Source organism: Kitasatospora sp. NPDC057015 (genome assembly GCF_042673745.1).
GTDB lineage: Bacteria > Actinomycetota > Actinomycetes > Streptomycetales > Streptomycetaceae > Kitasatospora.
On sequence record NZ_JBHUSG010000062.1, the window covers coordinates 1 to 54,907 of the forward strand.

Below are 54,907 nucleotides of genomic sequence, written 5' to 3' on the forward strand. Positions count from 1 at the left end.
GACAAACCCGCGCTGGGCGAATCGCGGGATTCGCCCAGCGCGGGTTTGTCCGCGCCGTCAGCCGGGCTGGACAGGACCTCCCGGCACCGACTGCCACGGCCTGGGCCGGGCCACCCGCCGGGTGCCGGTCACTTCACGGATCCTGCCATCGCTCCTTGGACGAAGTGGCGTTGGAATGCGAGGAACACGACCACGGGGACGAGCAATGACAGCAGGGCGCCGGGAGCGAGCACGTCCAGGTTGCTGCCGAACTGCCGCATCTGGGACTGGAGCAGGACGGTCAGCGGCTGGGCCTCGCTGCCGGCGAACACCATGGCCACCAGCATGTCGTTCCACACCCAGAGGAACTGGAAGATGGACAGCGCGGCGAGCGCTGGCCCGGCCAGCGGAAGTGCCAGCCTGCGGAAGATCAGCCATTCACCGCAGCCGTCCATCCGGGCGGCCTCCAGGATCTCGTGCGGGATCTCCAGGAACTGGTTGCGAAGCAGGAAGACGGCGAACGGCAGACCGTAGGCGACGTGGAAGAGGACCACGCCAGGCACCGTCCCGAACAGGCCGACCGCTCCCAGCAGGCGGGCCACCGGGACGAGGCCGATCTGCACCGGCACCACCAGCAGGCAGACCACGACCAGGAACAGCCAGTCCCGGCCGCGGAACTCCAACCAGGCGAAGGCGTATCCGGCCAGTGCGGCGAGGCAGACGGTGAGTGCGGTGGCTGGTACGGAAATCAGTACGGTGTTCCAGAACGCGCCGGGTACCTGGCCGCCCGAGAGCAGCGCCGTGTAGTTGTCCAGTGTCAGTTGGGAAGGCGCGGAGAGGACGGTCCACCACCCACTGGCGGAGCTCTCTTCCTTGGGGCGCAGCGAGGTGACCAGCAGGCCGACGGTGGGTGTCAGCCAGAGTGCTGCCGCCAGGACCAGCACCAGTTGTACGGCGCCGCTGCGTGTGCGGGCTGCCAGCCGGCCGGCGAGTGCGCGGCGTTTGCGGGCGGAGGCGGCCGCCGCCGTGCCGTCCTCCGCACGGTCGATCGGTGCGGTCATCGGGTGCTCCTGCGGAAACGTCGGATGTTGACGACCATGGCGGGTACCACCAGTAGGAGCAGCAGGACGCCGAGGGCACTGCCCAGCCCCTGGTCGTTGCCGCCGCCGAAGGAGACCTGCCACAGGCGCAGGGCGAGCACGCTCGCGTCCTGCTGCACCGGACCGGGCGCGATGACGTAGACCAGGTCGAAGATCTTCATCACGTTGATCACCATGGTCACGAAGACCACACCGAGGACGGGAGCGAGCAGGGGGACGGTGATGCGGCGGAAGACCTGCCACTCACTGGCACCGTCCATCCGGGCGGCCTCCAGGGTCTCGCGGGGCAGGCCGGCTAGGCCGCCGGCGATGATGACCATGGCGAAGCCCGCCCAGATCCAGATGTACGCGCCGATGACCGCGGGGGTGACCAGGCCGGGGCCGAGCCAGTCGACGCCGCGGTACGGTGCCGCGAAGTTTGAGGCGGGCAGTTCCACTTCACCCGGCCGGGTGAAGTGGAACGAGCCGTCGGCCGCGGTGGTGGTGCTCTCGACGGCCTTGCCGCCGTCGAGGAGCCGGACGGTGACACCGGGTAGGCCTTTCTCACCGGCGTCGACGGCGCCGGGGGTGCCTCCGCCCCTCGGGGTGACGTCGAGGAAGACCACGCCGTGCAGACCGCCGCCCGGTGCGGTGATGGTTGCCGGCTGTGCGTCGGCTGGGAGATTCGCGGGGCGCAGGCCCACCAGGGCGAGTCGCACCTGTCCCTCGGCGGCGGGCCCGGTGGTCCGCAGCGAGCCGTCGGGCTGCTCGGCCAGCCCGGAGCCTGCCCGGGGCCGGGCCCCGGGATAGCCGGCTGCCGGGTCGAAGGTGTCGTGCACGGCAACGGCGGCGGCGTTCAGCACCCCGCGCTGCGGGTCCTGCTCGTACACCAGGCGGAAGGTGATGCCGGCGGCGAGGAAGGAGATCGCCATCGGCATGAACACCAGCAGCTTGAACGCCGTTCCCCAGCGCACCTTCTCGGTGAGCACGGCGAACACCAGGCCGACGGCGGTGACCAGGGCCGGTGCGACCGTGATCCAGATGGCGCTGTTGCGCACGGCCGTGAGCGTCTCGGGGCTTCGGAACGCCGCCCGGTAGTTGCCGAGCCCGACGAACCCGTGGCCTGAGGCGTCGAAGAGGCTGCGGACGAGGGAGTAGCCGATGGGGTAGACGATCAGGGCGCCGAGCAGTAGCAGGGCGGGGAGCAGGAAGAGCACGGCCAGGCCGCGGGCGCGCCGTGCGGCGGAGCGCCCGGGCCCGCGGGCGCTCGGGGACTGACGTGATGTCGTCATAATGACGCCCCGTCAGGCTTGGTAGGCCGCAGCCGCGGCGGCTTCGAGCTGCCGGGCGGTGCCGGTCACGTCTGAGGGGTCGGCCAGGAAGTCCTGGAGGATCTTCCATTCGCCGCTGCCCTGGGTGCCGCCGAAGGCCGCCGGCGCCTGGTCGGAGAGGTCGAAGCGCAGGGTATCGGCCGCGGCGATCAGGGACTCGGCGGTTCGCCGGGTCGTGTCGTCCTTGTAACTGTCCGTCGGCAGTTTCATGTTGGGGGAGAGGAAGCCGCCGGCCCCGGCCCAAATCCCGGCGGCCTCCGGAGTGGCGAGGAAGGCCAGCAGCTGCTGGGCGGCGTCCTTGTTCCTGGCGTCCTTGAGCACGACCGCCGCATCCCCTCCGCCGACCACCGGCGGTTTGCCGCTGCCGACGGCCGGGAACGGGAAGAATCTGGCATCCTCGCCGACCTTCTTCTTGAGCTCGCCGGAGACGAGGGCGGCGACGAAGTCGCCCTCGTAGACCATGGCGGCCTCGGGGTGGTCGCCGAAGACCTGCTGGACGGACTCGGGGTAGTCGGTCTGCAGCGCGCCCTTTCCGCCGCCGTTGACCAGGGCGGGGTCACCGAACAGCCGGGCCAGGGTGGTCAGGGCGGAGACCACGGTCGGGTCGGTCCAGGGGATCTGGTGCCTGGCCAGCCTGTCGTAGTTCTCCGGGCCTGCCTGGGAGAGGTAGACGTTCTCGAACCAGTCGGTCAGCGGCCAGCCGGCCTCGCCGGCCACTGCGAATGCGGGCAGTCCGGAGTCGGATACCGCTCGTCCTGCTGTGAGCAGCTCGTCGAAGGTGGCGGGGGGTTCGACCCCGGCCCCGCTCAGGGCCTCCGGGCTGTACCAGACGGTGGACTTATGGGCGGCCTTGAAGTAGAGGCCATAGAGCTTGCCATCCACCGTGCCGTAGTCCGCCCAGACCTTGGCGTAGTTCTGCCCGAGCGCGTCCGCGACGGTCGGTCCGATCGGTTCCAGCCAGCCCTTGCGAGCGAACTGCTGGAGCACGCCGAGCTGGGGCATCATCACCACGTCCGGCGGGTCGCCGCCCTCGATCTTGCCGCCGACCAGGGTCGAGATGTTGTCGCCGGTTGAGATGTAGGTGACCTTGGCGCCGGTCCGGGCGGTGAAGGCGTCCAGGACCAGCTGGAAGTTCTTCTGTTCGACGCCGGTCCAGGCGGCGGCGACGCTGACCGTGTGGCCCTTGAGCGGCAGGTTCTCGTCGGAGCCGGGGCCCGCGTCGGTGCCGCAGGCGGAGGTGGCGGCCAGTGCGAGGGCGGTCGCCAGGGCGGCCGCTGTCTTCTGGAGTCTCATGTTGCTGTCCTTCTGATCGGGCAGGCCGCGGAGAGGGAAGCGCCCAAGACCCGCCCAACGGAATGTCGGTCGGTGGGACGGGTGGGTGGCCGCCGGCCCGGGGCGGGGCGGCGGCCGGCCGCGCATGGGCGTGCGCGGCGGTCCGTGGGGCGCCTGCGCACCGGGCATGGGGGAGGGGGCCCGCCCCACCTGGATGCGCCGAGGTGGGGCGGGGTGGCCGCCGGTCCCGGGGGAGGGAGGTGTCGGCGGCCGGCCGGCCGGCCGTGCGCTGCTGCGCACGGCGGTCTGTGGGCGGCGCTCAGAGCGCGCCGATGTCCTGAACCCACCAGGCGGCGGTGCCGGGCGGCAGCGTGCCGGCCGGGCAGGGACCGCTGGCGATCAGTGGTACGCCGGTCACCGGGGCGAGTGCGGGCTCGTCACCGAAGTTCACTGCGCAGAGCAGCCCCTCGCCCCGGACAAAAGCGAGCACCCCGGGTGGGGTGTCCACCCAGCGCAGGGCGCCTTCGCCGAGCTGGGGCAGGGTCCGGCGCAGTTGCAGGGCCTCGCGGTAGAGGTGCCAGGCGGAGCCGGGGTCGGTGACCGCTCGCTCGACCGTGTGGGAGGCGAAGTACTCAGGCTGGGGCAGCCAGGTGGCAGGCTGGGTGCTGAAGCCGAACGGCGCCTCCTGCCCGGACCAGGGGATCGGCACCCGGCAGCCGTCGCGGATGCCGGTGCGGCTGCCGGTGCGGTGGAAGATCGGGTCGGTGAGTACCTCGTCGGGCAGGTCGGTGACCTCGGTCAGGCCGAGCTCCTCGCCCTGGTAGACATAGGCGGCGCCGGGCAGGGCGAGGATCAGCAGCGAGGCGGCCAGGGCACGGGCCGCGCCGCTGCTCGGGTCGGGGCCGGCGAAGCGGGTGGCGGTGCGCACCTGGTCGTGGTTGTTGAGCACCCAGGTGACGGTGGAGCCGGTCGCCGCGATGTCGCGCAGGGCCTCGCCGATCACCCGGCGGAAGTGCGCGGCGTCCCAGGGGGCGTGCAGCAGGTGGAAGAAGAACGCCTGGTGCAGTTCGTCGGGCCGCAGGTACTTAGCCTGCTCGGCGGGGGTCGGTACGGAGGCCTCACCGACCAGCAGCCGGTCGTGGCCGTCGCGGGCGGTGTACTCCTCGCAGACTGACCGCCAGGACCGCCAGACCTCGTGCACCTCGGGCTGGTTCCAAGCGAGCGGGTTGACCGAGTCGCGGGTGCGTTCGTCGGCCTCCGGGTCGATGGAGTCCGGGAGTTCGGGGTGTTTGAAGAGGCCGGCCGCCACGTCTATCCGGAAGCCGTCCGCGCCCCGGTCGAGCCAGAACCGCAGCACCTCTTCGAACTCGGCGGCAACGGCGGGATGGCGCCAGTTGAGATCGGGCTGGTCAGGAGTGAACAGGTGGAGGTACCACTGGCCCCAGCTGCCGTCCGCCTCGCGGATCCGGGTCCAGGCGGGGCCGCCGAACATGGCGCGCCAGTTGTTCGGCGGCAGTTCGCCCTGTGCGCCGCTGCCCTCGGCAAAGTGGAAGCGGGCCCGTTCGTGGCTGCCGGGCCCGGCGGACAGTGCGGCCCGGAACCAGCGGTGCTCGCTGGAGCAGTGGTTGGGGACGATGTCGAGGATCAGCTTGAGCCCGAGCAGTCGGCAGTCGGCCACCAGGCGGTCGAAGTCGTCGAGCGAGCCGTAGAGCGGGTCGACCGCGCGGTAGTCGGCGACATCGTAACCATGGTCGCGATGCGGCGAGACGTAGAACGGGCTCAGCCAAATGCCGTCCACACCGAGCCGTTTGAGGTAGGGCAGCCGGGCGCGCACGCCGGGCAGGTCACCGATGCCGTCGCCGTCCGAGTCCTGGAAGCTCCGGACGTAGACCTGGTAGATCACCGCGTCCCGCCACCATCGCCGATCGGTCCTGGTGATCGTCGCAGGTGCCGGAATCAACCCTGGGTCGAGAGCGGCCGCCGGACCGCCGCGTGCGGCAGGCGTGATCATTCGTCATCCTCCGGGGTGTGTGCGGGCGAACGGGCCGCGCTGGGAAGTACGCGCTCGGCCGAGTCCGTTCCGGCGGGCGTCTATGCATGCATGTTAGGTAGATCAAGAAAGGCATGTCCAACCTGAGCCCGGCAGCAAAAAACCGCAAAATGGGGTAAGTCGGGCTAAGTGACACCTTCTCGCCTAGTTACTTGTTAAGTACGTCCTTGAGATCCGCCGCCAGCCGGCGGGCAGCCTCGTCCGTTCCGCTCCGCCCCAGTAGCACCTGGTACGAGTCCGCGCTGATCGCCAGGCTCAGCTGCTGGTACTCCGGGACTGCCGGGCGCGCCACTGCAGTCTCCAACTCGCGCCGCACCACTGGCAGATACGGGAATCGGCCGACCACGGCCGGATCGCTGTAGAGGTCCGCCCGCGCCGGGGGCTGCCCGGCCTCCGCGAGGGCCCGGACCTGCATCTCCCGTCCGGTGAGGAACCGGATGAGCTCGCGCGCCGTCCGCTGGTGCCGGGATGCCGAGTTGACAGCCAGGTCGGACCCGCCCAGCACGCCCGTGCCCGGTCCCTGCGGGCCTGGCAGCGGCACCACGCCGAACCTCCCCGCCACCGACGAGTCCGGCGCCGCGGCGGACGGATGGACCGACGGCCAACCGCGCAGGAACAGCAGCCGTCCATCTCGGAACGCCTCGCGTGACTCCTCCTCGCGGTACGTCAGCGCCTTCCGGGGTATCCAGCCCTTCCGCACCCCGCCCGCGAGGAAGTCCAGCGCGTGCCGGTACCCCGTGCCGTCCACCGCGACACCGCCCTGCCCGTCCAGGAAGCGCCCACCGGCCGACTGCACGGCCTCGGCCACGTTCACCGTCAGGCCCTCGTACGGCAGCAGTTGCCCCGCGTACCCGTCGACGCCGTACCTCGGCGCCACCTCGGTCGCCAGCCGCTCCAGTTCCGCCCAGGTGGCGGGCGGTTGCTCGCCTGCCTGCGCCAGCAGGTCCGACCGGTAGTACAGCAGGCCGACGTTGGCCACCAACGGGACGGCGTACAGTCGCCCGTCGTACCGGCCCGTTTCGACCGCCTGCGGGAGCAACCCGCCCACCTCCACCGGATCTGGGCCGTCCAATGGCGTGATCCAGTGCCGGGAGGCGAACTCGGCGGTCCACACCACGTCCAGATTGAGCACGTCGAAGCGGTCGCTGCCGCCGGCCAGGCCCGCCGCGAGCTGGGCCCTCACCTCGTCGGCGGCCTCCGGAAGTTGAACCAGCGTGGCGCGCTCACGCGGATGCCCGGCGTTCCACGCCTCCAGCAGCCCGCGCAGATAGCCGTTGCTCTCCCGGCCCGTCACCAGGGTGACCGGGCCGCTTTCCCCGCCCGGTTCCGACCTGCCGTCGGACCGGACGCACCCGGCCGCCGCCAAGGTCGCCGCGAGCACCGCCGCCACCAGCCGGTGTCCGCCCCGCGTACGACTTCCGGCACGCCTGACTCGCATCGGACCGACCTCCCGGTTCACCCCCGCCGCGACACTGCGGACGGAAGGTCACTGCACCTCGCGGGTGCCCCATGAGAGAGACTGGGGTCCGTCCGCGTACCGTGTGAGCGGCCCGGATCCGCCGGGCGGCATCGACACGACAGCCTAAGGCCGGAGGAGGGGTGATCCGAGTGCGCCTCCCATTGCTGGCCCTCCTGGCAGGGGAACCCGCGCACGGATACCAACTGAAACAGGAACTTGAGCAGAAGTTCGGCGCCGGGTACCCTCGTCCGAACATCGGTCAGTACTACGTCACCCTGAACCGCCTGGAGAAGGCGGGCCTGGTCCGGGGCCAGGACGTCCCCCAGGACGGCAAGCCGGACAAACGGGTGTACGAGATCACCGACGCCGGCCGGCAGGAGCTCGCCGAATGGCTCGCCGAACCGACCGACGGCCCGCGGGTGCGCGACGAGTTCTTCATCAAGCTCATCCTCGGCCCGGAGACCCGGCTGACCGACCGGCTGTCGCTGATCAACAACCAGCGACGGCACTACCTCAACATCATGCGCGGCCTCAACCGGACGGCCACGGCGGAACGCGGCAACCGGATCTCCCAGTTGCTCATCGAAGGCGCGATCCTGCACCTTCAGGCCGACCTCGATTGGCTGGAACGCTGCCAGGAGGATTTGACGTGACCGGAGCCGCGGAGCCCGGCCCCAGCGGAACCATACCGCTCCTTCGGGCCGTCGGTCTGGCCAGAACCTACCGGGGTCCGCGTACCGGCGCGGTCGTCGAGGCACTGCGCGGCGTCAGCCTGACCGTCGGACGCGGCGAGTTCGTCGCCGTCACCGGCCCCTCCGGCGCCGGCAAATCCACTCTGCTGCACCTTTTCGGCGGCCTCCAGCGGCCCGACAGCGGCGAACTCCACCTCGACGGCGACCGTGTGGACACCCTCGGCGAAGCAGCCTGGGCGGTCCGGCGCCGACGACGGATCGGCGTCGTCTTCCAGACCGGCAACCTGGTCTCGAACCTTACGGTCGCAGACAACGTCGAGCTCCCGGCCCTGCTGGCCGGCCACGGCGCCCGCACCTCCCGCAAACGCCGCCGGGACCTGCTCGATCGCCTCGGCCTCGCCGACCGCGCGGCGGCCGCCCCGGGCGCCCTGTCCGGTGGCGAACGGCAGCGCGCCGCGCTTGCCCGAGCCCTGGTCAACGACCCTGACCTGCTGCTCGCCGACGAGCCCACCGGAAGCCTCGACAGCCGCGCTGCCCGCCAGGTGCTCGAACTGCTCGCCGAACACCACAACAGGGGCGGCACCATCGTGCTGGTCACCCACGACGCCCGGGTGGCGGGCACCGCCGACCGAGTGATCAGCCTGTTCGACGGCCGGATCACGGACGACGCCCGGCTCAGCGACGCCGTACCGCACCCCGTCGGCGTCGCAGGCGTCATCGACCTGGGGGGCTGAGGCCGTGCGTGCCACCCTGCGGTGGATCTGCGCCGACCTACGCTCGCACCGGCTGCCCGCTGCTCTCGTGGTCCTCGCCACTGCCGGTACCGTCACCGCGCTCCTGCTGGCCGGCACGCTGCTGGACCACGTCTCCGGCCCATGGCAGAAGCAGTTCGCCCGTGCCAACGGCGCCCACGTCTGGATCGAGACCGGGGCCGGGGACGCGGAAGCCGTGCGGAACGCCGTCGGCGGGGTGACCGGCGTCGCCGGGCCCTGGCGCACCGCCACCGCCACCCTGGTCGCCCGCAACGGCCACCCTGCCAGCACCACCCGGCTCCCGCTGGGCCTGCGGTCCGCCGCCGTCGATCAGCCGGAGGTCTCCCGGCCGCTGCTCACCGCCGGCCGCTGGCTGGACCCGGTCGTGCCCGACGGTGTGGTCCTGGAGCGCTCGGTGGCCGCCGCCGGCTGGGCGGGGCCCGGTGATCACCTGACGGTACGTGATGCGCACGGCTTGCCGCACGAACTGACGGTCCTCGGCGTCGCCGACAGCCCGGACCGTCCCGGCTACCCCGACGTGAGCCCCGGCCTGGCCTGGACCCTGCCGGCCGGCCTCGACCTGATCGAACCCCGGCGGGCAGATCAGGGCCACGTCCTGGGCCTGCGCCTCGCGGACCCATCCGACGCCGATTACGCGGCGCAGCGCGCCGTCACCGAACTCGGCGGCGGGAATGTCACAAGGGTCGCCACCTGGCTGGAGGCCCGGGCCTCCCACGAGCGTGAGCGCCGACTGGTCGGCCGGTTGCTCGGGCTGTCCGGCCCGGCCGCGCTCTTTGCCGCGGCACTGGCCGTGGCGGGAGCCGCCGGCGGGCGGATCCGCTCCCGGATCGGCGACATCGCCACTCTCAAGGCCGTCGGCTTCACACCCGCCGGCGTGACCCGACTGTTCATCCTCCAACACGCCCTGCTGGCCGCCGCCGGATTCGTTCTGGGCGTGGCCGCGGCCGCTGTCCTCGTCCGCCTGCTACCCACTGCCGGGGCCGAACCGCCCGGCGCACCCTGGCAGGCCGTACCCGGGGGAGCGCCGGCGGCACTGGCGGCAGGTGCGCTCTGCCTGGGGACGGTCGCGCTCGCGGGCGCCGCCCCGGCGCTGCGGGCCGCCCGGGTGGTACCCGTACCTCCGGCCGACGGCGGACCGGCGCCCTCCCGCCCGCCGAAGCCCGCCCGCCTGGCACTGCTCCGCGCGGTACCGCCTGCCGTTTTGCTCGGAATACGGAGCGCGATCAGCCGCCCGGGCCACGCCGCACTGGTCGTCGCACGGTTGGCCGTACCGATCGCGGCCTGCACCGTCGCGCTGGCCACCTGGTCGACGGTGGACGGGTTGGCACGCGCGCCGGGCGAGCTGACGGTACGCGCGACCGACGGGACTCTCCCACCGCCGTCGGGGCTCCTGGGGCTGCCCGGAGTCGCGGCCGTACACCTGGGCACGGAGTCCGAGCCACTGGCGCCGAGCCAGGCGGCGACGGTGACCCTGCGCGGGCTCGGCACCAGCGCGCAGCCCTACCCGTTCAAGGTCGTCGAGGGCCGCGGAATCCGCGCCACCGGGGAGGCGGTGGCAGGCCAGGGGGCGCTGGACCTGCTGGGCATCCGCGTCGGCGAGTGGGCCCGGATCACTACCGACGGTACGCCCCGCATCCTGCACGTGGTCGGCCGGGTCACGGAGCCGGAGCGGGCCGGGCGGGTGGTCTCCGTCGCCCTGGACAGCCTCGATCCGGTCGACGGTAGCGCCGAGGCCGACCGCTTGATGCTGATGCTGCGGCCGGGCGCGGATCCGGAGCAGGTCCGGGCCGGCTTGCGGGCGGCCTGGGGTGACCGGCTCGACGTCCGGCGGGAATCCGGGCCGTTCGACCAGGCCGGCGGGCTGTACCTGGCCGTCGTCGGCCTGGTCGCACTGCTCGCGGTGATCACCCTGGCAGAGGTGCTGACCCTCTCCTCGGCCGCTCTGCGCGCTTACCGGCACGACCTGGCGCTATTGCGCACCATCGGGCTGACGCCGCGACAGGCGGTGGGGCTGGTGGTGACCAGGTGCGCGATGCTGGCTGCGGCGGGAGCGGTACTCGGGACGACGGTGGGTGCCGCCGTTGGGGTCCGCTTGATCGACGGGCAGGGGCGGGCGAGCGGAGTGGGTGCCGGGATAGCCCGGGTGCCGTCGCTGTGGTCGCTGCTGCTGACCGGTGCCGTGGTGGTCGGAGCTGCCGCGGCTGCGGTGGCTCTGCCGGCCCTGCGGGCGGCGCGGACCCCGCCCGGGGAGCTGCTGCACCGGATCTGACGGGCATTTCATGGGCGTTGCAGGTCTCTGTACTGGGCTTCTACCGAGGAGAGTTGACAGAGAGCCGGCCGAAGAGTTCTCAGAGAGCTGCCAATTAGCGGTGATCCCTAACGTTTCTCCCATCGGAAGCAGTTCCCACCGGAAGAAAGTTTCGGATCATGAACAAGAAGGCTATTGCGCTGGCGCTGGGGGTGCTGATGGGGACCCTGACCGTCGCCCCGGTCGCCCAGGCGTCGACCGGCGTCGGTACCCGCGGGTGCACCTCGGGCAAGCACTTCGAGGCGAGCAACCCGCGTGAGCGGCAGTGGGCCGCGACCGCCAACCGGTTCTACAACTACAACGGCTCCAACGGCACCATGACCCAGACCGTCACCTCCCGCACCCAGGCGGTTGCCACCACTTCGTTCAGCCAGGACATCGGCGTCGAGGTCGGGGTGGCGTTCAGCTACATCAACGCGAAGTTCAGCTACGGCCAGGGCCGGTCCTGGTCGCAGTCGACCTGGGTGGGTGCCGACAACTCCACCACCGTCACGATCCCGGCGCGGCGCGGCGTCTACTCCGACTACGGCACCTGGGGCAAGGACTTCGACGCCAAGTCCTGGCAGCGTATCTGCATCGGAAACACCCCCTACGACACCAACGTGCGCTACTCCACGGTGTGGGTCCCGTCCAACGTCACCGGCTGGTACATCCACTACTGAGACGCGTCGGCGACGAGCGGACGGAAAGAGAAGCACGATGATCAAGGTGGGAAAGACGGTCCGTCGGGTGGCGATCGGAGTCGCCGCAGGCCTGGCGCTCACCCTCGCACCGGCCATGACCACGCCGGCCTCGGCCGCCGTTACCTTCCGGTACCTGGCGAACCAGCAGTACGGCGACTACCTGACCGGAAGCCTCAACGGGACGGTCACCACGGAGACGTACACGGGCCTGGGCGCGCAGTGGTGGGACTTCATGAACAAGGGGGGCGGCTACTACACCCTCTACAACGCGCACGAGCCGTCCAAGCTCCTCGCCGAGTGGCTCGAGACCTGGGCGGTGGCAACGCGCACGGCGAACCCGACCTGGGCCGCGCACACGGAGCAGTGGTGGGTGGCGTACGGCCCGAACGGGACCATCTACATACACAACCGGGGCAACAACAACTGCCTGACCGCCAAGGGCCGCGGCAACGCCGTGCGGGCGGAACCGTGCCGCACCGGTGACCGGAGCCAGCTGTGGTACCAGACCTCATGGACGGGGTGACCGGCATGACCGCTCGAATCCAGACCAAAGCGACGCCGCTCGTGCTGGCCGCCGCCGCGATGTTGTCCGTCCTGGTGGGGGTGCAGCCGGCCGCCGCTGACCCGAACGGCCAGTACATCGTCAACAAGTACGACACCAACATCGTCGTCGATGTCAGCGGCGGCCGCCCGGTCGCCGGGCAGTGGGCCATCGCCTACGCCAAGAACGGCGGTGACAACCAGAAGTGGTCGGTCCACGACTACGCCAACGGGCTCGCCTACCAGGTCGGCCCCGGCGTGGTGCTGGCACGGAACTCCAGCACCGGCTTCGTGGAGAGCCAGTTCGACTCGGGCCAGCCCGGCCAGCGGTGGTGGATGGCGGGTTCGTCCTCCTCGGGCTTCGTCTACCTCCACAGTCGCGACGGCAACGACTGCCTGACCAACGTCGGCACTGGTAGTCAGCTCATCACCGCACGCTGCCGGCAGGGCGACCCCAGGCAACTGTGGGCCTTCCGCTGACAAACGGTCGCGGCCGTGCACTGAAGCCGCCCCGGGCGCCCGGGGCGGCTTCACCGTGTCCGGGCCCGGATCCGGTCCGCCACCGAGGTCCACTCCAGGACGCCGTTCTCCCGTGCGAAGGCGGCGGTGGGTGCGAGCTGCTGCTCGGCACCCGTCAGGTCCCCGTCGGCCTCAGCTCGTTCGGCTGCGCCAAGGCTGGCCTGCAACTCGTCGGGCAGCGAGCCGATCCGGCGGTAGCAGTCGGCGGCCTTGGCGAGGTCACCCGTCAGGTACGCCCGGGCCGCGGCGCTCCACGGCGACGGCCGTACCTGGTCGAGCGCCGATGCGGCGTACCCCAGACGGGTAAGTACGAGCGGCAGGTCGACGCCGATGTCGGGTAGGAGTGTCCGGCCCTCCAGGAGTGTGAGCAGCCGCTCGACGAAGCCTCGGGCCTCGGCCGGGCGGCCGGCCGCCTCCGCGACCCGTGCGGAGAAGGCCAGGGCCGGGCAGAGGTCCTGTGGGTCGGCGAGCCGGCGGGCGGCCGACAGGCCGAGTGTGGCGTGTTCCCCGGCGTGGTCGAGATCGCCCCTCGCGAGCGAGATCCGCCCGATGACGGTGTGCCAACTCCCGCGCAGTGGGAGCCAGTCCGGGCCGGAGGAGCGGAGCAGCCCGGTGGCCTGAGTCGCGGCGTCGGCCCATTCCCCGGCCCAGTAGTGCTCGACGACGGCCGACCCGAGCAGCATCCGGGTGGCCATCGCGTCGCCGTACACGGCTGCGGCCCGCAGCGCGTCGTCACGGACAGCGGGGAGGCTGTCGAGCCTGCCCGCCTTCGCCAGTGCGCAGCTGAGGTTGCCCAGGGCCCGGGTCGTCGACATGCCGTGCCCGGCGAGGATCCGGACCGCGTGCTCGAAGTCGGCGACGCCGTCCAGGTCTCCCAGATCAACTCTGGCCGCACCGAGCGCCTTGAGCGAGTCGGCAGTCAGATCGGGCCGGTCCAGTCGTTCGGCGTCGGCGAGCGCTCGCCGGGCGAGTTTCTCCGCCTCCTCGCACCGGCCGTCGATGGCCAGCGCGAGTGCCAGACCGCAGCGCAGTTCGGTGGCCTCGGGGCCGTCGTCGTGCCGGACGAGCTCCAAGGCGCGGTCCCGGCGGACGCGGCTGGCGAGATGGCCCACCCGGCGGTCGGCCAGCGCCGCGAGGTGGAATTCGGCGCTCGCAGCGCCCGTGAGGTCGCCGGACATCAGCAGCATGTCCCGCGCCTCCAGCAGCGTGGCCTCGCCGGTGCCGTCGCACTCGGCCTGTGCCTTTCCGTACCTGAGCAGCAGCTCCGGACGGGCCGGGTCCTGGGCGGGGCAGAGTTCGACTGCCGCGCGGAGGCAGTGCACGGCGGCCCGGTGGGCCCCCATTGCCCAGGCCCGGCGACCAGCCCCGGCCAGCACGGCACGGGCCCGGTCGGACAGCTCGGTCGTCGGCCGGCCGGCCAGGGCAGTGAGCGTGACCGCCGCGCAGTAGTGGTACGCCAGACGTGCGGAGTGTTCGAAGGGCAGTTTCTCGATCCACGACGCGGCCAGACCATGGCGCACGGCCCGCGCGTCGACCGGCAGCCGGGCATAGGCGATCTCACGGGTGAGGGCGTGTCCGAAGGCGTACTCGGGCTCTCCAGCCACCGAGCTCCAGCGGCACCTGGTCAGCAGCCCCCGGCGGGTCAACGCATCCAGGCACCGCCGCACCTCGGCGGGTTCCCGGCCGCAGAGGGCGGCCACCGCGGCCGGCCACACGGCGGGGCCGAGCACCGATGAGTCCAACAGCACGGCCCGCTCCTCCGGGGGCACCGTGTCGAGCCGGGCCGCGATGACGGTCCGCACGGACTCCGGCAGTGCGTCGGCCTCCGCCGCGCCCGGGGCGGCGGACTCGGCGAGCATCCGGATGTACTCCTCGGCGAAGAAGGGGTTGCCGCCGATCCGAGTGATCAGGCCGGGCCGCGACACCGGATCCCAGGTGGCCGGAGCCGTCGGGGAGTCGGCTCCCGTCCCAGACAGCCCGTGGCGGGTGGCAAGGGCCTGCAGCAGTTGTGCGGTGCCGGCGTCCGACAGGGCCGTAAGCGAGACGGTGGTCGCGTCGCGCTTGCCGCCGGACCAAGCGGAACGGCGCCATAGAAGCTCCGGGCGAGCTGTCACGACGACCAGCAGTGGTACCGGACCGAGTTCCTCGGTGAACTCGTCGACGAAGTCGAGCAGCACGTCGTCGGCGCGGTGGAGGTCCTCCAGGACCAGCAGGAGAGGGCTCGCGGCCGCGGTCTCCTCCAGAAGCACCCGAGTGGCGCGCCACACATCCTCGGCCGGCCGCCCGGCGGGGTGTGCTCCGTCGATGCCGGTGAGCAATCGGAGGTTGGCCTCGACCCAGTCGGCCTGTTGGGGATCGCAGACTACCTGCCGGATCGTGCGGGCCAGTTTCCCGGCCGCCGTGCCGAGCGGGTCGGTGTCCTTGATGCCGGTGCACGACTTGACGAGGTCGTGCAGCAGGAAGTAGGCGGAGCCCTCGCCGGCCGCCTCGCCCGCGCGTTGGACGCCGCCGGCGATGTCGGGGAGCCGGGCGACCAGGCTGCGGATTTGTGCCGGGTGCCGCTCGGCCGAGCGCAGCAGTTCGCCGACGAGCCTGGTCTTACCGAGACCGGCCTCGCCGAGGACAGTGAGCAGCTGAGGGCGCCGGCCCTGCACGGTGTCCTCCAGGAGTCGGTCCAGCAGCTCCGTCTCGCGGCGCCGCTCGACGAGCGCGACCGGCTCGCCCGGGCGGGACGCAGCCGTGGCGGACAGCGGCCTCCAGTTGCCGGCGGGACCGGGGGCAAAGGCGGTCCCTTCTCGGCCGGCCCGGTAGGTGGCCGGGCAGACCATCACCTCGTGCGCGGGGGTGAGAGAGAGCAGGGTAAGGCCTTCCCGGGCCTCGCCGGCCATCATCGGTGCACCGTGCTGCCCGTTGCGGGACACCAGGGTGTCACTGGTGGTGACCGCGATCCGTATCTCCGCCGTGTCTTCCGGCAATCCGTCGGCTGACCGGAGGCGGTCGCGCAGGGCGAGTGAAGCCGCGACAGCCCGGGCGGGATCGTCCTCGCGGGTGCGGTCGCTGCCGAAGATCAGCTGTACCACCGGGCCGATGGTGCCGGCCACGATCCCCTCGAACCGGCTGGCTGTAGCCCGTACGACCTCCAGCACGGCGGACAACTGCTGATCGCGTGTCTGCGGGTCGGTGCCGGCCTGCCAGGCGGGCCGGCATTCGAGCAGGACGGTACTCACCCGCCGGTGTTCCCACCCCTCGCCGGGGGCGGGCGGCCCCGCCGCGCCGTTGCCCGGCGCCAGGGCGGTACCGGCGGCCGGTTCGCGGGCGAGCGACAGGGCTGGATCCTGGGAGAGTACCGCCCTCTCCAACTGCCTGAGCCCGGGGCTGGGTTCGATTCCCAGCTCGGCGATGAACACCATACGGGCCCTGCGGTAGGCGGCGAGGGCATCCGCCTGCCGGCCCGAGCGGTAGAGCGCGAGCATCAGCTGTCCGTGTAGTCGCTCCCGCAGGGGGTCGGTGTCCGTCAGCACGGTCAGCTCGCCGATCACCTCGCCGTGGCGGCCGCAGGCGAGTTCGGCGTCGAGGCAGTCCTCCCAGGCCGTCAGGCGTGACTCGTCGAGGGCGCCGAGCACCGGCCAGGTGATTCCGGCACTGACCAGATCGGCCAGTGCCGGGCCGCGCCACAGGGCCAGCGCCCGGCGGAACGCCGCGGCCGCCGCCGCCGGATCGCCGTCGGCGCCGGCTGCCCGGGCCTGCGTCACCAGCTCCCTGAACCGGTGGAGATCCACTTGCTCGGCGGGTATCCGCAGCAGGTACCCCGGTTTCTGGCTGAGCAGCGCCACGGTGTCACCCGACGGGTCGAGGTCCTTCAGCGTCTTGCGCAGCCCCCACACTGCGTTGTGGAGCATGTTCTTCGCGGAGGCGGGCGGGGTCTCGCCCCAGAGGGCGTCGATGGCCTGCGGGATCGACACCGCACGATTCGGGTTCAGCAGCAGGAAGGCCAGCAGCGCCCGCTGTGTCACACCGCCGAGTAACACGGGACGGTCTCCCACGGCCGCCTCCAGCGGGCCGAGCACCGAAAACCTTGGCAACCTGGGGCCCGGCCCTTTCCCGTACGCGCGGACGAGCAGCTCGTCAGCGAGAGTAGCAAGAGTGGGCGGAAGACCCGGGGGCGGATTTCGTCGTGGAAGGCCTGTTCCGGCCCCGGGCCATAAAAGGCGCTTACGTGTCTTTGCTTGTACTTGGCTGACTGACGGAAAAATCCGCTTGGTTGGGCCCTTGGTTCGGTCAATTGCGTGCATTCTGCTTGTAGGTAGCATCAAATCTTCACCAGCTGGGCGCTCATCCAACACCCGGGATCTGCCCCGCAATGTGCAGATGGAGTCAGTCGGCGGTAGATAGGAAGACCGCGGCGGCCGTTCCGCAATATCCGGGGCCGTGTGAAGAATGACGCGGACGCGCATTTCGACGCCCCGCCGCTCGGCGGGCGGGTGAAGACCGGGCGGGTGTCGTTACCGCCCGTCCGCCCGTCCGTCCGTCCGCGGGCGTGTCGGGCTCGCGCCGCGCCGCGCCGCGCCGGCGGGCCGGCCGGGGCGGGTTGACTGAACCCACTATTGAAAAGCATTATCATTTCAATCTAAGGTGCTGTCGTCCGGAGCGGCCCGCATGGGCAGAGCTCTGCATGCTGTGAATGAGGAAAACGTGACGAACAATCAGATCTCCCGCCGGTCCTTGCTGCGCTCCATCGGGGCCGGTGCCGGGCTGGCGGTCGGCGCAGGTCTGCTGGCTGCCTGCGGCGGCCCGGCGGCCCCGACGCTGCTCGGGACGGCGGCCGACTCCGTTTCGCCACGCCGGGGCGGGAAGCTGAAGGCGGCGTTCGCCGGGTCCAGCGCCGAATCCACCAGCGTCCTTCAGGCCACCGGCTCGGCCGTCGATTACGTCCGGGCGCGACTGGTGTGGGACACCATCGGCGAGATCGACGGCGGCGCCACGGTGTGGCGCGTCGCCGAGTCCGTCGAGTCCAATGCCGACGCCACCCGCTGGACGGTCCGGATCCGGGATGGCATCACCTTCAGCGACGGCCGCCGACTCACCGCCCAGGACGTCCTGTTCAGTCTGCGCACGCTCGCTTCGAACCCGACGACCCAGAGCGGACTGCTCGGTGGCCTGGACCCGGCGGCCTCCTCGATTCGGGATCCCCGCACCCTTGATCTGCAGCTCAGAGCACCCGACGGGTTCTTCGACCTGGCCCTGGCGCAGTCGATGTTCGTCTTCCCTGACGCCACCACCGACTTCGAACACGCCCTCGGCTCCGGCCCGTTCGTGCTCAAGAGCTGGACCCGCGGCAGCAGCGGCCTGCTGGCTGCCCGCACCGACTACTGGGCGGCCGCGGACGGCGGCCCCTACCTGGACGAGATCGAGCTGATCCCGGTCGCCGACGCGGGCGCCCGCCTCAACGGCCTCAAGGCGGGCCAGTTCGACTACGCCGGCGGGATCTCCCTCACCGCGGCCCGGGCGGAGGCGGACAACACCGGCGTGCGCATCGTCACCGCGCCGAAGGAGCTCTGGAGCGACCTTGCCCTGAGCATGAACCTCGCCACCGCCCCGTTCGGCACGCCCGAGGCCGTCCGGGCGGTGAAGTACGCGATCGACCGCGAGGCGATGGTCCGCACCGTCACCCTCGGGTACGGCGAGGTCGCCGACGACGCGCTGGGACGACACCAGCCTTGGTACGACAGCTCGTTGGCGGGCCGCGCGCACGATCCCGAGCAGGCGCGCAGGCTGCTCTCCGCAGCCGGCCTCGATGGTGTCCGGCTCTCCGTGCGGACCAGCGACTACGAGTACGGGACGCTGGAGAGCGCCACGTCGTTCGTCCAGCAGGGGCAGGCCGCCGGGTTCACCGTCGCCGTCGACAAGATCCCCGCGGCGGACTACTACACCGACGTCAAGGCCCTGCTCAGCACGCCGCTGCAGACCAACCTCTACCACGCCATGCCGCTGCCCCTACAGCTCTCCTTCTTCTACGGCGCCCAGGCCGCCTACCCCTTCACCGGCCCGTCGAACACCACCCTGGACGGCCTGATGACGGCGATGCACGCCGCCATCGGCGATGCGCGGCGGATCGCCGCGGTGCACGACGTGCAGCACTACCTGTACGAGCAGGGCGGCGACGCGGTGTTCGCCCGGATTCCCCCTGTCGCGGCGGCCCGGCCCACCGTGCACGGCGTTCAGCCGCGCGGATTCTTCGACTACCCGTGCCTGCGCGACGCCTTCCTGGCCGCGTGAGCGGCACCCGGTGGAGCCGACGAGCCGGGCGATGGCCGCGTCGGCCGGCCGGTGCCGCGGTCACCCTCCTGGCGGCCTCCGCGCTGGTCTTCGCCGCGACTGCACTGGCGCCCGGCGACGCGGCCACCGCCCGGCTCGCCGGGCGGGCCGGGCCCGAACAGATCGCCGAACTAAGGCACGGTCTCGGCCTGGACCGGCCCTGGTGGGAGCGCTACGCCCACTGGCTGTGGCACGCGCTCCAGGGAGACCTCGGTGTCTCCTACGCCAACGGCACGCCGGTCGCGCACCTGCTCGCCGAGCGCGCGGGCAACTCGCTGCTGCTCGGCGCGGTGGCCGCCGCGCTGCTGCTGCCACTGGCGGTCGGCCTCGGCCTGTGGTCGGGCCTGCGCGCCGGCCGGGGCCCTGACCGCGTGGTGTCGCTGGCGACGCTCGCCCTGCTGAGCCTGCCCGAGTTCGTCGTCGGGACCGTCCTGGTACTGGTCTTCGCCGTCGGGCTGGGCTGGCTGCCCGCGGTCTCCGTGCCCGCCGCCGGACAGGGCCCGCTGACGCAGCCGCAGATCCTCGTGCTGCCGGTGCTGACGCTGCTCTCGGTGTGCCTGGCCCAGAACGTCCGGCTCGTACGGTCCGGAGTGATCGCGGCATCGGCCTCGGATGCCGCACGGACCGCCCGGCTGGGCGGTGTGCCCGAACACCGGGTGGTGCTGCGCTGGGTGCTTCCGGCCGCCGTCGTGCCGGCCCTGCCGGTGTTGGCCCGCTACCTCGCCTACCTGCTCGGCGGGACGCTCGTGGCGGAGACCCTGTTCGGCTACCCGGGGTTGGCCGCCGCGCTTGTCAACGCCACCGCCGCCCGGGACACCCCCGTCGTGCTCGGCGTCAGCCTCGCGGTCGCCGCCGTGACCGTCACCCTCAACCTGCTCGCGGACACTCTCGCGGCAGCTCTCAACCCGGCTGCAAGGAAGAACAGTTGACAACGGAAGATAGGGCGACCGCGCTCGCGCCGGAGCAGTCCCCGGCTCGGGTCCGCCCGACCGCCCGCCGCGGGCGCCGTCGCGCGGGCGCCGCCGGCGTCCTCGCGGCCACCGTCCTGCTCGCGCTGTTCGGGCCGCTGCTCGCCGCCCACGGCCCCGGTGAGGTGCTCGACATGCCGTACGGCCCCGCCGGGGGAGCGGCGCCGCTGGGGACCGACCACCTCGGCGCCGACGTGCTCAGCCGGTTCCTGGCCGGCGGTCGGTCGCTGGTCCTCCTCGCGCTGGCGGCCCTCTGCGTCGCGTACGCGGCGGGCGCGGCTGCCGGCATGCTGGCGGCGCTGCGCGGCGGCCGCACCGACACGGTGCTGCTGCGCGCCGCGGACGTCCTGCTGAGCATGCCCGCTTTCCTGCTGCTCAGCGTCACCGTGGTCGCGGTGGGGCGCGGGCCGACCGGTGTCGGCGCCGCCACCGCGGTCGTGCTGCTCCCGGAGATCGTCCGGGTGGTCCGCGCGGCGACCCTGCAGGTCCTGCAGCACGACTACGTCGAGACCGCCCTGGCGCGCGGGGAACGCACCGGGTACGTGGTGCTGCGCGAGGTGATGCCCAACCTCGCACCCGTGCTCGCCGCCGATGCGGGCGTGCGCTTCGTCGGCGCCGTCTTCGTCGTTGCGACCGCCGGATTCCTCGGCTATGGCACCCAACCACCCTCGGCTGACTGGGGCCTGATGATTCTGGAGAACCGCGACGGACTCTCGCTCCAACCGCTCGCGGTCGCCCTGCCGGCCGCCGGGATCCTCGTCCTCCTGCTCTCCGCCAACCTGCTCGTCGATGCGGCCTTCCCCGTCCGGCGGGGCCCGCGACCGCACCGCCGTCCGCGCGGGACGGCCGCCGGCTACACGACGTCGGTCTCCGACCCCACGGCGCCGGCCACCGGCGCAGTGCTGCGGCTGCGCGGGCTCACCGTCGAGGCCGAGGACGGGCAGCGCGTCCTGGACGGGGTCGACCTCGACCTCGCGCGCGGCCGGATCCTTGCCCTGGTCGGCCCGTCCGGCAGCGGGAAGACCACGCTCGCCCTCGCGGCCCTCGGCGAGCTGCACCCCGGGCTGGTCCTGGCGTCGGGCGAGGCACGACTCGCCGGACATTCCGTCGTCGGCCTGCCGGAGCGGGCACTGCGAAGGCTGCGCGGCCGGCACTCCGGGTACGTCCCGCAGGATCCCCGCAGCTCGCTCGCGCCGACGCTGCGGGTGGGCGCACACGTCGGCGAGTTCCTGCGTGCCCGCGGCGTGTCCCGGGCGCAGCGGCCCGAGCTGATCCGCGCGGCGCTGCGGATGCTCCGACTGCCCGCTGACCGTGAGTTCCTGCGCCGGCTGCCGCATCAGCTCTCCGGCGGCCAGCGGCAGCGGGTGGCACTTGCCGCTGCGCTCGCCCACTGCCCCGACCTGCTCGTGCTGGACGAGCCGACCAGCGCGCTGGATCCGGCCACCGCCGTCGCACTCCTCGCTGACATCGACCGGCTGCGTGGCGGCCGGGGAGACCCGCAGCCGCCGGCCGGGGGAGGGCCGGCCATCCTGCTGATCGCCCACGACCTGGCCCAGGTCGCCTCGGTCGCTGATGAGGTGGCCGTGCTCGACGGCGGACAGCTGGTCGAGTGCGGCCCGGCAGCCGAGGTGCTCGCGCGGCCGTCCAGCGCTGCCGGGCGACGGCTGGTCGGCGCGGCGCGCGCCACCGAACCGCCCCGGCAATCCGTAGGGACGCGCGGAGGCCCGGCCGGCCCGCCGGTCCTCGTCGTCCGAGGCCTCGCCTCCCGACGAGGAGACCGGTGCGGTGATGGACACCTGTTGGGCGGCATCGACCTCGCCCTTGAGACCGGCGGGTGCCTCAGTATCGTCGGCCCGTCCGGTGGCGGAAAGACCACCCTGCTCCGGTGCCTCAGCGGTCTGCACAGCGACTGGACGGGCCGGCTGGAGCTCGCCGGTGACGTGCTGCCGCACGGGCTCCCCGGCCGGTCGGTCGAGCAACTGCGCCGGATTCAGCTCGTCCCGCAGGATCCGTACAGTTCGCTCAACCCCCGACACACCGTCGGGCGGATCATCGGCCGCCCGCTGAGCCGCCACCGGCCCGGGCTGGACGAGGGCGCACTGCGCGAGGAGACGCACCGGCTGCTGGAGCGGGTCGGGCTCGCCGCCGGCCACGAGCGACGCAGGCCCGCGCAGTTGTCCGGTGGCCAACGCCAACGCGTCGCGCTGGCGAGGGCGCTGGCGGCCGAGCCAGTTGTGCTGCTGTGCGACGAGGTGACCAGCGCGCTCGACGCGCCTACCGCCGCCACGGTGGTCGCACTGCTCGCCGAGCTGCGCCGGGAGCTGGGTGTGGCGCTCGTCGTCGTCACCCACGACCTGTCGGTGCCCGCCCGCCTCGGCGGCCGGATCGCCGTGCTCGCCGACGGCCGGATCCGCGAGAGCGGCCCGGTCGGTCAGGTGCTCGGCACGCCCACCGACCCCGTCACCAGGGGACTGGTGGCCGCGGTGCCGGCGTGGCCGGCCCTCGATCCCGTCCAGCCGGCGCCGGATCCGCGCCGGGTACCGAGCTGAGAAGGAGCACCGGAATGTCGTCGGACCGCCGACTGCGCCGCCCGAACCCCCGCCCGCAGGCGGGCCTGCGGCTGCTCTGCCTGCCCCATGCCGGCGGCTCGGCCGGCCTGTACCGGGCCTGGGCCGCGCTCCTCCCGCCAGAGATCGAGCTGGTGCTCGCCTGCCCACCGGGCCGGGAGGACCGTCTCGACGTCCCATTCCCACCGGATCTGCCGACGTTGGTGGGTGACCTGGCCAAGGCGGTGGCGCCGCTGCTTGACCGGCCCTGGGCGGTGTTTGGCCACAGCATGGGGGCCACCACGGCCCACGAACTCGTCCTGCACCTGGCACGGACAGGTCACCGGGCTCCCGTCCGTCTCTTCGCCTCGGCCCGCGAGGCCCCGCAGTACGAGCGCCGCACCACCACGTATCTGCTCGACGACGACGCGCTCTGCGCCGAGCTCGCCCGGCTCGGCGGCAGTGACCCGGAGCTCCTCGCGATGCCGGAGATCCGCGAGCTCGTGCTGCCCGCTGTCCGTGAGGACCACCGGATCATCGAGTCCCACCGGGTGCTGCCCACGGAACCTTTGACCTGCCCGGTGACCGCGTTCGTCGGAGACCGGGACACCGAGGTGACCGCCGAGGAGGCGGCAGGCTGGCAGGAGTGGACCAGCGCCTCGTTCGAGCTGCTGACGTTCCCAGGCGGGCACTTCTACCTGTCGGACCGCCCCGGCGAGGTGGTGGAGGCCGTCCTCCGTGGGCTCGCGGCGGCCGGCTTCACAAGCGCGCCGGTCGGCTGCAGGTGAACTCGTCGGCACGGCGGAGGCCGGTCGCGGACCGCCGCGACCGGCCTCGATTCACCGACTCAACCCGCCTGCCCGGCCGGCTGCTTGCCCCGCTCCCGGATCAGCAGCAGGCTCGCTGCTGCCGCCAGCAGGCCGGCCGACCCGGCGATCAGGAATATCACCGACAGCGCGTCGGTGTAGGCCGTGCGGGCGAGCGCGAGCAGCGGAGCTCGCACCGCCTCGGGGACGGTCGCGGCGACCGCGTCGAACTGGCCAGCCGCGACGAGCCGGCGCAGCTGTCCGGTGCTCTCGGCGGGGACGGCGAGCCGGTCCAGCGCGGCGGGGGACATCGTGTCCGCGATCCGGTTCGTGAGCACCACCCCGAAGACGGCGACGCCGGTCGCCGTGCCGAGCGGGAAGAAGCTGTTGGCTGCGCCGGACGCCGTCCCGGCCCGGGCCGGGGGGACCACCCCGACCGCGAGTGCGAGCAGGTGAGGGAGGGTCAGTCCGGCGCCCGCGCCGAGCAGCAGAAGGACGGGCAGCAGGGCCGTCCAGTCGTCCTGCGCCCCGATCCGGGCGCCGAGCACCATACCCACGCTGGCCACGGCCATGCCCAGCGCCAGAACCTGCGCGACGGGCAGCACCTTGGCCAGTGGCCCGCTCAGCCCCGCCGCCAACGTCAGGGCCACCGACTGGGCCAGCAGGACCAGGCCGATCCGGAACGGCGTGAGGTGGAGCATGCCGCCGAGCCAGAGGGTGAGGAAGGGCAGCAGCCCGAAGCTGAGGATTCGGGCGGCGAAGCTCAGCAGCACCGCGCCGGTGAAGGTGGGGATCGCGAACAGGCGCAGATCCAGCATCGCGCGGGCGCCCAGCCGCCACTGGACTGCGAGGAAGGCGCCGCCGAGCAGCGCGCCCGTGCCGAGTGCGAGCAGCACCCGCGGTGTGGACCAGCCCTGCTCGGCGCCCGTCAGCAGGCCGTAGTTCAGCGCGACGAGCGCGAGCACGGCCAGCACGGCGCCAGCGCGGTCGATGCGCGGGGAGGCATCGGGCACGACGCTCTCCGGGACCTTGCGGGCGGTGCCGTACATGATGAGCAGGCCGATCGGCACGTTGACGGCGAAGAGGAAGGGCCAGCTCAGCCATTCGACGACCGAGCCGCCGACCAGCGGGCCGAGCGCCGCCGAGATGGCCCCGCCCGCGGTGAACAGACCGATGGCGGCGGCCCGAGCACGCTCCGGGGCGCCGTCGAAGGCCCCGGCGATGAGGGCGAGTGAGGTGCCGAGCACCATGGCTCCGCCGGTGCCCTGAAGCGCGCGGGCCGCGATCAGTACCGTTGGGTCCGGCGCGAGCGCGCAGACGGCCGAGGCAGCGGTGAAGAGGGCCACTCCGGCGAGGAAGATCTTTCGTCGTCCGACCAGGTCGGAGACGGAGCCGGCGGTTAGCAGGAACGCCGCGAAGGTCAGGGTGTAGGCGTTCACGACCCACTGGAGGCTGTCCAGGGGAGCCCTGAGGTCTTGCCCGATTTCCGGCAGCGCCACGTTCACGACCGTGATGTCCAGGGTCATCATCGCTGCCGCGAGCGAGGTCACGGCGGTCGTCCATCGCCTCGCGGACCGCACCTCGACCGAGACTGGTATGCCCTCTCCGGTAGAGGCTCCCTCAGCTGACTGAACGTCAGTCACGTTGTATCCCTTGGTTGATGAGCTGGACGGAGATAGGCCCGCCTCTGATTGTTGCTAATGATAATCATTGCGCATAAGGTGCTGCTTGGCCAGGGGGCGCGGCTGTACGGCGACTTCACGAAAGGGAACCCAAGGTGTCGCAGGAGCGTGGGACTGAAATGGCGGATCTGCCGGAGCTCATCGCCGAGTTGCTCGGTTTGCCGGTAGAGGGGGTCGGCGAGCGGGCTAACCTGATCGAGCTCGGCCTCGACTCCCTCGCCGTGATGCGCCTGGCGGGCACGCTGCGCCGGTCGGGGGTCGAGGTGACGTTCGCCGAGCTCGTTGCCGAGCCCACCGTCTCCGCCTGGCGGGAACTGCTCGACGGCCGCCGGGGCACCGCTCCGGCACCCGGCAAGCACGGCGTCGTCGTTGACGAGAGCGAACCGTTCGATCTGGCGCTGATGCAGCACGCGTACTGGGTCGGGCGGGGAGAAGGGCAGCGCCTCGGGGGCGTGGCAGCGCACTTTTACCACGAGTTCGACGGTGAAGGGATCACCCCGGACCGGCTGGAGTCCGCGGTGCGGCAGGTGACCGCCCGACACGGCATGCTCCGCGTCCAGGTCCTGGACGACGGCCGGCAGCGGATCGCCCCGCTGGCCCCCCGGCCCGGTCTGCTGGTGCACGACCTGCGCACGCTGCCGGTCGACGAGGCCCGACGAAGGCTGGACGCTTTGCGCTCGGAGCTCTCCCACCGATGTACGGACCTCGCGGCGGGTGAGGTCTTCGACGTTCAACTCTCTTTGCTGCCGGACGGGATACGCCCCGGCGGTACTCGGGTCCACGTCAACCTGGACATGATCGCCGCCGACGCCCTGAGCTTGCGCGTCCTGCTCGCCGACCTGGTCAGCGCGTACACCGACCCCGGCGAGCCACTGCCAACGCTGGCCTACAGCTACCCCCGCTACCTCGCTGAGCGGAGCGCCGAGCGCGCCACTCCCGCGCGGACGGCGGCGTTCGAGGCCGATCGAGACTACTGGCGCCGACAGCTCCCCGGGCTCCCCGCAGCACCGCAACTCCCCTTCGCACCGGGCCGGGTGGACGATTTCGCCGGTACCGTTCGACGTCGCCACCGCCGACTCGACGCCGAAGCCGTCCGGCGATTCGACGCACAGGCCCGCCGTCACGCGTTGACCCCGGCCATGGCGCTCGCCGCGGTCTTTGCCGAGACCCTGACCGCCTTCAGTACCGAGCCCGACTTCCTGCTCAACCTGCCGCTCTTCGACCGCGAGCCGCTCCATGAAGAAGTGGGCTTTTTGGTGGGCGACTTCACTTCATCCGTGCTGCTCGCCTGGGACGGCCGGACGCCGGGTTCCTTTGCCGAGCGGGCGGCGCGGCTGCAGGCCCGGTTCCACGTCGACGCTGCGCACTCGGGCTACTCCGGTGTGGAGGTCCTGCGTGACGCCTCCCGCCTGCACGGGGAGCGAATCCTCGCCCCGGTGGTCTACACCAGCGCGCTCGGCCTGGGCGAACTCTTCCCCGCCGAAGTGCGGGAAGTCTTCGGAGAGGCCTCCTGGATCATCTCGCAGGGCCCCCAGGTACACCTGGATGCCCAGGTAACCGAGCTGGACGGTGGGCTGCTCGTCAACTGGGACGCCCGGGAGGCCGCGTTCGCCCCCGGCGTCCTGGACGCCATGTTCGACGCCTACACGGCTCTGCTCGACCGGCTGCTGTCCGACCCGGACGCCTGGTCCGCGCCGCCACCCCCGCTGGTGCCCGCCGAACAGCTGCGGGTGCGCGAGCACGCCAACGCCACGGCCGCGCGGCGCTCAGGCGCGCGGCTGCACGACGGCTTCTTCACCCGGGCCGGACTCGCCCCCGAGGCAACGGCCCTGCTCTGGGGCACCGAGGGCTCGACCAGCTATGGGGAACTCGCCACCCGGGCCCTGCGGATTGCCGCGCACCTGCGATCCCAGGGTGTGGGTGCCGGGGAGCTGGTCGCCGTCACCCTGCCGAAGGGCCCCGACCAGATCGCTGCCGTTCTCGGCGTGCTGGCGGCCGGCGCAGCCTACCTCCCGCTGGGCGTTGACCAGCCCGCCGCCCGGCGTGAGCGCATCTGCAGCTCGGCCGGAGTGCGGTTCGTGCTGGACGAGGTCGCCGTCCCGGCCGGGGTGGAGCCGCTGGCCGCGCCGGTACCGGGCAGCGACGAGGACCTGGCGTACGTGATCTACACCTCCGGCTCGACCGGCGAGCCCAAGGGGGTCGAACTCACCCACGCCGCAGCGATGAACACCGTTGACGACCTCAACGAGCGTTTCGCCGTCGGGCCGGACGACCGCACCCTGGCCCTGTCCGCGCTGGATTTCGACCTCTCCGTCTACGACGTCTTCGGCCCGCTGTCGACGGGCGGCGCCGTGGTCTGCGTCGAGCACGGCAGCCGCCGTGAGCCCGCCATCTGGACCGAACTGATGCACCGCCACCGGGCCACGGTGGTGAACTGCGTCCCGGCGTTGCTCGACATGCTCGTGACGGCGGCGACCGGCGTCGCGGCGGAGCCGGCGCTGCGGCTGGCACTGCTGGGCGGCGACCGGATACCGCTGGACCTGCCCGGCAGGCTCGCCGGACTCGCCCCGGACTGCCGGTTCGTCGCCCTGGGCGGCACCACCGAGACGGCCATCCATTCCACGCTCTGCGAGGTCGGCGAGATCCCCGCGGAGTGGGTCGGCGTCCCGTACGGACAGCCGCTGCGCAATGTGTCCTGCCGGGTGGTCGACGGCGACGGCCGGGATCGTCCGGACTGGGTGGCCGGCGAGCTGTGGATCGGCGGCGCGGGCCTCGCCCGGGGTTACCGCGGCGACGCAGCGCGGACGGCCGACCGGTTCGTCGAGAGCGACGGCCGCCGGTGGTACCGCACCGGGGACCGCGCCCGCTACTGGCCGGACGGCACACTGGAGTTCCTCGGCCGCGCCGATCTCCAGGTCAAGGTGAAGGGCTACCGCATCGAACCGGGCGAGATCGAGGCCGGGCTGACCGCCTGCCCCGGCGTGGCCCAAGGCGTCGCCGTGGTTTGCGAGGACGGGAGCCTGGCCGCCGCGGTTGTCGTCGGGCCGGCCCCACTGGTCCCGGACCGGCCGGCACCTGCGGCCCTCGACGGCGCACACCTGCGGGCGCTCCTGGCCGAGCGGCTGCCGGCGGCGATGGTGCCCGAGCGGATCGCCGTCCTGCCGACGTTGCCGCTGACCCCGAACGGCAAGATCGACCGCACGGCCCTACGCCGCACCCTCGCCGCACGGGAGGTGCGGGGGCCCGCTCCGGTCACTCCACCGGTCGGCGCGTCCGAGCACGCGGTGGTCGCGGCCTGCTCGCAGATTCTCGGCGTGGCCGAGGTCGGCCGTGCGGACGACTTCTTCGCTCTCGGCGGCGACTCCCTGCTGGCGACACGGCTGATTGCGCGGCTGCGCGGCGAGGGGTACAGCGCGATCAGAATGGGCGAGCTGTTCGCCCACCCCGTGCTAGCCGACTTCGCTGCCCTGCTCCGGCGCGAGAGCCCCGACGGTGCAGACCATTCCACCGGTCCCGGCCGCACCCACACCGGCGACCGCCCGGCGCCCGCCGGCCCCGCGCCGTTCGCGGACCTGGAGCACCGGCACGAGCCGTTCGCCCCGACCGACGTGCAGCGCGCCTACTGGCTGGGCCGGGGCGAGGGCTTCACGCTCGGCGGGATCGGCTGCCACTTCTACCGCGAGTACGACCTCCAGGATCTCGACGTCGCGCGCCTGGAGACCGCCGTCGATCGGTTGGTCGCGCGGCACGAGATGCTACGGGCGGTCTTCGACGAGCGGGGTGATCAGAGGATCCTTCCCGAAGTCCCGAAGTTCACCATCCCGGTCGTCGACGGGGACGACGACCCCTCGGCTGCCCTCGCGGACCTCCGGGCCGCCGCCTCGCATCAGGTCTTCGAGCCTTCCCGCTGGCCGTTGTTCGCCATCCGCGCCGTGCGCACGGGCAACCGGACGAGGCTCGCCGTCGGGATGGACAACATCGTCCTCGACGCCCTCAGCATCCTCACCTTCTATCGTGAACTGGGGGCCCTATACGGCGATCCCGAGGCCGAACTCCCACCCATCGGCGTGTCGTTCCGCGACTACCTGCGGGCCGCCGGCCCCGATCCTGCCGCGCTCGCCGCCGCCCAGGAGTACTGGACCGGACTGCTCCCGGCGCTCCCTCCGGCTCCCCAACTCCCCCTGGCCACCGAGCCGGCGGCCATTCAGCAGCCGCGCTTCACCCGGCACGAGACCCAGCTGGACGCCGCCCACTGGCAGCCGATCGCCGATCGGGCCCGTGAGCACGGTCTCACCCCATCGGGCGTACTGCTCGCCGCGTTCGCCGAGGTGCTCGGCCGCTGGAGCGCCCGGCCCGACCTCACCCTCAATCTCACCCTTTTCGACCGCAAGGACCTGCACCCGGACATCGGAAACGTCCTCGGCGACTTCACCTCGCTGATGCTCGTCGCCTGCCGGCCGCAACAGGGCGACAGCTGGCTGACCCGGGCCCGGAGGATCCAGCGGGACCTGTGGCAGTCCCTGGACCACCGGGAGGTCTCGGCCGTCCAGGTCCTGCGCCAAATCGCCAGGAGCAATGACGAACCCGAGGCGACCATGCCGGTGGTGTTCACCAGCGCGCTCGGCATGGCTGGGGACGGCGGCACGGCGTCCGACGGGCTCTTCGCCGACCATGTCTGGGGCGTCTCGCAGACCCCGCAGGTCTGGCTGGACCACCAGGTCACCGAGCACCGGGGAGGAGTCCGCCTCAACTGGGACGTCGTCGAAGGCCTCTTCCCGGCAGGGGTGACCGAGGCGATGTTCACGGCCTACCGGCAGTTGCTGGATTGGCTCGGATCCGCCCCTGATTGGGACGCACCGGTGCCCGATCTGCTGCCCGGCACCCAGCGCCGGAGCCGGGAGCGGGCGAACGACACCGGCGCGACCGCGACCGGCCGCCTCATGCACCAGGACTTCTTCCGCCGTGCGGCCGAGCACCCCGACCGAGTGGCCCTGCTCTGGGGCGACGACGGCGGCCCGGCGCAGGGGGAGCCGCCACACGGCGAGCTGACGTACGGCGAACTCGCGGATCGGGCGTTGCGCCTGGCCACCGTGCTCGCCGGGCGCGGCGTTGGGCCCGGCGAAGCCGTGGCGGTCTCCCTGCCCAAGGGGCCCGACCAGGTTGTGGCCGTCCTCGGGGTGCTTGCCGCAGGCGCCCACTACGTACCGGTTGGCATCGACCAGCCGCCGGCGAGGCGCGAGCGGATCCACCGTCTCGCGGGCACCCGGTTCGCCGTCACGGACGAGACCGGACGCGCCGTCTCGACCTGGACTTCCGGCACCCGGCCCGTTCTGATCTCTGAGGCCCGGTCGGCGGCGCCGGCCGCCACCGTTGCGATGGCAGATCCGGACGAGATCGCCTACGTCATCTTCACCTCCGGCTCCACCGGCGCCCCCAAGGGCGTCGAGATCACCCACCGCGCCGCCGCCAACACCGTCGCGGACATCAACCACCGGTTCGGGATCGGCGGCACCGACCGAATACTTGCGGTGTCCGCCCTCGACTTCGACCTCTCTGTATACGACCTCTTCGGCCCGCTCTCGGCCGGCGGCGCGATCGTCCTCATCGAGGAGGACGCCCGCCGCGACGCCCGCCGCTGGCTCGAACTCGTCCGGCGGCACCGGGTGACGGTGTGGAACACCGTCCCCGCTCTGCTCGACATGCTGCTGGTCGTCGCGGAGGGCGCCAGCCCGCCCGAATCGCTGCGCCTCGCGCTGGTCTCCGGCGACTGGGTGGCGCTGGACCTGCCCGGCCGGCTGGCCGCGCTGCGGCCCGACTGCCGTTTCGTCGCTCTGGGTGGCGCGACCGAGGCCGCGATCTGGTCCAACGCCTTCGAGGTCGACCGGGTCGATCCAGCCTGGCGCTCGATCCCCTACGGGCACCCGTTGCGGGGCCAGCGCTTCCGGGTGGTCGACGGCCACGGCCGGGACTGTCCGGACTGGGTGGCCGGTGAGTTGTGGATCGGCGGTGCCGGCGTTGCCCGGGGCTACCGTGGCGCACCTGATCTGACGCAACGTCAGTTCGTCGGATCGGGACGGGACCGCTGGTACCGCACCGGTGACCTCGGTCGGTACTGGCCGGACGGCACGCTGGAGTTCCTGGGCCGCTCGGACCACCAGGTCAAGATCCGGGGCCACCGGATCGAACTCGGCGAGATCGAAGCCGCCCTGCAGTCGTTCCCTGGCGTCGGCCGGGCCGTGGCGGCGGTGGCCGGCGAGGGCGCCGGACGGCGGCTGGTGGCAATGGTGGTCCCCACCGGACAGCCCGGCGGGAAGGCCGTGGACGCTGTCGAGCCACCCGTAGGGACCATTGCGGCCCGGGCGTCGGCCGTCCAGCTCGAGGCGGACGCGGCAACGGCCTTCCTGGCGCGGCTGCTCGACTTGGACGCCCTCTCCGGCGGTGCCGGACGAAGCTTTCTCGAGCTGACCGCAGACCTCGGCCCAGTCGAGCAGCACCTGCCGGTCCTGCGGCTCTGGGTGCACCTGCTGGTGGATCAGAAGGTGCTGGCCGAGCAGGCCGGAACGTACCGGGCGGGGCCGGAACTCGCCGCCGCGCTGTTCCGGCGGCCGGCGCCGGGCGACGGCACCGGCTACCCGGGCCTGATTGGCCGAGCCCACCAGCGCCTGCTGGAGCGCCTCGGCGACTACCGGGACATCCTCGCCGGCCGCCTGGAGCCCACCGTGCTGCTTGACGACGAGGTGCTCGCCCCGGCGAGCCTGGCGGACGCCGACCCCGGTAGCGCCGAGGCACTCGCGGACATCGCCCGCGAGCTGGCGTCCATGGCCGGCTCGGCCGGCGGCCCGCTGGAAGTGGCCGAGTTGGGCGGCCGGACCGGCGCCTTCGCCGAACGGCTCCTGTCACTCCTCGGCCCCGACCAGGTGCGATACACACTGCTGGACGCCTCCCCAGCCATGCTGGCGGCCGCAGGCCGCCGACTGGCCGGCCTTCCCCACGTCACCTCCTGCCGCCTAATGGACACCAGGGTGCCCGACGACCTGCGGCACCGCTTCGACGTGGTGCTGGCGGCCAATGCGCTGCACCGCTACCCGGACGCCGCGCAGGGTCCCGCGCTAACCGGCCTGCTGGCACGGCGCGGAGGCCGGCTACTGGCCGTCGAGCGGGCCGGGCTGACGCCGATTGCGCTGCTGACGGCTGGTCTGCTCGACCGGGGCTACGCCGGCCTCGACCAGGCGCGCCGGCAGGCCGGCAGCCCGATGCTGCCCGCCCCACGCTGGGCCGAGTTGTTCGGCGCCTCGGGTCTGCACGACGTCGGGTACCGCTCGATCGGCACCTCGCTCGTGGACCTGCTCCGGGCGCGCCGCCCCGACGATGCCGTCGAGCTGAACCCGGCTGCGCTGCGCGAGCACGCGCTCGCCTGCCTGCCCGGCCACATGGTGCCCGAACGGGTGGAGGTGCTGCCGTGGCTGCCGCTGAGCGCCAACGGCAAGCTCGACCGGGCCGCCATCGCCGCGCTCGGCGCCGAGCAGGGCGCCCGCGACGCGGACGAGCCGCCGCAGGGGGAACTGGAGGCGACGGTAGCGGCGATCTGGGCCGAGCTGCTCGGCCTCACGGCAGTCGGCCGCAGGCGGAGCTTCTTCGAGCTCGGCGGGGACAGCCTGCTGGCGACCCGGTTCATCGAGCAGCTCAAGCAGCGCTTCGCGGTCGAGCTGCCGCTGCGGCGGATGTTCCAGGGGCCGAGCCTCGCCGAGGTGACCGCGGCCCTCGGCGCGGAACTCGCCGCAGCCGACGAGTCGGACGAAGGAGCACTGTGATCGGCATCATCGGCGGGTACGGCGCCGTCGGCGCCCACACTGTCCGGCTGCTCGACGGTTGGGGAGCGGGCCCGCTGCGGATCGGCGGCCGCCGGCCCGAACGGGCAGCCCTGCTGCCCGGCAGCGCCGAGGCGGTGGACATAACCGACGACGCGTCCCTCGACCGGTTCGTCCGGGACTGCGAGCTGGTCATCAACTGCGCGGGCCCGTCGCACCGGACCGCCCGGCGGGTGGTCCGTGCGGCCCTGGCGACAGGGGCGCACCACGTCGACGCCGGCGGCGCCGAGAGCCCCGGCCAGGACACCGGCGATCGCACCGTGCTGCTCCACGCCGGAGCACTGCCGGGCCTGTCCGGCCTGCTGCCGCGCTGGCTGGCCGGCCAGGGGTTCGACACCGTGCACGAGCTGACCGCCTACGCCGGCGTGCTCGACCGGTTCACCGCCGGCGCGGCGGAGGACTACCTGCACGGCATCCTCGGCGCCGCCAACGAGCCCCTGGCCGCCTGGCAGGACGGTGCCCGCCGCTCGGCGGCCCTGACCCGTCGGGCGGGGCTGCGGTTGCCGTTCCTCCCCCGTCCCGTCCTCGCCCACCCGTACCTCGACGCCGAGGGCGCCGAGCTGGCCCGTGAGCTGCGCCTGCGCCGAGGACGCTGGTACAGCCTGCTGGACGGTGAGCACCTGGGGCCGGCCCTTGACGCGGCCCGCACCCTGGAGCGGGCCGAGGCGGTGGCCCGGCTGGTCCGGGCCACCGCGCTGGACACCGTCGGGCGCACGCCCTACGTCAACCTGCTGGTCCAGCTGGACGGCTTGGCCGGCGGTCGCCCGATCGCCCGCACGGCGATCCTGCGCGGGCCGGGCATCGACCGGCTCACCGGGGCCGTCACGGCAGTCGCCGCCCTGGCCGTACTGCGCGGTGAGGTGCCCCCGGGCGTACGGACCGCAGCCTCGGCGCTCGATGCGCGGACCGCTGTGGCGCGGCTGCTGGGGGTGCCCGGGCTGTGTCGGCTGACCTTGAGCGACCTGACGATCGACGATCTCGCAAGTGAAGAGGAGGGGCTGCTATGAGCGCCCGCAGGCTCAAAGCAGTGGTGTGCGGGACGACGTTCGGCCAGTTCTACCTGGCCGCGCTCGCCGCACTGCCCGACGAATTCGAGGTGGCGGGCGTGCTCGCCCGGGGCAGCGCCCGGTCGGCCGAGTGCGCCCGGCGCTTCGGCGTGCCGCTGTACACCGACGTCGACACGCTCCCGGACGACATCGACCTCGCCTGTGTGGTGGTGCGCTCGGGCGTGCTGGGCGGCCCGGGGACGGATCTGGCGATCAGTCTGCTGGAGCGTGGGATCCACGTCGTCCAGGAACAGCCTGTGCACCACGACGATCTGGCGGCCTGCCTGCGTGTGGCGCGCCGCCACGCGGTGCGGTATCGCCTCGGCGACCTGTACGTCCGACTGCCGGCCGTGCGCCGCTTCGTCGCGGCGGCCCGGGTGCTGCTCGCCGGGCAGCCCGCCGTGCACATCGACGCGTCCTGCTCGACGCAGGTGGCCTTTCCCCTGGTGCACCTGCTGGGCGAGGCGCTGGGCGCGGTCCGCCCGTGGCGGATCAGTGCGGCTGGCCCCGGCGGCGGCCCGTTCTCGCTGCTCACCGGCGCGGTCGGCGGCGTGCCGCTGACCCTGCGGGTGCACAACGAGGTCGATCCGGCGGACCCGGACAACCACCTGCATCTGCTGCACCGCGTCACTATCGGGACGGACTCCGGCAGCCTCACCCTCACCGACACCCACGGCCCGGTCACCTGGAGCCCCCGGTTGCACATCCCCGACGCGGTCAAGAACCGCTTCGATTTCGCCGGGGAGGGCACGGCGCACCTTGCCGAGCCCGGTACCGTCCTGCTCGGCCCCGCGCAGCCGCCCAGCTACCGGCGGATACTCGGCGAACTCTGGCCGGCGGCGATCGGCGCCGACCTGCTCGCCCAGCGGGCCGCGATCCTGGACGAGCAGGGCGCGGAGCGTCCCGAACAGGCCCACTTGACGTTCTGCCGGATGTGGCAGGACGTCACCGCGGCCCTCGGCTACCCGGCACTGCGGCCCGGCCAGTCCCACCGGACCTTTCCGGTGGCCGAGTTGTCCGCAGCGGTGGCCGCTGTGGCGGACGAGACCACAGGCGGGGTCACCGGCGACGTGCTCGAGGCGGCGTCGGCGGCGGCCGAGCGTACGGTGCGCGGGATCACGGAGCAGGAGGTCCGCACCTTCGTCGAGCGGCTGGACCAGGCAGTGCCGGCCTCGATGCTGCTCGCACTCCAGGACCATCTGGGCACCGGTCGCACGGCGGGCGAGATCCTCGCCGCCGCCAGGGTCGCTCCGGCGCACCACCGGCTGATCGGCCGCTGGCTCCGACTGCTCGCCGAACGCGGGCTGATCAGGTGCGAGGCGGGCCGCTTCCACGGCGTCGAACCGGTCGAGGAGGCCGCCGTCGGCCGGGCTTGGGACCTCGCCGCCGAATCGTGGACCGGCCGACTGGGCTCGGCCGAGTTCATCGACTACCTGCGCCGCAACGCGGACCAGCTGACCGAGCTGATGACCGGCCGCCAGCACCCGGCGCTGCTCCTCTTCCCGCAGGGGCGGACCGACACCGCGCAGGCGGTCTACCGCGACACCGTCACCGCCCGCTATCTCAACGCGGCGGTCGGCGAGGCGGTGCGGCAGATCGCCGACGGCCGCGCGCTGCGCGTCCTGGAAGTCGGCGCCGGGACGGGTGCCACCACCGAAGCGGTCATCCGCAGCCTGGCCGACGGCCCGGGCAACGCTGAGGTCGACTACCTGTTCACCGACGTGTCGCAGTTCTTCCTCGCCCCCGCTCGGGACCGCTTCGCCGGCCAACCCTGGCTCCGCTACGGGGTTTTCGACATCGACCGGCCGGCGGACGAACAGGGGCTGGAGCCGGCGTCGTTCGACGTGATCATCGCGGCCGGCGTCCTCAACAACGCCGCCGACACCGACGCCACCGTCCGGGAGCTGGCGGCCCTCCTCACCCCGGGAGGCTGGCTGATGGTCACCGAACCGACGCGCGAGCACCTGGAGATCATGGCCTCGCAGGCGTTCATGATGACCACCGCCGAGGACGCCCGTCGGGATTCGGAGAGCACCTTCCTGTCGCATTCGCAATGGTTGGAGGTCCTGGCCCGAGCCGGACTTCGCACCGTGCGAACGCTGCCCGGCGAAGGTCACCCGATCGCACCGCTCGGCCAGCGGCTGTTCCTTGCCAGGGCCGCGTCGACAGGAGAAGCCCCGTGCTGAGGTGCAGCCATGTGCTCTGCAAGGTCGACGACATCGCCGCCGTCGTCCGGGACTACCGGGATCTCGGCTTCACCGTGGAGTGGGGCAGCGCGCCCGGTCGCGCGCACAACGCGCTGCTCTGGTTCGGCTCGGGTCCGTTCATCGAGTTCTTCGAACTCCCGCCGGTGTTCGGCCTGCTGCGCCACCCGTTCGGTCTCGTCCACGGCGGTCCGGCAGGTGAGCGGCTGGCCCGCTGGGCCCGGCCCGGGGAGGGCTGGCGCGACCTCGCACTGGAGACCGACGACACCGACCTGGCCCGCGCCCGCTCGGCGCTGCGGACGGCCGGACTGCCCGTCTCCAGAGTGATAAGGGGTCGCCGGACCCGACCCGACGGCGCCCGCGTCCGGTACCAGTACCTCGCGTCCCGTCCCGCCGGCCTGCCGTTCGTGGTTTCCGCCTACGACCCGCCGCAGCGCCCCGCCAGGGTCGTGCATGCCAACGGCGCGCGCGCCGTCGCCCGTGTCCGGATGGGGGTCGCACCGGCCGACCGCGCCCGGTACGCGGCGCTGGTCGGCGAGGACCGCTGGCTGTCGGCGGTGCCGGCGGCCACCACCGGCGTCCTCGACGTCGAACTGGAAGGGCTCAGCGGTCCGTTGGATCCGAGAAAGCTGCACGGTGCGCTGCTCGCCGCCGCGCGGGAGGAGCGCGGGTGAGCACCGGAACAGCACAGTTGCGGGCAGGATTCCGCGGCGAGATCCTGACGCCGGGCGAGCCTGGCTACGACCTCGCGCGCCGGGTGCGCAACGCCCGGATCGATCGGCGCCCCGCGCTGATCGCCCGCTGCACCTGCGTCGACGACGTGATCGCCGCGCTGGCCTACGCCCGAGCCGCCGCACTGCCGGTAGCGGTGCGTGGCGGCGGGGCGAACGTGGCCGGCTGGGGCACCTGCGACGGCGGCGTGCTGCTCGACCTCGGCGGGATGAAGAACATCGAGGTCGACCCGCAGGCCCGCACGGCGATCGCCGAACCAGGCCTGACCTGGGGCGAGTTCGACGTCGCCACCCAGCGGCACAGCCTGGCGCTGCCCGGTGCCCGCAACACCGGGGTCGGTGTCGCCGGCCACACCCTCGGCGGGGGAGTGGGCGACCTGTCCCGGCAGTTCGGCCTCACCAGCGACAACGTGACCTTCTTCGACCTGGTCACCGCCGGCGGGGCCCGGGTGCGGGCGGACCGGCACCGCAATCCCGAGCTGTTCTGGGGCCTGCGCGGCGGCGGGGGCAACTTCGGCGTGGTCACCCGGTTCGGATTCCGGCTGCATCCGGTCACCGGCGTGGTGGCCGGCCCGCTGGTCCACCCGGCCGGGCAGGTGCCGGCCGCGCTGCGGACGGCCCGGGACTGGCTGGCGACCGCGCCCGACGAGGCCTCGTTGATCGCCATCGTGTGGACCGCCCCACCACTCCCGTGGATCCCCGAGCATCTGCACTTCGAACGCGGCGCGGTGCTGATCCCGACCTGGTTCGGCGACCCGGCCCTGGCCGGTGAAATCCTCGCCCCGCTGCGCGGGGGCCCGGCGAAGCCCGCCATGGACGCGGTGGTGCCGATGTCCTACCTGGCCTACCAGCAACTCCTGCAGTCACCGCCGAACTTCACCGACCAGCATGTCTACAACCGGGGCGAGCTGCTGGCCGACCTCTCGGACGAGACCATCGACTCGCTGGTCGCCCGCTGGCAGGCGGCCGGCCCGAACTTCTCGGTGGTGCTGGGCGCGCTGGGCGGGGCGATCGCGCGCGCTCCGGCCGGACCGACCGCCTACACCCACCGTGACGCCCGCTGGTTCGCCGAGATCTGCGCCCAGTGGTACGGCGCGGCGGACAACCCCGTGCATGTCGAACCGGCCATCCGGGGCTGGCGTTCGCTGCAGCACGTCAGCAGGGGTCCCTACCTGAACCTGCTGCCGGATCCGGAGCCCGAGTGGACCAGGGCGGCGTACGGGAGCGAGGCCTACGAGCGGCTGGCCCGCCTCAAGCAGACCTGGGACCCGGACAACGTCTTCCGCTTCAACGCCAACATTCCACCCCGTACCGAGGAGAGCAACTGATGGACAGTCGAGCGAGCACGATCGAGCTGGTAGAGGAACTGCGCAGCGCAGGAGTCCAGTTGTGGGAAGACGCCGGGCAGCTGCGCTACCGGGCGCCGAAGGGCGTACTGACCGGGCAGCAGCTGGAACGACTGCGGGCCGCGAAGGAGCCAATTCTGGCGCAGCTGCTCGCGGAACGGGAGCAGACCGTCGTGGTGCCGGACGAGGGTGCCCGGCACGAGCCGTTCCCGCTGACCGATGTCCAGTCCGCCTACCTGCTGGGCCGGGGCGAGGTCTTCGGCCACGGCGGGGTGGCGTGTCACGTCTACCTGGAGGTCAACTACCCGGATCTCGACCCGCAGCGGGTCGAGGAGGCCTGGAACCGGCTGGTCGAACGCCATGACATGCTCCGCGCGGTGGTCGAGGCGGACGGCTACCAGCGCGTGCTGCCCACCGTCCCGCACCTGTCCGTTCCTACCGTCGACCTGCGTGGCACGGGGGCGGCGGAGGTGCAGCACACCCTGGACACGGCCCGCGAGGAGCTCGGGCACCGCGTCTACGAGACCACCCGCTGGCCGCTGTTCGACCTGCGAGCCACCCGCACGGACGACCGCGCCGTACTGCACCTGTCGATGGACTTCCTGATCGCCGACTGGGCGAGCATCTGGCTGCTGCTGGGCGAGTTCGAGGCGTTGCACGCCGATCCGCTGCGTGAACTGCCGCCACTGGAGGTTCAGTTCCGTGACTACCTGCTCGCCGAACGGCAGCTGCGGGAGAGCGACCGGCACCGGCAGGACCGCGACTACTGGTGGGAGCGGCTCGACGGGCTGCCCGCTGCCCCCGACCTGCCGGTACGGGACGGGCAGCAGCGGGCCCACTTCCGGCGGCGCTTCCTGAAGCTGGACACGCCGGCCTGGGAGCAGCTCAGGCAGCGTGCGCGGCAGCGTGGGCTCACGCCGTCCTCCGTCGTGCTTGCCGCCTACGCTGCCACGATCGAACGCTGGAGCCGGACACCGAAGTTCAGCCTGAACCTGACCGTGCTGAACCGGCTGCCGCTGCACGGTCAGGTGGACCAGGTGGTAGGCGACTTCACCTCCGTCAACCTGCTCGCCGTCGACTGGACCGCGGGCAGCTCCTTCACCGAGCGGGCCGCCGCGCTAGGCGGCCGGCTCTTCGAGGACCTGGACCACCGGCTCTGCTCGGGGGTCGAGGTGATGCGCGAACTCGCCCGCCGCCGGGGCCGCGAGGCCGCCCTGATGCCGATCGTCTTCACCAGCGCCATCGGTCTCGGCGGCGCCGGGACCATCGGCAAGCTGGACGGCTTCGGCATCACCCAGACCCCCCAGGTGTTCATCGACTGCCAGGCGATGGACGACGCCGACGGCCTCCAGGTCAACTGGGACATCCGCGACGGCGTGTTCCCGGACGGTCTGGCCGACGACATGTTCGACGCCTTCGAGCAGTTGCTGCGCTCGCTGGCTGCGGCCGACACCGACTGGGAGGGCGACCGGGCGCTGCCGCTGCCGCACTGGCAGACCGAGGAGCGCCGCCGGGCGAACGACACCGCCGCGCCGCTGCCCGACGGCCTGCTGCACCACGCGTTCTTCGCCCAGGCGGCGCGCACGCCCGAGCTGCCCGCCGTGATCGGTTCGCACGGGGTGGTCGGCTACGGCGAGCTCGCCGGCCGCGCGGGCGCGGTGGCCGAGGCGCTGCGAACCGCCGGCTGCGTACCCGGGGAGCACGTCGCGATCGTCATGGACAAGGGCGTCGAACAGGTCACTGCGATGCTCGGCGTGCTGCTGGCAGGCGGGGTCTGCCTGCCCGTGGACACCGTCCAGCCCCCGCTGCGGCGGGCGGCGATCCTGGCGGACGCCGAGGTACGGCACGTCCTCACCCAGTCCTGGGTGGACGCGCGGTGGCCGGTCGGCACGGTCGTCACGGCGGTGGACGAGCTGGCGCCGGCGCACGTCGGCCGGGCTGGCGGCGGCGACCCGGACGCCCCGGCGTACGTCATCCACACCTCGGGTTCCACTGGCCGGCCGAAGGGCGTGGTGGTCAGCCACCGGGCCGCGGCCAACACCGTGACCGACATCAACCAGCGCTTCGGCGTGGCCGCCGGGGACCGCGTGCTGGGCCTGGCCGACCTCGGGTTCGACCTCTCGGTCTACGACATCTTCGGCCCGCTCGGCGTCGGCGGCGCTCTGGTCCTGCCCGACCCGCGGCGGCGGTCCGACCCCTCGCACTGGGCGGAGCTGATCGCGAGCCACGGCGTCACGCTGTGGAACTCCGTCCCCGCCCTGATGCAGATGCTCTCGAGCTACCTTGCCTCGGAGCCCGGGCGCGAACTGCCCACCCTGCGTCTCGCGCTGCTCTCCGGCGACTGGATCCCGCTGACCCTTCCGGACGAGATCACCGAGCGGCTTCCCGGTCTGCAGGTGGTCGGTCTCGGCGGCGCCACCGAGGCCGCGATCTGGTCCGTCCACCACGTCTACGCCGGCCTGCGGCCGGATTGGCGCAGCATCCCGTACGGCCGGCCGCTGGCCAACCAGGGCTTCCGGCTGCTCGACGAGCAACTGCGCGACCGGCCGGTCCACGCGGTCGGCGAACTGTACATCTCGGGTGACGGCCTGGCCCTCGGCTACCTCGGCGACCCGGAGACGACCGCGCAACGGTTCGTCCGGCACCCGATTGACGGGCAACGGCTCTACCGCACGGGCGACTTCGGTCGCTACCTGCCTGGCGGAGAGATCGAGTTCCTCGGCCGCGAGGACACCCAGGTGAAGATCCGCGGTCACCGCATCGAGCTGGGCGAGATCGAGGCGGCCCTGCTGGAGCACCCCGCCGTCGCCGCGGCGGGCGCCGTCCTCGACGGCGCGCACGCCGATCGCGGCCTGCTCGCTGTCGTCGAGCCGGTCCGGGTGACGTCGCCCGCTGCCGATCCGCCGGTGGCGAAGGTAAGTAGCGTGGCCGACGCGGTGGCCTTCGGCTTCGACCACGACCGGGTCGCGGACGGCGTCGAACGGCTGGACACCGCAGTGCTCACCTCGATGGCGCGTGCCCTGGGCCAGGCCGGGGACATCGCGCCGCAGTACGACTGGCTGGTGCGTCGCTGGCAGGCGCTGCTGGCGAAGGCCGGCCCCCTCGATCCCGAAGGCGCCGAACAGTGCTGGGAGCAGGCCGAGTCGGCGTGGAGCGATGAGCCGGGCCACGGTGAGTTCCTGGCCTACCTGCGCCGCAACGCCGACCTGCTCCCCGAGTTGCTGAGCGGAGCCCAGGACCCTGTGGCGCTGCTCTTCCCCGAGGGACGCTTCGACACCGCCCACGCGCTCTACCGCGAGAACACCATGGCCCGCTACCTCAACAGCGCCGTCGGCGCACTGTTCGGGCACATCCGCACCCTGCACCCGGCCGGCCGGCCGCTGCGGGTGCTGGAGGCCGGAGCGGGTACCGGCGGCACCACGGAAGGGGTGCTGGAAGCGCTGGCCGGAGCGGACAGCGAGTACCTCTTCACGGACGTCTCGGCGTTCTTCCTGCCCGGGGCGAAGTCGCGGTTCGGCGACCGGCCGGGTGTCAGGTTCGGCGTGTTCGACGTGGACTGCGACCACCGTGCCCAGGGCCTGGCGCCGAACTCCTTCGACGTGGTGCTGGCCGCCGGCGTGCTGGAGAACGCCCGCGACATCGAGGCCGCGCTCGCCCGGCTGGCCGATCTGGTGGCACCGGGGGGCTGGCTGGTGCTCACCGAGCCGACCCGCGAGCACCCGTGGATCCTGGCCTCGCAGGGCTTCATGATGACGGAGCCGGCGGACCGTCGCAGCGGCGGCCCGTCGTACCACGACCGCGAGGGCTGGCTTGAGCTGCTCGCCGGGGTCGGCGCCGCCGATGTGCTCTGCCTGCCGGAGGAGGGGCACAGCCTTGCCCCGCGGGGCATCCACCTGTTCGCGGCCCGGCTGAAGACCGACCGTGCGCAGCTCAGCGAGGAGGAGCTCCGGCGGCACCTGGCCGCCCGGCTGCCCGCCCACATGATCCCCTCGCACCTGCAGGTCGTCGAGACCCTGCCGTTGACGGCGAACGGCAAGGTCGACCGTCGCACGCTCCAGGGCTGGCGCCCGGTGGCTGCCATCACCGAACGTGCCGCCGGCGGCGACGGGCCCGCCGACGCGCTGGAGAGCGTCCTCGCGCAGCTCTGGTCGGCCGCCCTCGCGGTAGGCCGGATCGGCCGCACGGACAGTTTCTACGACCTGGGAGCGGACTCCCTGATCATGGCGCGGATGGCCGGACGCCTGCGCGAGGAGGTGCCTGAGGCCGCCGAGGTCCCGTTCGACGCCCTGCTGCGGCAGATGCTGAACGAGCCCGATCTGGCCGCCCTCGCCCGCTTCCTGCGCAGCCGGTCCACTTCCGAACTGTCCGGCAGGCAAGAGGAGTCGGGCAACGCCGTGCTGGTGCCGCTGGGCGTCGGCGGTGACGGGCCGGTGCGGGTGCTGTTCCACGCGGGTCTCGGCACCATGGACTGTTACCGGCCGCTCGCTGCGAAGCTGGCCTCGCAGGGCCTCGGCCCCGTCCTCGGCATCGTCATCGACGACACCGAGCACTACTGCGCGCTCGACCCGGCCACGGTGATCGAGCAGGCGGCAGACGACTACACCGAGCGGCTGCTCGCCGAGGGCCACACCCGGTTCCAGCTGGTCGGCTACTGCCTGGGCGGTCTCTACGCCACGGAGGTGGCCAGGCGACTGGCCGAGCGCGGGGCGCAGGTCGAGGACCTGGTCCTGGTGAGCAGCCACCCGGTGGTCGTCGACGTCGAGGACGACCTGATGATCGAGACGCTGTTCGTGCCCAACCTGCACGTGGCGCTCGAACAGACCGGCTTCGGCGATGTCCGGGCGGCTTCGGCGGTGCGGGCGTTCATGCAGGTGATCGAACGCAATGGTGGCAGTGTCCCGGACGGCTCACTGGTCGGGGTCGGCGGAGACCCGGAACTGGACGCTGTCGCCGCCTACTTCCGCAAGCTGAGCGCGCACAGCCGGGAGGAGCGGTTCGTCCGGTACGCGCAGGCGGCGACCGCGCTCACCGGGCACGAGCTGCTGCCGGAGATGGTCGCCGGCATGTTCCGGGTCTTCCGGCAGAGCTTCCTCTCCGCCCGCTTCACCCCCGAGCCGTACGCGGGCGACATTCGCTTCCTACGCCCGCGCGGCGCCTCCGGCTTCGCGCCCGGCATGGACAGCACGACGCTCGCCTTCTGGCGCGAGGTCTGCGTCGGCGAGTTCGACGTGACCGACATCGAGGGCAATCACTTCAGCTGCATCGAGGAGCAGAACGCCGGCCAGGTCGCCGACCTGATCGCCGCGCCGCTCTGGGCACGCTGAGCACCACAGGAGATCGCTGACATGAAGAGTTACCAGGAGACCCGCGTCGAGGGTCCGTTCGACCCGCCCGCCGTGGCCGCCAGGCTGGCCGCCTCCGGGCTGCTCACCGACTTCGTGGTGTACGAGCGCGATGGACGCTGGTACGTTGCGGGAAACCCCCTCGGTGCGATCCGGGTGGACGCCCGGCGGGTGCGCAGTACCTTTGACGGCAGTACGCGGACCTGGTCGGGCACACCTTGGGGCGAGGTCCGGGCCGCGCTGGCCGGAGTGCCCGCTGCCGGGTGGAACGCCTACGGCTGGGCTGGCTTCGAGCTCGCCTCCGGACGCTCCACCGCGGAGATCCTCTGCCACCTGATGGTGCCGAGCCTGGAGCTCCAGGTCACCTGTGGCGGCGTGCTGATCCGCAGCCTGGACGATGACGGAACGGCGCAGGCGGCATGCGAGCTGCTCGGCACGCCCGCACCGCCGCTGAACGACGTTGCGACGCCCGTCGAGATCCGCACCGGCGAGCGCGAGTACCGGGCGGGTGTGGCGCACGCGGTAGCGGAGATCGGCCGGGGCCGGCTGGAGAAGGCGATCCTGTCGCGCGGCGTGGCCGTCCCGTTCGCCGTCGACCTGGGTGCGACGTACGTGCTCGCCCGGCGGCACAACACCCCCGCACGGTCGTTCCTGCTGGACCTCGGGGGCTGGCAGGCGGCCGGCTTCAGCCCGGAGACCGTCGTCGAGGTGGACGCCGCCGGTGCCGCGTCCACTCAGCCGCTGGCAGGCACCCGGGCTCTCACCGGCGACCGTGAGGCCGACGCCGCGCTGCGGGCCGAGCTGCTGGCCGACCCGAAGGAGGTGTTCGAGCACGCGCTCTCCGTGCGCCTCGCCATCGAGGAACTGGCGGGCGTCGGGAGTCCGGGAGCCACCGCGGTCAGCGAGTTCCTGAGCGTGCGGCCGCGCGGCAGCGTGCAGCACCTCGCCTCCCGGGTCAGCACGAGGTTGGCGATCGGCCGCACCGCGTGGGACGCGCTCGGCGCGGTCTTTCCGCCGGTCACGGCCTCCGGCATCCCCAAGCCCGCCGCCTACCGCCTCATCGAGGAAGTGGAACAGGGGCCGCGCGGGCTCTACTCCGGCACGGTGCTGATGGCCTCCTCCGACGGCTCGCTGGACGCCGCCCTCGTGTTGCGGGCGATCTACCGCCGCGACGGCCGGGCCTGGCTGCGGGCCGGCGCGGGTGTGGTGGGGGCGTCCTGCCCGAGCCGGGAGTACGAGGAGACCTGCGAGAAGCTCGCCGCCGTCGCGCCCTATGTCGTCCCCGCCTGATGCTGACCGAGAGGATTCACCCCAACATGCTGGACGGATGTACGGGCTGGCCGGACGAGACGGCCGCCCACTACCGCGAGCGCGGCTACTGGCAGGGCCGCACCCTCGGCTCGCTCCTACGCGAGCGCGCGGCGGCCTCGCCCGGGCGGCTAGCCGTCGTGGACGGCGCGACCCGCTGGACGTACGCCCGGCTCGACGACCGGGCGGACCGGCTGGCCGCGGCACTCGGCGACCTGGGCATCGGCCCGGGCGACCGGGTGCTGGTGCACCTGCCGAACGTCGCCGAGTTCCTTTCGCTGGCGTTCGCAATGTTCCGCCTCGGTGCCGTCCCGGTTCTCGCGCTGCCCGCTCACCGGGACGCCGAGATCGTGCAGCTGGCCCGGCTCTCCGGGGCGGTGGCGTACGTCGTCCCCGACACCCACCTCGGCTTCGACCACCGGGCACTGGCCCGCACGGTGCTGCCGCGGGCCCCGAGCCTGCGGCACGTCCTGGTCGTCGGGGAGCCGCAGGAGTTCACCGCCGTCGCCGACCTCGCCCTGGCCGAGCCGCGGCGGCTGCCCGAACCCGACACCTCGGACGTCGCGTTGCTGCTGCTCTCGGGCGGTACCACGGGCTTGCCGAAGCTGATCCCGCGCACGCACGACGACTACTACTACAACGCCGTCGCCAGTGCCGAGGTGACCGGCTTGGACGCCACCACCCGCTACCTGGCCGCCCTGCCTGTCGCCCACAACTTCCCGCTGGCCTGCCCTGGCGCGTTCGGAACCCTGCATGCGGGCGGCACCGTCGTGATGTGCCCGACCCCCAGCCCGGACGACGCCTTCCCGCTGATCGAGCGCGAGCGGATCACCGTCACCGCCCTCGTCCCGCCGTTGGCGCTGCTCTGGCTGGAGGCGGCCGGGCAGAGCACCGCAGACCTGAGCAGCCTGCTCCTGCTGCAGGTCGGCGGAGCGCGGCTGAAGCCCTCCACCGCCGCCCGGATCACCCCGGTCCTCGGCTGCGGCCTCCAGCAGGTCTTCGGGATGGCGGAGGGACTGCTCAACTTCACCCGGCTCGACGACCCGGCCGAACTCGTTCTGGAGACCCAGGGCCGGCCGCTCGCCGAGGACGACGAGCTGCGGATCGTCGACGCCGACGACCGCGAGGTCGCCCCGGGGGAGACCGGTGAACTGCACGTACGCGGCCCCTACACCCTGCGCGGCTACTACCGGGCCGACGACCACAACCGCACGGCCTTCACCAGCGACGGCTACTACCGCAGCGGCGACCTCGTCCGCCGACTGCCCAGCGGGCACCTAGTGGTGGAGGGCCGCATCAAGGACGTGATCAACCGGGGCGGCGACAAGATCCCGGTCGAGGAGGTCGAGAACCACCTCCTCGGCCACCCGCAGGTGCACGACGTCGCGATCGTCGGGGTACCGGACGAGGCGTTGGGGGAGCGCAGCTGCGCCTGCGTGATCGCCCACGGACCCCCGCCCTCCCGGGCCGAACTCAACGCCCACCTCACCCGACTCGGCCTGGCGGCCTTCAAACTGCCCGACCGGGTGGCGGTGTTGGAGTCCTTCCCGCGTACCGCCCTGGGCAAGGTCGACAAGCGGGCGTTGGCCGGGCTGCTGTCCGTGGAAGGAGCCCGTCGATGAGCGGCACGATGACCGCGCCCGGCGGCCTGCGAAGTGTCCGGGAGCTCGTCGCGCTCGCCCCGCATGCCCGCGCCGGGCTGGCTCGCGCGGCGCTGCTCGGAGTGATCGGCGGCGTCGGCCCGGTAGCCGGATTCGTCTGCGTGGCGTTCGCCGTCAGCGAGCTCCTGGCCGACGATCCGGCAGGGCGAGTCGTGGCCTGTTGGACGGCAGGCGCACTGACCGGCCTGCTCATCGGGTTCGGCGCACGCCGACGGGCCGAACAGACCGCCCACGAGGCCAGTTACGAACTGGAGGTGGAGCTGCGCCGTCGGCTCGCCGACGCTGTGGCGCGGATGCCGCTGGGGGAGGTTCAGCGGCTGGGCTCGGGCCGGATCAAGAAGGTCATGCAGGACGATGTGAAGTCGCTGCACAACGTGGTCGCCGACGCACTGCCGTTCGTCAGCTCGGGCGTTGCCCAGCCGCTGGCGGCGCTGCTCGCCCTGGGACTGGTCCAGTGGCGGCTGCTGCTCGCCGTGCTGTTGATCGTGCCCGTCGCGATGGTGTGCCTGTCACTGATGACCCGCGACCACGCTGAGAAGCGGGCGCGCTACAACGACGCGAGCGAGAGCGTCAACGCGGCCGTGGTCGAGTACGTCCAGGGCATGCCGGTGGTACGGACCTTCGACGACGGGCACCGTTCGTTCCGCCGATTTGCCGACACCGTCGAGGAGTTCACCGAAGCCGTCGCCGCCTGGACCGCCACCTCGCGGGCCTCCGGCCTGCTCAACCAGGTGTTCGTCGTCCCGCTGCCCACGCTGCTGATCGTTGCGGCGAGCGCTGTGCCGATGCTCGCCACCGGCTGGATCTCCGTCCCCGAGCTGTTGCTCGGCCTGCTAGTCGGCACCATGCCGATCGAGGCCGTGGCGCCGTTGATGCACCTGTCGAACTACATCAACGACTCCAAGGCCGGCGCGGTACGCATCCTCGAACTGCTGCACACCCCGCCGCTGCCCGAGCCCGCCCATCCCCGCGAACCGCGAGGCTCGGCGGTCTCCCTGACGGCCGTCCGCTTCCGCTACTCGGCCGACCGCGGTAGACCCGTACTCGACGGCATCGACCTCGACATCCCCGCCGGGACGGTCTGCGCGCTGGTCGGGCCGTCCGGCTCGGGCAAGTCCACCGTCGCCAGGCTGATCCCGCGCTTCTACGATGTCGAATCGGGCTCCGTACGGGTCGGCGGCGTCGACGTCCGCGAGATTTGCACCGACGTCCTGCTCCGGCACGTCGCCCTGGTCTTCCAGGACCCGTTCCTGGTGGCGGGCACCGTCGCCGAGAACATCCGCCTCGCCCGACCCGACGCCACCGACGCCGAAGTCCAGGCCGCCGCCGAGGCCGCAGCGGCCCACGAGTTCATCACGGCCGAGCTGCCCGACGGCTACCGCACCCAGGTGGGCGAGCGCGGCTCCCGGCTCTCCGGCGGCCAGCGCCAGCGCATCACCATCGCCCGAGCCCTGCTCTCCCGGGCGCCGGTCGTCATCCTGGACGAGGCCACCGCCTTCGCCGACCCCGAGAGCGAGGCCGCCATCCAGCAGGCCGTCGCACGGCTCACCTCCGGCCGCACGGTGCTGGTCATCGCCCACCGCCTCGCCACCATCGTCGACGTCGACCAGATCGCCGTCCTCGACGGCGGACGCATCACCGAACGGGGCCGGCACGCCGACCTAGTTGCCGCCGGCGGCCGGTACGCCCAGCTCTGGGAGCGCCACCAACGCGCCGCGAGCTGGGGCCTCGCCAACGAGCAGCCGAGCTCCGGCCCCCGCACCCCACCCGCCCGGCACGCCCACACCGAGGAGTCGACCCGATGAGGCGGATCCTGCGCCTGATGCTCACCGCCGCCGGCCCGTACGCCCCACAGTTCCGCGCCACCCTGCGGATCTCCGCGGTCGCCTCCCTCGTGCAGGTCACCGCGTACGCGACGTTCATCCCGCTGCTCGCCGAACTCGCCCGCGACCCGGTCCGCACCGGGCGGGCCTGGACCTGGATCGCCGTTCTGGCCGTACTGGTCGCGCTGGAGAGCGTGCTGCGGGTGCGTGAGACGGCCTTCACCTACGACCACTGGCACCTGGTCACCCGGTCCACCCGGCTGCGCCTCGGCCACGCCCTGCGGTCCATGCCCCAGCAGGAGCTGGCCCGCCGCGCGGCAGGCGACCTCACCTCGGTCGTCGGCGCCAACGCCGCCACCGCGGCGGCGGCCATCTCCTCGCTCTCCACACTGTTCGTCCGGCTGGTCACCGTGCCGGTCGTGCTCGGCCTGATCGTGCTCGTCGTGAACTGGCGGCTCGGCCTGGTCCTGGTGGCGGTCACCGCGGCCGCGCTGCCCTTCGTGCGGCAGGTCCAGCAGAGGTCCAACACGGGCTTTCGCGAGGTGGACGAGGCCGACGCCGCCACGGCCGGCCGGATCGTCGAGTACGTCCAGGGCCTGCCCGTCCTCAAGGCCACCGGTCAGGCGGGCTCCGACTCGCCGCGCCTGGCCGCGGTGTTCGCCCACCAGCAGCGCGCCCAGGCCCGGGCGAACCGCTCGGCCGCTGCGCCGGTCGCCTTCGCCCAACTGCTCGTCCAGCTGGCGCTGGTGGCGCTGGTGGCGGTGGGAGCGGCCCTGGTGCTGGATGCGCAGTTCTCGGTGCCGGCGCTGGTGGCTGTCGTGGTGACGGCCGCGCGGTTCGCGGAACCGCTGAGTACGGCGGCGGTCATGACGAAGCTGTTCGAGCTGTCCGAGGCGTCCCTGAGCCGGGTCGGCGAGGTGCTTGCCGTGCGACCCCTGCCCGTCTCATCGGGAGGCTCCGCACCCACGGCCTTCGACATCACCTTCGACTCGGTCACGTTCGCCTACGACCGTCAGGACGAGCCCACCCTTACCGCCGTCGACCTCACCGTGCCCGCGCGGAGCCTGACCGCGCTGGTCGGCCCGTCAGGCTCGGGCAAGAGCACCGTCACCAGACTGATCAGCCGTTTCGCCGACCCCCAGGCGGGCTCCGTCCGGATCGGCGGCGTCGACCTGAGCACCCTGGAGCCGGACGAGGTACTGCGCCACATCGCCGTCGTCTTCCAGGACGTGTACCTCTTCGACGACACCATCCGTGCCAACATCGCGCTGGCCCGACCCGGTGCCACCGACGCCGAGATCGAGGCCGCCGCCCGGGCCGCCAATGTCCACGAGTTCGTCGATCGGCTCCCGGACCGCTACGAGACGCGAGTCGGCGAGACCGGGTCCGCGCTGTCCGGCGGAGAGCGACAGCGGATTTCCATCGCCCGGGCCCTGCTCAAGGACGCGCCGATTGTCCTTCTTGACGAGCCGACGGCCGCGCTGGACACCGAGTCGGAGGTGGTCGTCCAGCAGGCCATCGACCGCCTGGTCGCCGGCCGGACCGTCGTCGTGATCGCCCACCGCCTGTCCACCGTCGTGGGCGCCGACCAGATCCTCGTGGTCGACGGCGGCCGCATCACCCAGCGCGGCACCCATCGCCAACTGCTCACCGAGAGTGACGGCCGCTACGCGCGGATGTGGTCGGCTCAGGCGGCGGCGCGGCGGTGGCGGGTGCCGGCGGTCGGCCGTTGAGGCGGCCTGCCGCCCGGGTGCAGCCAGGTATTATCGTCGGGTGAACACCTACTGGCACGTCGTTCTGCCACCGCTCTGCGCCTGACCGGGCGCAGACACTGACGGTTCATCCCCGACGCCGGCCGACCCGCAGGGCGGCCAGGGCGTGGTGTCGTGCGCCCGTTTCGAATCCGGTCTCTGACGCATTCGACGACGGAAGAACACGACTGTGCCGAACAGCACCACCCCTTTGGCTCTTGCCCGCCCCGCCGCCGGCCGGCGGCCCTCCCGTGACCACTGCGCGGGCGGCCCCGTGCCCATCCTCATCGCCGCAGTGCTGTGGGGAACGACCGGAACCGCGAGCTCTCTGGCGCCTGCCGGCGCACCAGCGGGGGCCGTCGGCTGCACTGGCCTCGCCCTCGGCGGCCTCCTTCTGCTCCTCACCTCGCGCGGCGTCCGCTTCCTGCCCGCCGCCTGCACGCGATCCGAGCGGTGGCTGCTCGTCCTGGGCGCGTTCGCGGTGGCCGGGTACCCGGTTACCTTCTACCCGGCCGTCGCCCGGACAGGGGTGGCCGTGGCCACCGTGATCGCACTCGGCAGCGCGCCGGTCTTCACCGGACTGTTGTCCTGGATCACCGGACACGGCCGGCCGACCGCACGACGGAGCTGCGCCACCGCGGCCGCTGTGCTGGGCTGTACCGTGATCGTACTGGGCCCTGAACTCACCGGCCGTGCCATGCCGGTCGACATGACGGGCATCGCGCTCGCCGCGTGCGCCGGACTCTCCTACGCCGTCTACTCGCTGATCGGTGGCAGGCTCATCGCGAACGGACACCCGTCCGACCCGGTTATGGGCGTGCTGTTCGGCGCGGCGGGGTTGCTGGTACTGCCGCTCGTTCTGTCCACCGGCATGCACTGGCTCGCCACCGCCCGCGGTGCGGCGGTGGGTCTGTACCTCGCGATGTTCACCGTCTACCTGGCCTACCGTCTCTTCGGGTACGGCCTACGCCACACTTCTGCGGCGATGGCCACGACACTGACCCTGGCCGAGCCGGCCGTCGCCGCGGTCCTGGGCGTCGCAGTCCTCGGCGAACGCCTACCGGCGACCTCCTGGTGCGGACTGACTGTCCTCGCCCTGGGCCTGGCCCTACTCGGCCGCGGCTGACCACAGGCATGGAGCCCCCAGCACTCATCGGGTCCGCCTCCGGTCCGCCTCCCAGGAGCGGCGGTACGCGAACCTTGTGCGCGTGACCTCAACCGGGGGGGGGGCACAGGATGCAGGGGGTGGGTGCCGTGCTCCTGCTGCGGGAGCACGGCGCTTCCCGGCGCCTTTTGCAGAAGGCGTCCGGAACTTGGGTGGCGAAAGGACATTGCGTTGTTTCGGAGGGTGAACCTTCCCTCTCCAAGCGCACCGTCGAGACGCAGGTGGCCAACACCCTAAGGAAGCTCCGCACCACCCGCGACGCGATCACGGACCAGAGAGCTGACCGCGACGCGATTCTGCCGAGCTTGAATTGCATGTCCATGGCAGCAGCAGCTGCTGCCGGTGTGCCGGGCGCTGGCTACTCACACAGAGCTGGTGAAGTAGTGCGACCGTGCTGGGTGGAGCCGTGATGGCAGGAGCCGGGTGCATGGGACTGACAGGACATCCGGGTTGCCCTGTCCGCTGGGCTACTCGGTCGGCGGCCGCTGGGAGGTGACCCATGTCGCGATGTGGATGCGGGTGGCCAGGCCCAGCTTGGTGCGGATGCTGGCGGCGTAGTTGGATGCCGTGCGCGGTGAGATCTGCAGGCGGGCAGCGACCTGTTGGTCGGTCAGACCTTGTGCGACCAGCTCGGCTACTTGGTACTCGCGTTGAGTGAGGTGGGTTCCCGCCGCCGCGCTCTGGGGGCTCTGGCAGCTTAGGGCGTAGTGCACGGCGTCCTCCAGGTTGCCGCCGGGGGTACGGCCTTGCCGGGCGGGGTAGCGGGGCGCGCCGGCGCGGTTGGTGAAGTCGGCGACCATGTCGGCCCACCAAGGTGTGGCCATCACCTGAGTGTGGCTGCGGGCTGCTGCTGCCGCGGCGGCCAGGTGCAGGCCCCTGCTGCTGTCGCCGGTTGCCAGGGCTGTGACCGCGAGCCCTTCCAGGTTGTAGAGGGTGGTGTCGGTGTTGGCGCTGGTGCGGGTGAGCGAGGCCCCGAAGTGGGCTTCTGCCTCCTCGTAGTGTCCGGCTGCCATGGCGATGCTGCCGGCGGTGTGCTGCGCAGTGCTGAACGCCTCGGGCGAACTCGCCGGGTCGAGAAGGGTCAGCGCCTCGTCGATGTACTCGCCCGCCTCGTCGGTGAGTCCGGCTGGGAGGATGACCCAGGCGAGGTCGTTGAGAGCGGTGGCCAGGGCGAAGGTCTGGTGGGTGGTCCGTAGCAGGGCGACCTGGTCGCGGCTGGCGGCCACGGCCTTCCCGTGGGCGCCCATGGCGCTGTGGGCACGGCTCAGCGCGGAGAGGGAGCGCACGGTCAGCGCCGGGTGCTGCAGGTCCCGGGCGATGTCGAGGGCGGTCCGCGCCGTGCTGCGGGCCTCGTCGAAGTCGCCTGCCATGCGGCAGGCGAGCGAGCGTGAGCATTCGAGATGGGCGCGGCCTGCAGCGGGCGGCTCCTGGAGGAGCAGACGTCTGGTCAGGTCCCGGGCCGGCTGATGGTTTCCGAGCCGGATCCAGCAGGCGGCGAGGGCCGCGCCCATGAGCGGAAGCCGGTGGTCGTTGGCCTCCTCAGCGGCCTGGACCGCGTGCTGGAGGTGGTGGCGCTCGGCATCGACCGTGCCGATGACCTCGTGGTTCGCGGTCGACAGCAGCATGGTCTTGGCGAGGTCGCCTGCCCAGGCGAGGAAGCGGGCCCGTGCGGTGCCCTCCTCGCTACCCGCCCTGAGCTGCTCGGTGCCGAAGAGCCGCAGTGATTCGAGGATCCGGAACCTGCCGGGGGCGTCCGGCATCAGCAGGGACTTGGCCGCCAGAGCGCTGAGCAGTGGCCACGGGTCGGGCGGTTGCGGCCGCGACGTGTGGCACAGGGCATGCGCCAGGGATTCGTCGAAGCTGCCGGGCGCGTAGCACAGGGCACGGAACGCCCGTCGCTCCTCGGCGGTCAGCAGGTTGTGGCTCCACTGGATCGCCTGCCGCAGGCTCTGGTGCCGGTCGGGTGCTCCGCGCAGGTGGTTCACCAGCAGGTCCAGGCGCCGTTCCATACCTCGCAGGAGCTGCTCGGGGGGCAGGACGGCGGCCTGCCGCGCCGCGAGTTCGATGGCCAGCGGAAGGCCGTCCAGCTGCGTGCAGACGTCGGCGATGGTGGCGGCGAGTTCGGGGGTGAGGCGGAAGGACGGGTCCGCCGTCCGTGCCCGGTCCACGAACAACTGGACAGCCAAGTCCTGCTGCGGGGGATCGGCGACGGCCGACAGGGGGGAGAGAGTGAGGATCACCTCGCCGCGTATCTGTAGTGGTTCCCTGCTGGTGGCCAGGATGTGCAGGTGGGGGCAGCGGGCGAGCAGGCGTTGCACCATGGCGGCGCATGCGGCGGCCAGGTGTTCGCAGTTGTCCAGGACGATGACGGCCTTGGTGCGGCCGTAGCGTTCGGCTACGAGGTCCTCCACCAGGGCGGCGGGCGGCCGGCCCTCGTGCACCGCGGCGGCCACGGCCGGTTCCACCATGGCGGCGTCCGACAGCGGTCCGAGGTCGACCCATCGCACCGGGCTGGCTCCGAACTGGCTCATTTGGGAGATGTATTCGAGTGCGAGCCGGGTCTTGCCCACTCCGGCAGGCCCGGTCAGGGTGAGGGCGCGTGACCGTCCGAGGAGGGCGGTCATCTCGGAGAGCTCCGACGTCCTCCCGAGGAAGCGGTCCGCCGCCACGGGCGGGTCGCCGTTCAGCCCGTCGTCGACGACGGTTCGCAGGATCGGGGTGAGCGAGTGGACCAACTGCCTTCCGATGTCCTTGCGGTAGTACACGTCGTCGGGGGACTTCTGGCCGATCACGACGATGCCACGCCCTGCGCGGTAGTGGCGCAGGAGGGTCATGGCCGACATGTCGAGGGTGGCGGCGAGGTCGCGCCAGGAGACGCCGCGCTCCCGCGCCCGTCCGATCTCTTCGTGCAGGGCCCAGGCGCTGGCGCGCTGGAGGGCCGCGAGAGCGGCGGCCTGGCCGGCGCCGGGGGAGACGGTAGGGGATTCGCCCGGAGCGAGGTCGGTGGTGTCGATGTGGGTGGTCGCGGGCGGGGTGTCGGGCTCCCATGCTCTGGTGTCCGAAGCGCGCGGCACAGCAGGGTCTTGGGGGATCTCAATGCTCATGGTTCGGCTTTCGCTCACAGTCTGGCCGCGCAGGTGCCCGTAGCGTCGTCCCGCAGGCGGCTTGCCATGACGGGGGACCGTACTTGCGCTGTGCGGGGCCGCACATCTCAGTTCCATCGGGGTCGTTCGGGTGCCCCGGAGTAGGTGCTCCACTTTCTTGTCGAAGGCCGGTACGACGCTTCTGTTGGTCGTGAGTTCCAGGTGTGCCGGGCAGCCGTGCTGTGCGCGGGGTGCGGTAGACGACGACGCCGGTCACTGCGGTTCGGCCGCATCCGTGTCGTGTCGGTTGTTGGGTCTGCGTGGCCTGTGGATGTGCACTCGAATGGCGTGCGAGGGTCGGCTTGGATTGGGGTGGGTGATTTCGGGTGAATGTCAGGCTACACATGTATGTCGGCGGGGTGGCGGGCCCTGGACGACTGCACGGATTGGTTTGAGTTCGTTGCCGATCCGAGTCGGTGGTTCGCGCGGCCTGGATGGTGCACGGCGTATCAGATCCGTACATGCAAAGCCCTGGGACGTCGCATCAAAATGGTCCCGGGCGGTGATCCGGGGCGGG

At 72.3% G+C, this 54,907-nt stretch carries 29 protein-coding genes; 21 read left to right on the plus strand and 8 right to left on the minus strand.

What is annotated here, in order from left to right; genetic code table 11:
- Positions 1–128: 128 nt before the first annotated feature.
- The 5 genes from ACFTWP_RS36730 to ACFTWP_RS36750 all read right to left on the minus strand — a co-directional run bounded on the left by ACFTWP_RS36730 (position 129) and on the right by ACFTWP_RS36750 (position 7,149).
- A complete protein-coding gene (locus ACFTWP_RS36730) occupies positions 129–1,040 on the minus strand; it encodes a carbohydrate ABC transporter permease (protein WP_380269432.1) in 912 nt (303 codons plus the stop codon).
- A complete protein-coding gene (locus tag ACFTWP_RS36735; protein WP_380269433.1) occupies positions 1,037–2,350 on the minus strand; it encodes an ABC transporter permease subunit in 1,314 nt (437 codons plus the stop codon). Before ACFTWP_RS36735 ends, ACFTWP_RS36730 begins: the two co-directional genes overlap by 4 nt.
- A gap of 12 nt (positions 2,351–2,362) precedes the next feature.
- Positions 2,363–3,682: an ABC transporter substrate-binding protein gene (locus ACFTWP_RS36740; RefSeq protein ID WP_380269434.1), complete on the minus strand. Its 1,320-nt coding sequence runs from the start codon at positions 3,680–3,682 to the stop codon at positions 2,363–2,365.
- A 298-nt stretch (positions 3,683–3,980) separates the two neighbouring features.
- A complete protein-coding gene (locus ACFTWP_RS36745) occupies positions 3,981–5,672 on the minus strand; it encodes a glycoside hydrolase family 13 protein (RefSeq protein ID WP_380269435.1) in 1,692 nt (563 codons plus the stop codon).
- 187 nt (positions 5,673–5,859) lie between these two features.
- On the minus strand, positions 5,860–7,149 hold the full coding sequence (locus tag ACFTWP_RS36750; RefSeq protein WP_380269436.1) for an ABC transporter substrate-binding protein: 1,290 nt from the start codon (positions 7,147–7,149) through the stop codon (positions 5,860–5,862).
- A 170-nt stretch (positions 7,150–7,319) separates the two neighbouring features.
- Here ACFTWP_RS36750 and ACFTWP_RS36755 point away from each other — a divergent pair, with 170 nt between their 5' ends.
- The 6 genes from ACFTWP_RS36755 to ACFTWP_RS36780 all read left to right on the plus strand — a co-directional run bounded on the left by ACFTWP_RS36755 (position 7,320) and on the right by ACFTWP_RS36780 (position 12,646).
- A complete protein-coding gene (locus tag ACFTWP_RS36755) occupies positions 7,320–7,823 on the plus strand; it encodes a helix-turn-helix transcriptional regulator (RefSeq protein ID WP_380269437.1) in 504 nt (167 codons plus the stop codon).
- Positions 7,820–8,596, plus strand: a complete 777-nt coding sequence (locus ACFTWP_RS36760; protein ID WP_380269438.1) for an ABC transporter ATP-binding protein — start codon at positions 7,820–7,822, stop codon at positions 8,594–8,596. Before ACFTWP_RS36755 ends, ACFTWP_RS36760 begins: the two co-directional genes overlap by 4 nt.
- A gap of 4 nt (positions 8,597–8,600) precedes the next feature.
- On the plus strand, positions 8,601–10,904 hold the full coding sequence (locus ACFTWP_RS36765) for an FtsX-like permease family protein (protein WP_380269439.1): 2,304 nt from the start codon (positions 8,601–8,603) through the stop codon (positions 10,902–10,904).
- A 158-nt stretch (positions 10,905–11,062) separates the two neighbouring features.
- Complete coding sequence (locus ACFTWP_RS36770; RefSeq protein ID WP_380269440.1) at positions 11,063–11,605, plus strand: hypothetical protein; 543 nt, start codon at positions 11,063–11,065, stop codon at positions 11,603–11,605.
- A 37-nt stretch (positions 11,606–11,642) separates the two neighbouring features.
- On the plus strand, positions 11,643–12,149 hold the full coding sequence (locus ACFTWP_RS36775) for a hypothetical protein (RefSeq protein WP_380269442.1): 507 nt from the start codon (positions 11,643–11,645) through the stop codon (positions 12,147–12,149).
- Between the two features lie 5 nt (positions 12,150–12,154).
- Positions 12,155–12,646 (plus strand): RICIN domain-containing protein, encoded by a 492-nt coding sequence (locus ACFTWP_RS36780; protein WP_380269443.1) that lies wholly within the window; start codon positions 12,155–12,157, stop codon positions 12,644–12,646.
- A gap of 50 nt (positions 12,647–12,696) precedes the next feature.
- Here the strand turns inward: ACFTWP_RS36780 and ACFTWP_RS36785 are convergent, their stop codons facing one another.
- Positions 12,697–16,698 (minus strand): BTAD domain-containing putative transcriptional regulator, encoded by a 4,002-nt coding sequence (locus ACFTWP_RS36785; protein WP_380269444.1) that lies wholly within the window; start codon positions 16,696–16,698, stop codon positions 12,697–12,699.
- A 679-nt stretch (positions 16,699–17,377) separates the two neighbouring features.
- On the opposite strand from ACFTWP_RS36785, the gene ACFTWP_RS36790 reads away from it, so the two are divergent.
- From ACFTWP_RS36790 to ACFTWP_RS36805, 4 genes are read left to right on the plus strand one after another with little or no spacing between them, the layout of a single operon-like run.
- Entirely contained in the window at positions 17,378–18,961 is a 1,584-nt protein-coding gene (locus ACFTWP_RS36790; RefSeq protein ID WP_380269446.1) for an ABC transporter substrate-binding protein, read from the plus strand.
- Positions 18,958–19,929, plus strand: a complete 972-nt coding sequence (locus tag ACFTWP_RS36795) for an ABC transporter permease (protein ID WP_380269447.1) — start codon at positions 18,958–18,960, stop codon at positions 19,927–19,929. The genes ACFTWP_RS36790 and ACFTWP_RS36795 overlap by 4 nt, the downstream gene beginning before the upstream one ends.
- On the plus strand, positions 19,926–22,517 hold the full coding sequence (locus tag ACFTWP_RS36800) for an ATP-binding cassette domain-containing protein (protein WP_380269448.1): 2,592 nt from the start codon (positions 19,926–19,928) through the stop codon (positions 22,515–22,517). Before ACFTWP_RS36795 ends, ACFTWP_RS36800 begins: the two co-directional genes overlap by 4 nt.
- Before the next feature lie 14 nt (positions 22,518–22,531).
- Positions 22,532–23,302 (plus strand): thioesterase II family protein, encoded by a 771-nt coding sequence (locus tag ACFTWP_RS36805; protein WP_380269449.1) that lies wholly within the window; start codon positions 22,532–22,534, stop codon positions 23,300–23,302.
- Positions 23,303–23,361: 59 nt separating this feature from the next.
- Here the strand turns inward: ACFTWP_RS36805 and ACFTWP_RS36810 are convergent, their stop codons facing one another.
- Entirely contained in the window at positions 23,362–24,870 is a 1,509-nt protein-coding gene (locus tag ACFTWP_RS36810; protein ID WP_380269450.1) for an MFS transporter, read from the minus strand.
- 251 nt (positions 24,871–25,121) lie between these two features.
- Between ACFTWP_RS36810 and ACFTWP_RS36815 the strand changes: the two genes are divergently transcribed.
- The 11 genes from ACFTWP_RS36815 to ACFTWP_RS36865 all read left to right on the plus strand — a co-directional run bounded on the left by ACFTWP_RS36815 (position 25,122) and on the right by ACFTWP_RS36865 (position 51,208).
- On the plus strand, positions 25,122–32,813 hold the full coding sequence (locus ACFTWP_RS36815) for an amino acid adenylation domain-containing protein (protein ID WP_380269451.1): 7,692 nt from the start codon (positions 25,122–25,124) through the stop codon (positions 32,811–32,813).
- Positions 32,810–33,877 (plus strand): saccharopine dehydrogenase NADP-binding domain-containing protein, encoded by a 1,068-nt coding sequence (locus ACFTWP_RS36820; protein WP_380269452.1) that lies wholly within the window; start codon positions 32,810–32,812, stop codon positions 33,875–33,877. Before ACFTWP_RS36815 ends, ACFTWP_RS36820 begins: the two co-directional genes overlap by 4 nt.
- Positions 33,874–36,102, plus strand: coding sequence for a Gfo/Idh/MocA family oxidoreductase (locus tag ACFTWP_RS36825; RefSeq protein ID WP_380269453.1), 2,229 nt, complete (start codon positions 33,874–33,876; stop codon positions 36,100–36,102). Before ACFTWP_RS36820 ends, ACFTWP_RS36825 begins: the two co-directional genes overlap by 4 nt.
- The gene (locus ACFTWP_RS36830; protein WP_380269455.1) at positions 36,096–36,794 is read left to right on the plus strand and encodes a VOC family protein; all 699 of its coding nucleotides are present in this window, start codon (positions 36,096–36,098) and stop codon (positions 36,792–36,794) included. The genes ACFTWP_RS36825 and ACFTWP_RS36830 overlap by 7 nt, the downstream gene beginning before the upstream one ends.
- Entirely contained in the window at positions 36,791–38,179 is a 1,389-nt protein-coding gene (locus tag ACFTWP_RS36835; RefSeq protein WP_380269456.1) for an FAD-binding oxidoreductase, read from the plus strand. The genes ACFTWP_RS36830 and ACFTWP_RS36835 overlap by 4 nt, the downstream gene beginning before the upstream one ends.
- Positions 38,179–43,521, plus strand: coding sequence for an amino acid adenylation domain-containing protein (locus tag ACFTWP_RS36840; RefSeq protein ID WP_380269457.1), 5,343 nt, complete (start codon positions 38,179–38,181; stop codon positions 43,519–43,521). Before ACFTWP_RS36835 ends, ACFTWP_RS36840 begins: the two co-directional genes overlap by 1 nt.
- 21 nt (positions 43,522–43,542) lie before the next feature.
- Positions 43,543–44,829, plus strand: a complete 1,287-nt coding sequence (locus ACFTWP_RS36845; RefSeq protein ID WP_380269458.1) for a salicylate synthase — start codon at positions 43,543–43,545, stop codon at positions 44,827–44,829.
- Between the two features lie 26 nt (positions 44,830–44,855).
- The gene (locus tag ACFTWP_RS36850; RefSeq protein WP_380269459.1) at positions 44,856–46,469 is read left to right on the plus strand and encodes a (2,3-dihydroxybenzoyl)adenylate synthase; all 1,614 of its coding nucleotides are present in this window, start codon (positions 44,856–44,858) and stop codon (positions 46,467–46,469) included.
- The gene (locus tag ACFTWP_RS36855) at positions 46,466–48,313 is read left to right on the plus strand and encodes an ABC transporter ATP-binding protein (protein ID WP_380269460.1); all 1,848 of its coding nucleotides are present in this window, start codon (positions 46,466–46,468) and stop codon (positions 48,311–48,313) included. The genes ACFTWP_RS36850 and ACFTWP_RS36855 overlap by 4 nt, the downstream gene beginning before the upstream one ends.
- A complete protein-coding gene (locus ACFTWP_RS36860) occupies positions 48,310–50,064 on the plus strand; it encodes an ABC transporter ATP-binding protein (RefSeq protein ID WP_380269461.1) in 1,755 nt (584 codons plus the stop codon). Before ACFTWP_RS36855 ends, ACFTWP_RS36860 begins: the two co-directional genes overlap by 4 nt.
- Before the next feature lie 292 nt (positions 50,065–50,356).
- A complete protein-coding gene (locus ACFTWP_RS36865; protein ID WP_380269462.1) occupies positions 50,357–51,208 on the plus strand; it encodes a DMT family transporter in 852 nt (283 codons plus the stop codon).
- A 506-nt stretch (positions 51,209–51,714) separates the two neighbouring features.
- On the opposite strand, the gene ACFTWP_RS36870 is transcribed toward ACFTWP_RS36865, so the two are convergent.
- Positions 51,715–54,351: an ATP-binding protein gene (locus ACFTWP_RS36870; RefSeq protein ID WP_380269463.1), complete on the minus strand. Its 2,637-nt coding sequence runs from the start codon at positions 54,349–54,351 to the stop codon at positions 51,715–51,717.
- Between the last annotated feature and the right edge of the window lie 556 nt (positions 54,352–54,907).

What these genes read in the sequence shown, in the direction of transcription:
- ACFTWP_RS36730 (WP_380269432.1), bottom strand. Translation starts at nt 1,040, where the DNA reads ATGACCGCACCGATCGACCGTGCGGAGGACGGCACGGCGGCGGCCGCC.
- ACFTWP_RS36735 (WP_380269433.1), bottom strand. Translation starts at nt 2,350, where the DNA reads ATGACGACATCACGTCAGTCCCCGAGCGCCCGCGGGCCCGGGCGCTCC.
- ACFTWP_RS36740 (WP_380269434.1), bottom strand. Translation starts at nt 3,682, where the DNA reads ATGAGACTCCAGAAGACAGCGGCCGCCCTGGCGACCGCCCTCGCACTG.
- ACFTWP_RS36745 (WP_380269435.1), bottom strand. Translation starts at nt 5,672, where the DNA reads ATGATCACGCCTGCCGCACGCGGCGGTCCGGCGGCCGCTCTCGACCCA.
- ACFTWP_RS36750 (WP_380269436.1), bottom strand. Translation starts at nt 7,149, where the DNA reads ATGCGAGTCAGGCGTGCCGGAAGTCGTACGCGGGGCGGACACCGGCTG.
- ACFTWP_RS36770 (WP_380269440.1), top strand. Translation starts at nt 11,063, where the DNA reads ATGAACAAGAAGGCTATTGCGCTGGCGCTGGGGGTGCTGATGGGGACC.
- ACFTWP_RS36775 (WP_380269442.1), top strand. Translation starts at nt 11,643, where the DNA reads ATGATCAAGGTGGGAAAGACGGTCCGTCGGGTGGCGATCGGAGTCGCC.
- ACFTWP_RS36780 (WP_380269443.1), top strand. Translation starts at nt 12,155, where the DNA reads ATGACCGCTCGAATCCAGACCAAAGCGACGCCGCTCGTGCTGGCCGCC.
- ACFTWP_RS36805 (WP_380269449.1), top strand. Translation starts at nt 22,532, where the DNA reads ATGTCGTCGGACCGCCGACTGCGCCGCCCGAACCCCCGCCCGCAGGCG.
- ACFTWP_RS36815 (WP_380269451.1), top strand. Translation starts at nt 25,122, where the DNA reads ATGGCGGATCTGCCGGAGCTCATCGCCGAGTTGCTCGGTTTGCCGGTA.
- ACFTWP_RS36825 (WP_380269453.1), top strand. Translation starts at nt 33,874, where the DNA reads ATGAGCGCCCGCAGGCTCAAAGCAGTGGTGTGCGGGACGACGTTCGGC.
- ACFTWP_RS36840 (WP_380269457.1), top strand. Translation starts at nt 38,179, where the DNA reads ATGGACAGTCGAGCGAGCACGATCGAGCTGGTAGAGGAACTGCGCAGC.
- ACFTWP_RS36845 (WP_380269458.1), top strand. Translation starts at nt 43,543, where the DNA reads ATGAAGAGTTACCAGGAGACCCGCGTCGAGGGTCCGTTCGACCCGCCC.
- ACFTWP_RS36850 (WP_380269459.1), top strand. Translation starts at nt 44,856, where the DNA reads ATGCTGGACGGATGTACGGGCTGGCCGGACGAGACGGCCGCCCACTAC.
- ACFTWP_RS36855 (WP_380269460.1), top strand. Translation starts at nt 46,466, where the DNA reads ATGAGCGGCACGATGACCGCGCCCGGCGGCCTGCGAAGTGTCCGGGAG.
- ACFTWP_RS36860 (WP_380269461.1), top strand. Translation starts at nt 48,310, where the DNA reads ATGAGGCGGATCCTGCGCCTGATGCTCACCGCCGCCGGCCCGTACGCC.
- ACFTWP_RS36870 (WP_380269463.1), bottom strand. Translation starts at nt 54,351, where the DNA reads ATGAGCATTGAGATCCCCCAAGACCCTGCTGTGCCGCGCGCTTCGGAC.